The organism is Achromobacter sp., assembly GCF_057314935.1.
Genome location: NZ_DBHKZA010000008.1, coordinates 1 through 54,392 on the forward strand (window position 1 = coordinate 1; position 54,392 = coordinate 54,392).

General features: G+C 67.2%; 56 protein-coding genes and 1 riboswitch (1 of these 57 running past the window's edge). Of the genes, 24 read left to right on the forward strand and 32 right to left on the reverse strand.

The features are described from left to right. Window positions 1–91: 91 nt before the first annotated feature. Both ACO6D5_RS04435 and ACO6D5_RS04440 read right to left on the reverse strand, forming a co-directional pair. Window positions 92–472 carry a hypothetical protein gene (locus ACO6D5_RS04435; RefSeq protein WP_315844704.1) on the reverse strand — a complete coding sequence of 127 codons (381 nt, stop codon included), beginning with the start codon at window positions 470–472 and terminating at the stop codon, window positions 92–94. A gap of 190 nt (window positions 473–662) precedes the next feature. Then, window positions 663–1,019 carry a DUF4148 domain-containing protein gene (locus ACO6D5_RS04440; RefSeq protein WP_088589517.1) on the reverse strand — a complete coding sequence of 119 codons (357 nt, stop codon included), beginning with the start codon at window positions 1,017–1,019 and terminating at the stop codon, window positions 663–665. A 221-nt stretch (window positions 1,020–1,240) separates the two neighbouring features. Here ACO6D5_RS04440 and ACO6D5_RS04445 point away from each other — a divergent pair, with 221 nt between their 5' ends. After that, complete coding sequence (locus ACO6D5_RS04445) at window positions 1,241–2,059, forward strand: class I SAM-dependent methyltransferase (protein ID WP_485824708.1); 819 nt, start codon at window positions 1,241–1,243, stop codon at window positions 2,057–2,059. 10 nt (window positions 2,060–2,069) lie between these two features. Here ACO6D5_RS04445 and ACO6D5_RS04450 read toward each other — a convergent pair whose 3' ends face one another. Continuing rightward, window positions 2,070–2,285 carry a SlyX family protein gene (locus ACO6D5_RS04450; protein ID WP_315844702.1) on the reverse strand — a complete coding sequence of 72 codons (216 nt, stop codon included), beginning with the start codon at window positions 2,283–2,285 and terminating at the stop codon, window positions 2,070–2,072. Window positions 2,286–2,360: 75 nt separating this feature from the next. On the opposite strand from ACO6D5_RS04450, the gene ACO6D5_RS04455 reads away from it, so the two are divergent. Beyond that, on the forward strand, window positions 2,361–4,514 hold the full coding sequence (locus tag ACO6D5_RS04455; protein WP_485824709.1) for a TonB-dependent receptor domain-containing protein: 2,154 nt from the start codon (window positions 2,361–2,363) through the stop codon (window positions 4,512–4,514). 11 nt (window positions 4,515–4,525) lie between these two features. Here ACO6D5_RS04455 and ACO6D5_RS04460 read toward each other — a convergent pair whose 3' ends face one another. Further along, complete coding sequence (locus ACO6D5_RS04460; protein ID WP_485824710.1) at window positions 4,526–5,155, reverse strand: nitrogen fixation protein NifQ; 630 nt, start codon at window positions 5,153–5,155, stop codon at window positions 4,526–4,528. A 217-nt stretch (window positions 5,156–5,372) separates the two neighbouring features. Here ACO6D5_RS04460 and ACO6D5_RS04465 point away from each other — a divergent pair, with 217 nt between their 5' ends. Continuing rightward, window positions 5,373–7,850 carry an ankyrin repeat domain-containing protein gene (locus tag ACO6D5_RS04465; RefSeq protein WP_485824711.1) on the forward strand — a complete coding sequence of 826 codons (2,478 nt, stop codon included), beginning with the start codon at window positions 5,373–5,375 and terminating at the stop codon, window positions 7,848–7,850. Window positions 7,851–7,946: 96 nt separating this feature from the next. Here ACO6D5_RS04465 and cyoD read toward each other — a convergent pair whose 3' ends face one another. The 12 genes from cyoD to ACO6D5_RS04525 form a co-directional block, all read right to left on the reverse strand. Further along, window positions 7,947–8,297, reverse strand: coding sequence for a cytochrome o ubiquinol oxidase subunit IV (gene cyoD, locus ACO6D5_RS04470; protein ID WP_054422653.1), 351 nt, complete (start codon window positions 8,295–8,297; stop codon window positions 7,947–7,949). After that, on the reverse strand, window positions 8,297–8,911 hold the full coding sequence (cyoC, locus tag ACO6D5_RS04475; protein ID WP_006222595.1) for a cytochrome o ubiquinol oxidase subunit III: 615 nt from the start codon (window positions 8,909–8,911) through the stop codon (window positions 8,297–8,299). Before cyoC ends, cyoD begins: the two co-directional genes overlap by 1 nt. A 3-nt stretch (window positions 8,912–8,914) precedes the next feature. Further along, a complete protein-coding gene (gene cyoB, locus ACO6D5_RS04480; RefSeq protein WP_315844699.1) occupies window positions 8,915–10,891 on the reverse strand; it encodes a cytochrome o ubiquinol oxidase subunit I in 1,977 nt (658 codons plus the stop codon). A 2-nt stretch (window positions 10,892–10,893) separates the two neighbouring features. Beyond that, window positions 10,894–11,802, reverse strand: coding sequence for a ubiquinol oxidase subunit II (cyoA, locus tag ACO6D5_RS04485; protein ID WP_315844698.1), 909 nt, complete (start codon window positions 11,800–11,802; stop codon window positions 10,894–10,896). A 258-nt stretch (window positions 11,803–12,060) separates the two neighbouring features. Beyond that, window positions 12,061–12,612 (reverse strand): response regulator transcription factor, encoded by a 552-nt coding sequence (locus tag ACO6D5_RS04490; protein WP_006221322.1) that lies wholly within the window; start codon window positions 12,610–12,612, stop codon window positions 12,061–12,063. 5 nt (window positions 12,613–12,617) lie between these two features. Next, a complete protein-coding gene (locus ACO6D5_RS04495) occupies window positions 12,618–13,820 on the reverse strand; it encodes an ATP-binding protein (RefSeq protein ID WP_315844697.1) in 1,203 nt (400 codons plus the stop codon). A gap of 215 nt (window positions 13,821–14,035) precedes the next feature. Next, complete coding sequence (locus ACO6D5_RS04500) at window positions 14,036–14,407, reverse strand: DUF4148 domain-containing protein (protein WP_485824712.1); 372 nt, start codon at window positions 14,405–14,407, stop codon at window positions 14,036–14,038. A 283-nt stretch (window positions 14,408–14,690) separates the two neighbouring features. Continuing rightward, the gene (locus ACO6D5_RS04505; protein ID WP_315844756.1) at window positions 14,691–15,188 is read right to left on the reverse strand and encodes a copper chaperone PCu(A)C domain-containing protein; all 498 of its coding nucleotides are present in this window, start codon (window positions 15,186–15,188) and stop codon (window positions 14,691–14,693) included. Between the two features lie 35 nt (window positions 15,189–15,223). Beyond that, window positions 15,224–15,847: an SCO family protein gene (locus tag ACO6D5_RS04510; protein WP_485824759.1), complete on the reverse strand. Its 624-nt coding sequence runs from the start codon at window positions 15,845–15,847 to the stop codon at window positions 15,224–15,226. Between the two features lie 76 nt (window positions 15,848–15,923). Next, window positions 15,924–16,355, reverse strand: a complete 432-nt coding sequence (locus ACO6D5_RS04515; RefSeq protein ID WP_315844695.1) for a DUF2946 family protein — start codon at window positions 16,353–16,355, stop codon at window positions 15,924–15,926. A 26-nt stretch (window positions 16,356–16,381) separates the two neighbouring features. Next, window positions 16,382–17,932, reverse strand: a complete 1,551-nt coding sequence (locus ACO6D5_RS04520; protein ID WP_485824713.1) for an acyl-CoA-binding protein — start codon at window positions 17,930–17,932, stop codon at window positions 16,382–16,384. After that, window positions 17,919–19,211, reverse strand: coding sequence for an MASE1 domain-containing protein (locus tag ACO6D5_RS04525; RefSeq protein WP_485824714.1), 1,293 nt, complete (start codon window positions 19,209–19,211; stop codon window positions 17,919–17,921). Before ACO6D5_RS04525 ends, ACO6D5_RS04520 begins: the two co-directional genes overlap by 14 nt. Window positions 19,212–19,502: 291 nt before the next feature. On the opposite strand from ACO6D5_RS04525, the gene ACO6D5_RS04530 reads away from it, so the two are divergent. Next, the gene (locus ACO6D5_RS04530) at window positions 19,503–20,186 is read left to right on the forward strand and encodes a peptidoglycan DD-metalloendopeptidase family protein (RefSeq protein ID WP_315844692.1); all 684 of its coding nucleotides are present in this window, start codon (window positions 19,503–19,505) and stop codon (window positions 20,184–20,186) included. Window positions 20,187–20,203: 17 nt separating this feature from the next. Here ACO6D5_RS04530 and ACO6D5_RS04535 read toward each other — a convergent pair whose 3' ends face one another. The 3 genes from ACO6D5_RS04535 to ACO6D5_RS04545 all read right to left on the reverse strand — a co-directional run bounded on the left by ACO6D5_RS04535 (window position 20,204) and on the right by ACO6D5_RS04545 (window position 22,503). Further along, complete coding sequence (locus tag ACO6D5_RS04535) at window positions 20,204–20,959, reverse strand: ATP-binding cassette domain-containing protein (RefSeq protein ID WP_315844691.1); 756 nt, start codon at window positions 20,957–20,959, stop codon at window positions 20,204–20,206. Beyond that, window positions 20,956–21,636: an ABC transporter permease subunit gene (locus ACO6D5_RS04540; RefSeq protein WP_315844754.1), complete on the reverse strand. Its 681-nt coding sequence runs from the start codon at window positions 21,634–21,636 to the stop codon at window positions 20,956–20,958. Before ACO6D5_RS04540 ends, ACO6D5_RS04535 begins: the two co-directional genes overlap by 4 nt. Before the next feature lie 84 nt (window positions 21,637–21,720). Beyond that, window positions 21,721–22,503: an amino acid ABC transporter substrate-binding protein gene (locus ACO6D5_RS04545; protein ID WP_169272014.1), complete on the reverse strand. Its 783-nt coding sequence runs from the start codon at window positions 22,501–22,503 to the stop codon at window positions 21,721–21,723. Window positions 22,504–22,705: 202 nt separating this feature from the next. Here ACO6D5_RS04545 and ACO6D5_RS04550 point away from each other — a divergent pair, with 202 nt between their 5' ends. Both ACO6D5_RS04550 and trhA read left to right on the forward strand, forming a co-directional pair. Continuing rightward, a complete protein-coding gene (locus ACO6D5_RS04550; protein ID WP_315844690.1) occupies window positions 22,706–23,782 on the forward strand; it encodes a P1 family peptidase in 1,077 nt (358 codons plus the stop codon). A gap of 93 nt (window positions 23,783–23,875) precedes the next feature. After that, the gene (gene trhA / locus ACO6D5_RS04555) at window positions 23,876–24,508 is read left to right on the forward strand and encodes a PAQR family membrane homeostasis protein TrhA (protein ID WP_006222610.1); all 633 of its coding nucleotides are present in this window, start codon (window positions 23,876–23,878) and stop codon (window positions 24,506–24,508) included. A 40-nt stretch (window positions 24,509–24,548) separates the two neighbouring features. Here the strand turns inward: trhA and ACO6D5_RS04560 are convergent, their stop codons facing one another. Beyond that, a complete protein-coding gene (locus ACO6D5_RS04560) occupies window positions 24,549–25,022 on the reverse strand; it encodes an Lrp/AsnC family transcriptional regulator (RefSeq protein ID WP_006222611.1) in 474 nt (157 codons plus the stop codon). A gap of 138 nt (window positions 25,023–25,160) precedes the next feature. Between ACO6D5_RS04560 and kynU the strand changes: the two genes are divergently transcribed. Continuing rightward, entirely contained in the window at window positions 25,161–26,411 is a 1,251-nt protein-coding gene (gene kynU / locus ACO6D5_RS04565) for a kynureninase (RefSeq protein WP_485824715.1), read from the forward strand. A gap of 79 nt (window positions 26,412–26,490) precedes the next feature. Next, window positions 26,491–27,897, forward strand: coding sequence for an amino acid permease (locus tag ACO6D5_RS04570; protein ID WP_485824716.1), 1,407 nt, complete (start codon window positions 26,491–26,493; stop codon window positions 27,895–27,897). Window positions 27,898–27,951: 54 nt separating this feature from the next. Here the strand turns inward: ACO6D5_RS04570 and ACO6D5_RS04575 are convergent, their stop codons facing one another. Further along, on the reverse strand, window positions 27,952–28,863 hold the full coding sequence (locus ACO6D5_RS04575) for a LysR family transcriptional regulator (protein WP_485824717.1): 912 nt from the start codon (window positions 28,861–28,863) through the stop codon (window positions 27,952–27,954). Window positions 28,864–28,960: 97 nt separating this feature from the next. Here ACO6D5_RS04575 and ACO6D5_RS04580 point away from each other — a divergent pair, with 97 nt between their 5' ends. After that, window positions 28,961–30,097, forward strand: coding sequence for a threonine synthase (locus tag ACO6D5_RS04580; protein WP_485824718.1), 1,137 nt, complete (start codon window positions 28,961–28,963; stop codon window positions 30,095–30,097). A gap of 46 nt (window positions 30,098–30,143) precedes the next feature. On the opposite strand, the gene ACO6D5_RS04585 is transcribed toward ACO6D5_RS04580, so the two are convergent. The 4 genes from ACO6D5_RS04585 to ACO6D5_RS04600 all read right to left on the reverse strand — a co-directional run bounded on the left by ACO6D5_RS04585 (window position 30,144) and on the right by ACO6D5_RS04600 (window position 33,375). Next, window positions 30,144–30,557, reverse strand: a complete 414-nt coding sequence (locus tag ACO6D5_RS04585) for a VOC family protein (protein WP_315844685.1) — start codon at window positions 30,555–30,557, stop codon at window positions 30,144–30,146. A 69-nt stretch (window positions 30,558–30,626) separates the two neighbouring features. Next, entirely contained in the window at window positions 30,627–31,316 is a 690-nt protein-coding gene (locus tag ACO6D5_RS04590; RefSeq protein ID WP_485824719.1) for a helix-turn-helix transcriptional regulator, read from the reverse strand. Window positions 31,317–31,372: 56 nt separating this feature from the next. Continuing rightward, on the reverse strand, window positions 31,373–32,350 hold the full coding sequence (locus ACO6D5_RS04595) for an alpha/beta hydrolase (RefSeq protein WP_485824720.1): 978 nt from the start codon (window positions 32,348–32,350) through the stop codon (window positions 31,373–31,375). Continuing rightward, window positions 32,350–33,375: a Bug family tripartite tricarboxylate transporter substrate binding protein gene (locus ACO6D5_RS04600; RefSeq protein ID WP_485824721.1), complete on the reverse strand. Its 1,026-nt coding sequence runs from the start codon at window positions 33,373–33,375 to the stop codon at window positions 32,350–32,352. Before ACO6D5_RS04600 ends, ACO6D5_RS04595 begins: the two co-directional genes overlap by 1 nt. A 154-nt stretch (window positions 33,376–33,529) precedes the next feature. On the opposite strand from ACO6D5_RS04600, the gene ACO6D5_RS04605 reads away from it, so the two are divergent. Beyond that, window positions 33,530–34,486, forward strand: coding sequence for a LysR family transcriptional regulator (locus tag ACO6D5_RS04605; RefSeq protein ID WP_485824722.1), 957 nt, complete (start codon window positions 33,530–33,532; stop codon window positions 34,484–34,486). On the opposite strand, the gene ACO6D5_RS04610 is transcribed toward ACO6D5_RS04605, so the two are convergent. Both ACO6D5_RS04610 and ACO6D5_RS04615 read right to left on the reverse strand, forming a co-directional pair. Further along, window positions 34,483–35,343 (reverse strand): hypothetical protein, encoded by an 861-nt coding sequence (locus tag ACO6D5_RS04610; protein WP_315845111.1) that lies wholly within the window; start codon window positions 35,341–35,343, stop codon window positions 34,483–34,485. The two genes, ACO6D5_RS04605 and ACO6D5_RS04610, sit on opposite strands and share 4 nt — an antisense overlap. A gap of 184 nt (window positions 35,344–35,527) precedes the next feature. Then, window positions 35,528–35,995: a CopD family protein gene (locus ACO6D5_RS04615; RefSeq protein WP_485824723.1), complete on the reverse strand. Its 468-nt coding sequence runs from the start codon at window positions 35,993–35,995 to the stop codon at window positions 35,528–35,530. A 156-nt stretch (window positions 35,996–36,151) separates the two neighbouring features. Between ACO6D5_RS04615 and ACO6D5_RS04620 the strand changes: the two genes are divergently transcribed. The 9 genes from ACO6D5_RS04620 (at window position 36,152) to ACO6D5_RS04660 (ending at window position 45,602) form a co-directional block, all read left to right on the forward strand. Further along, window positions 36,152–36,661, forward strand: a complete 510-nt coding sequence (locus ACO6D5_RS04620) for a sigma-70 family RNA polymerase sigma factor (RefSeq protein ID WP_315845112.1) — start codon at window positions 36,152–36,154, stop codon at window positions 36,659–36,661. Then, a complete protein-coding gene (locus ACO6D5_RS04625) occupies window positions 36,640–37,641 on the forward strand; it encodes a FecR domain-containing protein (protein WP_485824724.1) in 1,002 nt (333 codons plus the stop codon). Before ACO6D5_RS04620 ends, ACO6D5_RS04625 begins: the two co-directional genes overlap by 22 nt. A 112-nt stretch (window positions 37,642–37,753) precedes the next feature. Beyond that, window positions 37,754–40,384 (forward strand): TonB-dependent receptor, encoded by a 2,631-nt coding sequence (locus ACO6D5_RS04630; protein WP_485824725.1) that lies wholly within the window; start codon window positions 37,754–37,756, stop codon window positions 40,382–40,384. 75 nt (window positions 40,385–40,459) lie between these two features. Continuing rightward, the gene (locus tag ACO6D5_RS04635) at window positions 40,460–41,506 is read left to right on the forward strand and encodes a hemin-degrading factor (RefSeq protein ID WP_485824726.1); all 1,047 of its coding nucleotides are present in this window, start codon (window positions 40,460–40,462) and stop codon (window positions 41,504–41,506) included. A gap of 10 nt (window positions 41,507–41,516) precedes the next feature. Beyond that, on the forward strand, window positions 41,517–42,350 hold the full coding sequence (locus ACO6D5_RS04640) for an ABC transporter substrate-binding protein (RefSeq protein WP_315845116.1): 834 nt from the start codon (window positions 41,517–41,519) through the stop codon (window positions 42,348–42,350). Beyond that, window positions 42,334–43,332, forward strand: a complete 999-nt coding sequence (locus ACO6D5_RS04645; protein WP_315845117.1) for an iron ABC transporter permease — start codon at window positions 42,334–42,336, stop codon at window positions 43,330–43,332. Before ACO6D5_RS04640 ends, ACO6D5_RS04645 begins: the two co-directional genes overlap by 17 nt. Continuing rightward, window positions 43,329–44,117 carry a heme ABC transporter ATP-binding protein gene (locus ACO6D5_RS04650; protein WP_315845118.1) on the forward strand — a complete coding sequence of 263 codons (789 nt, stop codon included), beginning with the start codon at window positions 43,329–43,331 and terminating at the stop codon, window positions 44,115–44,117. The genes ACO6D5_RS04645 and ACO6D5_RS04650 overlap by 4 nt, the downstream gene beginning before the upstream one ends. A gap of 84 nt (window positions 44,118–44,201) precedes the next feature. Then, window positions 44,202–44,684: a YajQ family cyclic di-GMP-binding protein gene (locus ACO6D5_RS04655; RefSeq protein ID WP_006222631.1), complete on the forward strand. Its 483-nt coding sequence runs from the start codon at window positions 44,202–44,204 to the stop codon at window positions 44,682–44,684. Window positions 44,685–44,696: 12 nt separating this feature from the next. Further along, window positions 44,697–45,602, forward strand: coding sequence for a LysR family transcriptional regulator (locus tag ACO6D5_RS04660; RefSeq protein WP_006222632.1), 906 nt, complete (start codon window positions 44,697–44,699; stop codon window positions 45,600–45,602). 121 nt (window positions 45,603–45,723) lie between these two features. Here ACO6D5_RS04660 and mntP read toward each other — a convergent pair whose 3' ends face one another. Beyond that, complete coding sequence (gene mntP, locus ACO6D5_RS04665; protein WP_485824727.1) at window positions 45,724–46,299, reverse strand: manganese efflux pump MntP; 576 nt, start codon at window positions 46,297–46,299, stop codon at window positions 45,724–45,726. A gap of 10 nt (window positions 46,300–46,309) precedes the next feature. Then, window positions 46,310–46,482: riboswitch (yybP-ykoY riboswitch) on the reverse strand. A gap of 160 nt (window positions 46,483–46,642) precedes the next feature. Here mntP and ACO6D5_RS04670 point away from each other — a divergent pair. Beyond that, window positions 46,643–47,065 (forward strand): CopG family transcriptional regulator, encoded by a 423-nt coding sequence (locus ACO6D5_RS04670; protein ID WP_485824728.1) that lies wholly within the window; start codon window positions 46,643–46,645, stop codon window positions 47,063–47,065. Window positions 47,066–47,093: 28 nt separating this feature from the next. Then, window positions 47,094–48,194, forward strand: coding sequence for an extracellular catalytic domain type 1 short-chain-length polyhydroxyalkanoate depolymerase (locus ACO6D5_RS04675; protein ID WP_485824729.1), 1,101 nt, complete (start codon window positions 47,094–47,096; stop codon window positions 48,192–48,194). A 19-nt stretch (window positions 48,195–48,213) separates the two neighbouring features. Here ACO6D5_RS04675 and ACO6D5_RS04680 read toward each other — a convergent pair whose 3' ends face one another. Further along, the gene (locus ACO6D5_RS04680; protein ID WP_315845128.1) at window positions 48,214–49,659 is read right to left on the reverse strand and encodes an AlkA N-terminal domain-containing protein; all 1,446 of its coding nucleotides are present in this window, start codon (window positions 49,657–49,659) and stop codon (window positions 48,214–48,216) included. A 145-nt stretch (window positions 49,660–49,804) separates the two neighbouring features. On the opposite strand from ACO6D5_RS04680, the gene ogt reads away from it, so the two are divergent. The 3 genes from ogt to ACO6D5_RS04695 all read left to right on the forward strand — a co-directional run bounded on the left by ogt (window position 49,805) and on the right by ACO6D5_RS04695 (window position 52,610). Next, window positions 49,805–50,329 (forward strand): methylated-DNA--[protein]-cysteine S-methyltransferase, encoded by a 525-nt coding sequence (gene ogt, locus ACO6D5_RS04685; protein WP_315845129.1) that lies wholly within the window; start codon window positions 49,805–49,807, stop codon window positions 50,327–50,329. A gap of 109 nt (window positions 50,330–50,438) precedes the next feature. After that, complete coding sequence (locus ACO6D5_RS04690) at window positions 50,439–51,524, forward strand: tartrate dehydrogenase (protein ID WP_485824730.1); 1,086 nt, start codon at window positions 50,439–50,441, stop codon at window positions 51,522–51,524. A 102-nt stretch (window positions 51,525–51,626) separates the two neighbouring features. Further along, window positions 51,627–52,610 carry a Bug family tripartite tricarboxylate transporter substrate binding protein gene (locus ACO6D5_RS04695; RefSeq protein ID WP_485824731.1) on the forward strand — a complete coding sequence of 328 codons (984 nt, stop codon included), beginning with the start codon at window positions 51,627–51,629 and terminating at the stop codon, window positions 52,608–52,610. Between the two features lie 60 nt (window positions 52,611–52,670). On the opposite strand, the gene ACO6D5_RS04700 is transcribed toward ACO6D5_RS04695, so the two are convergent. The 3 genes from ACO6D5_RS04700 to ACO6D5_RS04710 form a co-directional block, all read right to left on the reverse strand. Beyond that, window positions 52,671–53,276, reverse strand: a complete 606-nt coding sequence (locus ACO6D5_RS04700; RefSeq protein ID WP_315845132.1) for a phosphatase PAP2 family protein — start codon at window positions 53,274–53,276, stop codon at window positions 52,671–52,673. Window positions 53,277–53,366: 90 nt separating this feature from the next. Continuing rightward, window positions 53,367–53,795 carry an arsenate reductase (glutaredoxin) gene (arsC, locus tag ACO6D5_RS04705; RefSeq protein ID WP_485824732.1) on the reverse strand — a complete coding sequence of 143 codons (429 nt, stop codon included), beginning with the start codon at window positions 53,793–53,795 and terminating at the stop codon, window positions 53,367–53,369. A 64-nt stretch (window positions 53,796–53,859) separates the two neighbouring features. Next, window positions 53,860–54,392, reverse strand: partial view of a PepSY domain-containing protein gene (locus ACO6D5_RS04710; RefSeq protein WP_485824733.1) — the 3' end only. Its footprint extends 1,006 nt past the window's final position; only the last 533 of its 1,539 coding nucleotides appear in the window; its start codon lies beyond the right edge, outside the window; the stop codon is at window positions 53,860–53,862.

Below are 54,392 nucleotides of genomic sequence, written 5' to 3' on the forward strand. Positions count from 1 at the left end.
ATGTAAAAACCCCCGAAGGTTGGATCAACATCCAACTTTCGGGGGTCAGTTCAAAGGGGCATCTTTTTTGGCTGGTTAGTTAGCTGGCGGCTTAGTTGCTGCTGGCCTTCCAGGTGCCGTCGGGCAGCTTGCAGAACCAGAACTGCCACTTTTCAGTCGTGCTGGTGCGGGCGAAGTCGGCCACCAGGAAGCGGCAGACGCGGTCGTCCTTGACCTTGCTGGTCTGCGTGGGGGTCAGTTGGACGGTGATCGGGGCGGCCCGCTTGGGCTGCGCCTTGCTGGTCCATTCCGTGCGCTGGCCGTCCGCCGAGTTGTTCAGCGCCTGCGCGATCGCTTCGTGGAACGACGTCCGGTCGCCCTTGGGGATCTCGGTGATGAGTGAGTTGTTCAGCATTACCGGCGGCGCGGCCACAGCGGCTGCCGACAAGCCGGTCGCGACGAGCAATGCGGCGAGAACGCGGGTGGTTTTCAAGATGGGCTCCCTGTCGGATGGATCAGATTGTCATGCTTGCACATGAGCCGATAGTACGCGAACCCGTTCCTTTTTCAATCCGCCCGCCTGCCCGTTCGTTGACCTGCGCCGACTTGCGACAAAAAAAAGCCGCCTGATTGCAGGCGGCCAAGGTACAACAAGGGGAGGGAGTCAATCGTTGCGGAGCAGATCAGTTGCCGTGGTAGACGCCAGCGAAGGGCATGTCGTTCGGTTCGACGTTGCTCACCAGGCCGGCGGCCTTGGCGGCGGCCAGTTCGGCTTGCACGTCAGCGCGGGTCTTGCCCGATTGGGGGGCGCCGTAGACGCCTTGGAACGGCACGTTGTTCGGTTCGACGTTGGTCACCAGGCCGGCAGCCTTGGCGGCAGCCAGTTCGGCCTGCACCTGGGCGCGGGTCGGGCCTTCGTACGGGGTGCCGTAAACGCCTTGGAACGGCACGTTGTTGGGTTCGATGTTTTGCGATGCGTAGGCGCCAGCGCTCAGGGCGGCCAAGGACAACATCAAAGCGGTAGCAAGGGTCTTCTTCATGGTAAATCTCCGATTTCAAGAGCCTAGGGGGCGAATCAGGCGGCCTATCCGTCGTGGTTCGTTGCTGTTTCCCGATGACTGAATTCTGCGCCGATTAGAGGTAGGGATAAACCCGTATATGGGTAAAAGATATTTCCATAAATGGGATGAAGATGTTCGATTTATTCGATAGTCACCAATTATGGAACCGATAGCGTAAGAATGGCCGGTTGGGAGCCCGCATGGAAAAGGTCCATCTGACGCGTGAAAAAGCCACGCTGCTGATCACGCTGTACGCCAAGGCCGAAGAAAGCCGCTTGCCCGGTTCCTTGCTGCAGGACCACTACGCCGCCCAGGCCGTCGCGCGCATCGACCACGATTTCGCGGCATTGGGCATGCGCCGCGACGAGATGATCGGATTGGCGATGCGGGCGTACACGCTGGACGGGTGGGTGCGGGAATTCCTGGCCGCGCACCCCGGCGCCACCGTGCTGCATCTGGGCTGCGGTCTGGATAGCCGGGTGTTCCGGGTGGACCCGCCGCCGGAGGTCCACTGGTTCGACCTGGATTTTCCCGAGGTGATCGACCTGCGGCGCGCGCTGTATCCCGCGCGTCCGGGCTATCAGATGCTGGGTTCGCCGATGTCGGACCTGGGATGGCTGTCGCGGATCCCGACCGACAGGCCGGCCTTGGTGGTGGCGGAAGGGTTGTTCCTGTACATGCCCGAGGACGAGGTGCTGCAGTTGCTGCGCACTGTGGCCACGCAATTCCCCTCGGGCGAGATCGCCTTCGATGCCTATAGCCGGACGGGGCTGGCGCTGGCCGCGCGCAACCGCATGTTCCGGGCGACGGGCGCGGTGATGCGCTGGAGCCTGGGCGATCCGCTGGACCTTGAAGCGCAGGTGCCCGGGCTGCGGTTGCGCAGCGAGCAATGGTTGTATGAGGAAAGTGGCGGCACGCAGTGGGCCCGGTATTCCTGGCCTGCCCGGGCGGCCATCTGGATGATGCGCCGGGTCGCGCCGCTGCGGCGCTTGGGCAGGTTGCTGCGCTACCGGTACTAGCCGCGCGAGATCAGTAGTGCGGCGGCAGTTCGTCGCGCAGGCTGCGGAAAGGCGCGGCGCCCTCGGGCGCCTGCTGGCGCAGGTCGGCCACTTCACGCAACAGCCGGTCTATCTGCTGTTGCTGTCGGACGATGATCTGGTTTAACTGCTCTAGCAGGTCGTCCGAGAAGCTGGCCTTGACCTCCAGTTCGAGCAGGCGGCGTTCGATGTCTTGCGATGGTTCCATAGCGGCTATTAGAACCTATTCCCGCTTGGCGTTTCCAATGGCAATTGCGGGTCCATGGCTCTAAGGGAGACGGATTTGACGAAGCAGGTCAGACGGCGCGGCGCGGCGTCGCAACTAGGGGCGCACTGGAGCGTGCGCTGGGCTGCCCGCGGTTCGCTGGCGGCAGGGTTGACGCAAGGGCTGGCCAACGCCGCGTGGGCTGAGGAAGCCGGCCCCACCTTGGCCCCCGTCGTCGTGACGGGCACGCGCCTGGGCACCGCGGTGCTGGACACGCCCGCGTCGGTGGACGTGGTCGACGGCGCGGCCATGCGCCGCGGGCAGCCCGGGATCAACCTGTCCGAAGGGCTGGCGGGGGTGCCCGGCCTGCAGATCCAGAACCGCCAGAACTATGCGCAGGACCTGCAGATTTCCAGCCGCGGCTTTGGGGCGCGGTCCACCTTCGGCGTGCGCGGCGTGCGGCTGTACGTGGATGGCATTCCGGCCACCATGCCGGATGGGCAGGGGCAGACGTCCAACATCGACATTGGCTCGATCGACCGCGTCGAGGTGCTGCGGGGGCCATTTTCCGCCCTGTACGGCAATTCATCGGGCGGCGTGATCCAGGTCTACACGGAAGACGGCACGCCGCCGCCCACGGTGTCGGCAAGCGGATGGGGCGGCAGCGACGGCACGTGGCGCTACGGCATGAAAGCCAGCGGCGGCGAGCCGGGCGGGATGGACTATGTGCTGGACGCCAGCCGCTTCACCACCGACGGCTACCGCGACCACAGCGCGGCGCGCAAGAACCTGGCCAACGCCAAGCTGGGCCTGCAACTGGACGACGCCAGCCGCCTGACCATCGTGGTCAACCGCGTGGACCTGACAGCGCAGGATCCCCTGGGCCTGACCTATCAGCAGTTTCAGGACGACCCGCGCGCGGCGCCTTTGGCCGAGCAGTACGACACGCGCAAGACCGTGCGGCAGACGCAGGGGGGCGTGGTGTACGAGCGGCACGTGGATAGCCGCAACACCTTGCGCGTGATGGCGTACTACGGTCAGCGCGACACGACCCAGTACCAGTCGATCCCGCCGGCGGCGCAACTGGCGCCCACGCAGGCGGGCGGGGTCATCGATCTGGCGCGCCGGTATGGCGGCGCGGATCTGCGCTGGACCTCGGAGCTGGACCTGGCGGGCCGGCCACTCACGCTGATCGGCGGCTTTTCCTATGATTCGATGCGTGAAAACCGCAAGGGCTATCAGAATTTCATCGGCGCGGGCGCCGATCAGCAACTGGGGGTGCAGGGCGCGTTGCGGCGCGACGAGACCAACACCGTGTACAACGCCGACCCCTACATGCAGGCATCGTGGAAGGTGTCTGAGCGTTGGACGGCGGATGCGGGCTTGCGCTACAGCACGGTCGCCTTCGACTCCAACGACCACTACGTCACGGCCGGCAACGGCGACGACAGTGGCGACGCACGCTATCGCAAGGCGCTGCCGGTGGCTGCGCTGCGCTACGCGGCCAGCCCGGATATCAGCGTGTATGCGTCCTATGGGCGCGGGTTCGAGACGCCCACATTGAACGAGATCTCGTATCGGCCGGGCGGCCAGCCCGGGTTGAATTTCGGCCTGGCGCCTTCGCTCAGCACCAATCTGGAGGCCGGCGTGAAGGCGCGCATGGCCGGCGGCCTGGCGACGGCCGCCGTCTTCCATACCGGCACCGACAACGAGATCGTGTCGGCCGGCAGTTCAGGCGGGCGCACCAGTTATCAGAACGCCGGCCGCACGCGGCGCGATGGGGTGGAGCTGGGGTGGTCGGGCGAGGTCGCGCGCCACTGGCGCACGCAGTTCGCCTATACGTGGTTGAACGCGCGTTACGCGGACGACGGTTCCGGCGACATCCGCGCCGGCAACAAGATTCCCGGCATCGCGCGCCAGGCGCTGTTCGCGTCCCTGGCCTGGGCGCCGCCCGAAGGCTGGCAGGCGTCGGTGGAAGGCCGCTACCTGAGCAAGATCTACGTCAACGACGCGAACGATCAGGACGCGCCGGGCTACTTCGTGGCGGCGGCAAGCGCGGGCTATGTGAAGCGGCTGGGCGCATGGGAATTGAATGCCTACGCGCGCGTGGACAACCTGTTCGACAAGCGCTATGCCGGTTCCGTGATCGTCAACGAAAGCAATGGCCGCTATTACGAGCCCGCCGCCGGACGCAGCCTGGGCGCCGGCGTCGGCGTGGCATACCGGTTCTAGCGGAGGGGCTGTCAGTCCGGCGCATCCGGATAACAGACGCCGTAGTCTTCGCAAGCGGGGCAACCGGGCGCGGCGCAAGGCGGCAGCCCGGCGTGTTCACAGGCCGAGTACGCCAGGAATTTCTTCCAGCGCAGATTGCGGACGTTGCGTATCACCAGGCCCGGGTAGTGGCGCGCCAGCAGGAAGGTCACGTCCTCGCGGCCGGACAGGCCGAGGTCGCGCCACAAGTGGTCGGGCCGCAGGCAAGCGTGCACCAGCACGCCGGTGACCCACGGCGTGGTTTCGTGTTCGGGGGCGCGGTAGGCGTCCAGCAGCACGCGCAGCAACAAGGTGAAGCCGGGTTGCGGATCGCCGCGGCCCCGCAGCGCGTAAGCGTCGGCTTGCTCGCGCAAGATGGCCAGCCGCGCGTCGTCAGAGGCCAGCGCGCCCGGAAACAAATGATCAAGCATCTGCTGCAGTTCGTCGGGGCAGAGGCCGCTGCGCGCCAAGTCCTGGTGCGCCAGGCTGGTGCCGATCACCGTGGCGAAAAAACCGGCGTCGGGATGGCCGGGCGGCGCGTGATGCAGCAGGGCGCGGGCAAACCGCTGGGCCGGCGGGGGAGTGTCGGCCAGGGTGGGGGGAGGGGTCAGCACGGCGTCCATAGGAGGGTGTGGCGGTCGCTAAATTCGTTCAACTGTTAATGAAATCGTTATATTGCGGAATATATAACGAAAGGCGGCCGCCATTCCGTGATGTGGGACAAATGCGACTCAGGACTTACCCGCGAGCGGGGCGTGGGCCCGGGGGTATGATCGGTGTCCCTGATTTCCTGGCTTTGTCCTCCGCATGCCGCGCAGCTTCCGTCCCGCACTCTCCCGTATGTCCGGCGCCCTCCTGTTGGCGCTGGCAGGCCTGGCGGCGCTCCCGCAGCCGGCCGTGGCGTCCGATATCGGCGCCACCATCGAGGCCATCCGCCTGTCGCGCTACCCGTTGCGCGAACCCGAGCGGCGCGTGTGGGGCACGGAGAATGTCCGCGACGCGGTGCTGGTCGGCCAGATGGAAAACCGGCTGTACCTGTACCGGTATGTGCGGGGAACGGGCAAGGAATTCCACCTGGACTTCCGTTCGCAGCCCCTGGTGATCGACCCTGCTGCGTGGAAGGCGTCGCGCGAAGAGAACGTGGCGGTCAGGGCGCCGCGCAACGACGAGACCCTGTATTGGGTGGGCTATACCTACAACGACGCTGATGCCACGCGGTCCGACGGATTCCTGGTGGATGCGGCGGGCAACGTGGCTACGGTCCGCGCGGATGCCTACCTGGCCGTCGTGACCGCCAACCAGCCGTGGGACGAGGCGCGCAAGGCGCAGGCCCTGGCCACGCTGCAGCAGGCGCTCACGAACTACCCCGGCCGACTGAAGGCGTTCCCTGTCGCGGTGCGTTTCGAGCATCAGGCGCCGGTGGATGTGACGGCCACGTTCCGCACGCTGCATCAGGTCGCGCGCGCCATCCCGCGCGCCAAGACCGCGGAATTCGCCCGCGCGCTGGCGGACCTGCGCCGCTTCGTGATGGAGCAGGACTTTCGCGAGATCGATCCGGGCGGCAAGGATCCCGAGATGCTGACGGCGTTGAACGACTACGGCTTCTGGTTGACCGAATCCGGCGACGCCGTGCAGGCCGACCGCGTCTTGAGCGACGTGCTGCGGCGCGACCCTGCGCGCACCGCGGCGTACCTGAACCGGGCGGACGCGCGCTGGGCGCAGAGCGCGAAGGCCGGAGACCGCCGTGGCTACTTCGAGACGCTGGCGCGCGAAGACTACCGCCTGTATTGCACCCAGCGCCTGGCAGCCAAGGAGGCGATCCCCGGCAATATCGCCAGCCGCATCAGCGCCGCCCTGAACGAAAAAGCGCTGGACGCGGCGGTCTGCCGGCCCCGCCTGGCGATCTTCAAAGCGATCCGGGCGGATGACGTGGATGCCGTGCGCACCGAGTTGGCGCGCGGCCAGAATCCGAACGGGGTGAACGAGAACGGCACGTCGGCACTGGCCGTGGCGGTGTCCGGCAAGCAGCTGGAAACCGTGCGCGTCCTGCTGGCGGCGGGCGCCCGCGCGGACGGCCCCAACAACGGCTTCCTGCTGCTGGCCAGCGCCTTGCCGGACGCCAAGGACACGCGTCCGGCGGCGGAGCGCTACGCGCTGGCCGATGCCTTGATCGCGGCGGGCGCGCCGCTGGATGCGGGCGACTACAACGGCACGCCGTTGCTGGTGCGGCGCATTTCGTACTACAGCGAAGACAAGGACAGCCTGACGTACCTGCTGGCCAAGGGCGCCAACCCGAACGCGCGTGAAAAGAACGGCCGGTCTGCGCTGCACGCCGCCATGGGATCGCCCAGCCGGTTCTGGTTCGCCGAGCAACTGCTGGCCAAGGGCGCGGACATCAACGCGGCCTATGTCCGGATGTACTACGGCAACCGCGGCATGTGGGAAACGCCCTTACTGGAAGCGCTGCGCGAATCGAACAGCGGCGAGTTGACGCCGACGGCGGTGTTTCCGGTCTCGGAACGCGTAGCCTTCGCCCTGTCGCACGGCGCGGACGCGGCGGTGGGCGGCTACAGCGCCAGCAAGACGCCCGAACGCAACGGACTGAACGAAGCCTTCAGCCTGGCCGTGCGCACCCTGCAGCCCGCGCTGGTGGATCAGTTGGCGCAAGCCGCCGGCCAACCGCGGCTGCCGCTGACGCCGGAGTCGCTGTCCAGTTTGCTCAGCGTGTGGAACCAGGTGGAGATCCGGGCGGCCGTCAAGCAGAACGGCCCCGAGTGGGACGGCCAGCGCGCCAAACTGCGCGCCACCGCCGACCGCCTGCTGGTGGCCGGCGTGCCGCTGACGCGCGCGGACGATGCCACGGGCATCACCAACAACAACATCGCGCCGCTCAGCTTGCCGTGGCTGCCCGACGACCTGTATCGGGCGTGGCTGGAGAAGGGCGCCGATGCATCGGACCGGACCGACAAGAGCGTGCGCATCGATGGGGTAGCGGATGCCGACGCCCTGCCGCTGGTGATCATGCTGCGCCTGGGCAAGGAAGCCAAAGCGAAGATGCTGCTGGAGCATGACGCCGGGCTGTACCGCACCCCGTGGCGTTGCGGCATGGCGGTGGCCGATGTGCTGGCGTGGCAACTGGACGACGGCGGACCGCTCAGCCCGACGGGCGCGCGTGCCGTGAAACAGGTGCTGGACGGCGCGGCCGGGGCAGCCAGTTGCGATCTGAACCAGGTATCGCGCGTGCAGCCGCACGTCGGCGTGTCGGCCAACGAGCTGGTCAGGCAGGCGGGAGTGGCCTTGACGGTGACCGCGCCTTAGTCGGCCCCGCAAGCCCCCTCGTCGGGCGCGCAAGCCCCGCAATGTAAAACAGGCGCCCGAAGGCGCCTGTTTTTTTGCTTCAACGGCAAGCCGTCATTACATGGCGTGGCCCATGTTGACGTTCATGTTGTACAGCACCCATGCCGAACCGCCGACGATGATGGCGATGATCAGCACGGTGAAGACGAACGCGGCCAGGTTGTCGCGGGCCGACTTCGACGCGCCCATGTGCAGGAAGTACACCAGTTGCACCAGCAACTGGAGCACGCACAAGGCAACGACGCCGACGATGGTGATGGTGTGCGACAGCGCGCCGTGCATCACCAGGCCGAACGAGCCGAAGGTGAGCAGCAGCGAGAGCACGAAACCGATGATGTAGGACTTCAGGCTGCCGTGGTCGGCGGCGTGATCGTCGTGGCCGTGTGCGGCCGCAGCGGAGTGCGACATCAGATGGCTCCCATAAGATAGACGAAGGTGAAGACGCAGATCCAGACGATGTCCAGGAAGTGCCAGAACAGGCTCAGGCACGCCAGGCGACGCTTGTTGATCGAGTCCAGGCCATGGCGGCGGATCATGTCCAGCAGCACGATGATCCAGATCAGGCCGAAGGTGACGTGCAGGCCGTGCGTGCCGATCAGCGTGAAGAACGCCGACAGGTAAGCACTGCGGCCCGGACCGGCGCCTTCAGTGATCAGGTGATGGAATTCCCAGACTTCCATCGCGATGAAGCCCGCGCCGAACAGGAACGTCACCATCAACCAGCCCATGGCGCGGGACTTGTTGTTGGCGTGCACGTTCAGGTTGGCCATGCCGAAGGTGAAGCTGGAGAACAACAGCAACAGCGTTTCGACCAGCACGAACTTCAGGTCGAACAATTCCTTGCCCGTGGGGCCGCCCGCGGTGGCGTTGGACAACACCGCGAACGTGGCGAACAGCACCGAAAAGATCAGCAAGTCGCTCATCAGATAGACCCAGAAACCGAAAACGGTCTTGGATCCATCGTCATGATGCGCGTGATCGTCGTGACCCGCGTGGGGGTGAGTGGCTACGGCTTGAATCATGGCTCAGGCGGCCTTCTGCATTTTTTCAAAGTGGGCGTTTTCGATGCGTTCGACTTCCGCGGCCGGGACCCAGTAATCGACGTCGCGGTCATAGGCGCGGGCGATGAACGAACCGACCATGCCGACGAAACCGGCGATGGCGAGCCACCAGATGTGCCAGATCAGCGCAAAGCACATCACCAGGCCGAACAGGCCGATGTACACGCCAGCGCCGGTGTTCTTCGGCATGTGGATGTCTTCGTACTTGGCCGGGCGCTTGTAGGCCTTGCCGCTTTGCTTGTCTTCCCAGAACTGGTCCAGTTCTTCAACGTGAGGAACGTGGGCGAAGTTGTAGAAAGGAGCCGGCGACGAGATCGCCCATTCCAGGGTACGGCCATCCCAGGGATCGCCGGTGACGTCCTGGTTTTGCTTGCGTTGGCGAACCGACACGAACACTTGCTGCAGCAGGAACCAGATGCCCAGCATGATCAGCGCGGCGCCAGCCAGCGCCACCAGCAGGTACGGCTGCCATTCGGGGTTGTCGTAGTGGTTCAGACGACGCGTCATGCCCTTGAAGCCCAGGATGTAGAGCGGCATGAAGGCCATGAAGAAACCGACGAACCAGCAGTAGAACGAGTAGCGGCCCAGGCGCTCATTCAGCGTGAAGCCGAAGGCCTTGGGGAACCAGTAGGTCATGCCCGCGATACAACCGAACACCACGCCACCGATGATGGTGTTGTGGAAGTGGGCGATCAGGAACAAGCTGTTGTGCAGCACGAACGACACGCCGGGGATGGCCAGCATCACGCCGGTCATGCCGCCGATGACGAAGACGATCATGAAGCCCAGCGTCCACAGCACCGGCGTCGTGATGCGCAGGCGGCCGCGGTAGATGGTGAACAGCCAGTTGAAGATCTTGGCCCCGGTCGGGATCGAGATGATCATTGTGGCAATGCCGAAGAAGGCATTGACGTTGGCCCCCGCACCCATCGTGAAGAAGTGGTGCAGCCAGACCAGGAACGACAGCACGCCGATGGCGGCCGTGGCGTAGACCATGGACTTGTAGCCGAACAGCGTCTTGCGCGCGAAGGTGGCAACCACTTCCGAATACACGCCAAACGCCGGCAGCACCAGGATGTAGACCTCGGGGTGGCCCCAGATCCAGATCAGGTTCACGTACATCATGACGTTGCCGCCCATGTCGTTCGTGAAGAAGTGCGTGCCCAGGTAGCGGTCGGCGGTCAAGAGCGCCAGCGTGGCGGCCAGCACGGGGAAGGCCGCGACGATCAGCACGTTGGTGACCAGCGAGGTCCACGTGAAGATCGGCATCTTCATCAGGCTCATGCCCGGTGCGCGCATGCGCAGGATGGTCACGATGAAGTTGATGCCGCTAAGTGTTGTACCCAGCCCGGATATCTGCAGCGCCCAGATGTAATAGTCCACCCCGACGCTTGGGCTGTAGTCCAGCCCTGACAACGGCGGATAGGCGAGCCAGCCGGTCGCGGCGAATTCGCCCACGAACAGCGAGATCATCATCAGCGCGACGCCGGCGCCGAACAGCCAGAAGCTCAGCGAGTTCAGGAACGGGTAGGCCACGTCGCGGGCGCCGATCTGCAGCGGCACCACGATGTTCATCAGCCCGGTAATGAAGGGCATCGCCATGAAGAAAATCATGATGACGCCGTGGGCGGTGAAGATCTGGTCGTAGTGGTGGGGAGGCAGGAAGCCGGCGGAGTCGGCGGAGGCGACCGCCAACTGGGTACGCATCATGATGGCGTCGGCAAAGCCGCGCAGCAGCATGATCAGCGCGACGATGATGTACATCACGCCGATGCGCTTGTGGTCGACGGAGGTCAGCCATTCCGTCCAGAGGTACTTCCACTTGCCGAAGTAAGTGATGGCGCCGAAGACCGCTAGGCCTCCCAGGCACACGGCGGCCAGCGTAACCATGACGATAGGTTCATGGTACGGAATGGCCTCGAGGGTGAGTTTCCCGAGCATTGTTAGTTAATTCCTGCGATCAGATTGTTCGACGTGGAGGTGCACGTGGCGGAGTCCACGCCGGCCATCTTGGACATGGTGCTGCCCAAGACGAAATCAAACATGGCGGGAGGCGCCGAGGAGTACTTGACGACCGGGTTGCGCTCGCTGCGCTTGGTCAGTTCCGCGTACACCTCGGGGGTCAGCGCCGTGGGCGAAGCCTTGGCTTCCTTGACCCAGTTGTCGAACCCTTCCTGCGGCATGGCGATGGCCTTGAAGCGCATGCCGGAGAAACCGGCGCCGCTGTAGTTGGCCGAGATGCCGGCGTAGGTGCCGGCTTCCGTCGCATTCAGGTGCAACTTCGTTTCCATGCCGGCCATCGAGTAGATCTGGCTACCCAGCTGGGGGATGAAGAACGAGTTCATGACCGACGCCGACGTGATCCGGAAGTTGACCGGGACGTCCACGGGGAACGCGATCTCGTTGACCGTGGCGATGTCGTATTCGGGGTAGATGAACAGCCACTTCCAATCCAGCGACACCACCTCGATGGTGACGGGCTTGTGTTCGGAAACAAGCGGCTTGTAGGGATCCAGCGCGTGCGTGGAGCGCCAGGTGATCACGGCAAGAATCGCCACGATGATACAAGGAACGGTCCAGACCACGACTTCGATCGCCGTGGAGTGGGCCCACTTGGGCTGGTAGTCTGCTTTGGTATTGGATGCGCGGTATTTCCACGCGAACGACACGATCATGAACAGTACTGGGATCACAACGATGAGCATCAGCCCCGTCGCCGTGAACAGCAAAGTCTTTTCCTGAGCGCCAATGTCTCCCTTGGGGGAGAGGATTTCCATGTTGCAGCCGCCAAGCAGCATGACCGCGCCGACGCCAAAAATGCGCGTTAGGGTCGCAAGGAGGGGGTGTTTCACGTACAGCCTTGGATGGATGGTTGGAAATGCTGCGGAGCAGCAAGCTGGAATGCTGCCAAGCAGCAACGTCCATCCTATCGGCTTGATATCGGTCAAGCATGCGACGAATGGTCGCATTGCCTGGGAGGATTCTGCCCCCAATGAAGCAGATTCAGGGTTTTCCTAGGGAGCAAATGCCCTAGGAAGCAGTGCGGGGGTGCGACGATATGTCGCAGGCGCACATGGGGGTGTTGTAAAGATGTGTCGCAACTGCACAAGTCAGTCGACGAGCACCTCGCGTTCCGGCCCCGGTTTTTTTGCCAGCTTGCGCTGCAAGGAACGGCGGTGCATGCCCAACAGGCGCGCCGCCGCCGAAACGTTGCCGCCGGTCTCGTGCAGGGCCTGATGGATGTGCTCCCATTCTAGGCGGTGCAACGGCGTCATGGTCGTTTCGATCGTAACGGATTCTGGCTTCACCAGGCCCAGGGTGCGCAGGATCATCGGCGCGGTCGCCGGCTTGGGCAGGTAATCGTCCGCGCCACGCTTGATGGCTTCCACGGCGGTCGCCACGCTGGCGTAGCCCGTGACCAGCAGGATCCGCATGTCGGCGCGCAGGGCGCGAAGGGGACGGATGAGCGTCAGGCCGGAGTCCTCGCCCAGGCGCAGGTCCACCAGGGCGAAGGCCGGGCGGATCTCCTCGGCCACGCGCAGCGCTTCCGCGATGCCCGTGGCGGTTCGGGTTTCCAGGCCACGGCGCGACAGGCTGCGCTGCAAGGTGCGCACATACAGTTCGTCGTCGTCGATCAACAGGCCAAGGTCGGTAGGATTCATCACTGTCAGGTTCCGGGGTTGCCCAGGGGCAGGTAAAAGCGGATGCGGGTGCCTCCCCCTGAGGCGGCGGTCATGGTCATTTCACCGCCCAGCTGTTCCACGGTGGCGTGCGACAGCGCCAGGCCGACGCCCAACCCTCCCGGCTTGCCGCTGTTGAACAGGCTGGTGGCGGGCAGCAGGGTCTGGTCGGGGTCGAAACCGCGGCCGTAGTCCCGTACTTCGCCGCGCAGGGCGCCATAGCCATATTCCAGATGCAGGTCCACGCGGGGGGCCTCGGCGGCCTCGCCGGCGTCCGCCGCGTTGTTCAAGAGCGCTTGCAGCAGGTGCGCGATCGCCGGGTCCACCCGCAGGCTGGTCGGCAGGGCGCCCGAGCGTTGCAGGTCGATCGTCGGCCGGATCAGGCGCCATTGCCCCACCACGCGGACCAGGTCCACCGCGGTTGGGACCGCCAGATTGCGGATGCGTTCCCGGCACAGGGCCAGCAATTGGCTCAGGGTGGCCACGTCGGCGCGCAGGTCTTCGTCCTTGACCTCGGCGGCGATCTCGTCGGCCAGCAGCGTCATGGTGGCCAGCGGCGTGTTCAGTTCGTGCGCCATGGCCGCCGCGTGCGTGGCCAGGGCGACGATGCCCTCGTTGCGGGTGAAGCGTTCGCGCAGCCGCGCCAGCTCGCGCTCGCGGTCGCGCAGGTCGGACGCCAGGCGGGTGGAAAACACCAGCACGACCACCACGGAAATCAGGAAGTTCACGCCCAGGCCCCAGAGCAGCAGGGAATGGGTGTCCACGTCGCCGCGCAGGGGCTGGCCGAAGATGGCCGCGGCCGCATAGCCGGAAATGCCCGCCACCGCCGCCGCCAGCGCCCAATTGCGCGGCAGCGCCAGGGCCGCCAGCGCGGTCAGGATCAGGAACATCGTGCCGAACGGATTGCTGATGCCGCCGCTCCAGCCCACCATCCACGACAGCACCGCCATGTCCACGAACAGGTGGCCGAAGGCGGTGGCGTGGGACAGGTCGCGGGGGCGGCGCAGGCGCAGGCTGGCGTAGGCGTTGAATCCGATCAGCACGCCCACGCCGATCCACAGGGGCTCGAGCGGCAGGGCAAGGCCCAGCACGCTGCTGGCCAGCAGGATGGTGGCGGCTTGGCCCGCGATGGCGAGCCAGCGCAGGCTGCATAAGGTACGCAGGAATGAAAAGGCGGAACTACCGGGCATATCCAGACACAGAGGTGCCGGCGGGCCCGCCGGCGGGTCAAGCGCCCGGCGGCGCGGAACGCAGGCATCCGGCGCGCGGCGCGAGAGGCCGGCTGCCGTCGAGCCTGACTACGGCGTCGACGGCGGATGTGCTGGCATTGTATGGCGATTCAGCATGAAACGCTGGCAGGGGCGGCAGATGGTGCGTCCCTGATATTCGCCAAGGGTCCCGCGCGTCAATGGATATCGGACATGCCGCTGTGGGCCATGGCGGCGGGCGGGTAGTCTTCCTGGTCGGACGCCATCTGGCCTTGGATCTGGGCCTGCTGCAATTCCTGTTCGACCTGGGCGCGGCTTTCGGATTGGGTGGACGCGACGGGGGGCGGGTAGTCTTCCTGGCCGAAGGAATACGTGCCATTGGCCTTGGCCTGAGCCAGTTCGGCGGCCACCTGGGCGGAGGTCTTCGCGGCGGGGGCGGGGTAGCCGACGCGCCAGTCCCCATAGAGATCGCGTTTGTACTGTGCCGTGGGGGCCGCGGTTTGGGCCTGGGCAGCGCCCGCGACAGCCAAGCCGGCGCAAAGCAACAACGTGGTGGTGAGGGTCTTCATGAAACGCTCCTGGCAAACAAAGCCTGCGGCCGGTTTGGCCGCGCCGTCATCCGCGATGCTGCCGACGGACGATTTCCTGGATGCGGGAATGCCTGGCCGGGTGCGTGAAAACGGCGCGCGTCCGGTCTTTTCAATTCGACCGGGCGAGCGCCGTGGTGTTGCAGGGAAATCGGCGGCGGGACGCGAAAGGTATTTCAAGCCTGAAGTACAGGTGTCATTCGGCTTTCACGGGGTCGTTCCCCCATTGGTCGCGGCCACCGCCGGTGTGCCCTATATATATGGATCAGTGGCCGTGCTGCGCCGCCGGCGCGGCGCCGGCCTTCGCATTCAGCGCGCGGGCCTCGGCCTGCACCGGTACCCGGCGCTGCTGTTGCTTGCCGTCTTCCACCACCAGCGTCAGCGGGATGCGGTCGCCCGGGTTGATTTGCCGGGCCAGGTCGATCAGCATCACGTGATAGCCGCCGGGCTTCAGTTCCACCGGCTGGCCGGCGGGCAGGTCGATGCCGGGCACCTGACGCATCTTCATCACGTTGTCCTGCATGGCCATTTCGTGGACTTCCACGTGCTTGGCGGCATCGGACTCCACGGCCACCAGGCGGCCGGGCACGGACGAGGTCAGGCGCATGAAGGCGCCGGTGGCATGCTGGCTGGGCACGGTGGCGCGCACCCAGGCGTCGTCCACCTTCAAGGCGGCGTCTTGCGCCAGGGCGGCGGGCGCAAACCCCGCCAGCGCGCACAGGGAAATGGCGGCGGCCAGGGACTTGAGCGAAAGGGTCTTCATCATGGTGGCTTCTCTATCGGGTTGGCGGCGTGGTGTCACAGCACGGTGCGCAGGTCTTGCACGCATTCTTCGGCGCTCTGCTGGTGGCGCAAGGCAAGCCGCAACTTGCCCTGGGCGTCGATGATGTAGGTCAGCGCGGTGTGGTCCATGGTGTAGGACGAGCCGGTGGCGACCTTTTGATAAAACACCTTGAAGGATTGGGCGGCAGCGCGGGTCTGCTCCGCATCGCCGCGCAGGCCGACGAACGCCGGATCGAAGGCCTGGGTATAGGCGCCGAGGATCTCGGGCGTATCGCGCTCCGGGTCGACGGTGATGAACAGGACTTTCAATTTGTCGGCGTCGGCGCCCAGCAGGCCCTTGATCTCGATGGCGCGGGTCAGCGCCGTCGGGCAGATGTCCGGGCATTGCGTGAAACCGAAGAACAGCATGACGGGATGGCCGCGGTAGTCGGCCAGGCGGCGCGTTTGGCCGCTCGTATCCTGCAATTGGAAATCGCCGGTCGGCATGCCGGACAAGTCCATGCCGTGCAGCTTGGGGGCTTCGGGCCCGCAGCCGGCCAGGGCCAGCAGGGCGAGGGACGACAGGAGCAGGCGGCGCCGGGGATCGGGCGCATGGGCAAGCGCCGCGCCGGCGCGCGCGCGCAGGGCGGGGAAATGCATGAACGGGGAATGCATGGAAACCTCTTTGGTCGACGGGTCGGCTAGGCGCGCGGCGGGGCCGCGCGGTCAGGCGGAGTCAGGCCAAAGCAGGGGGCGCGCGGGAACCCAGGGGCGGGCCATGGGCGGCCAGCGCGGGCAGGGCGCGGTAGGCGGGCGGCGGCGGCACATACCGGCCCGCCGGCAGAAGGATCGGCGTCACCGCCGGGGTGGGAGCGGGCGCGACGTGCGCCAGCAGCCCGAATGGGCATTGCGCGCCGGTCTTGGCGGCGTCGTGGCCGGATGGCCGGTCGTCGCCGCCCGCGCGGGCCAGCGCCACGCTGAGCGTGGACAGGTCGCCCGCGGCGGAACAGAACGTGACTTCCAGCCGGCCATCATGCAATGCACGGGCATCGGGCATGTAGCCCGCCGGCACCAGGGCGCGCAAGGTCAGGGCCAGAAGCGCCAGCCACAGCACCCCGTGGGCGCGCGCGGCGCGTCCCAGGCGGTGGAGGCGGGTCAGGTCAGGCATTGCGCCATTTTAGTCATGCCTGCGGGTCAATCCCCTGCGTCCAGACGCCGCACCAGGGCGATATAGCGGCGTTGCGCCTGGTCGGACGGCAGCCCGGCCAAGAGGCGCCAGGCGGCGTGGCGGACCTGGCCGCGGGCGTCGGCATCGGGGGGCGCCGCCTGCGGGGCGTCGCCGTGGCGCGCTTGCTGCTCGTAGGCGGCCAGGCGGATCGCCACGGCGGCCGAGGGCGGCGCGGATAGCGAGCGCAATTCGATGACGGCTGCGTCGAACGCATCCGGCAGGGCGTCCGCGCCGAGGGCCAGCGTGGCGTCGTCCATCGCGTCGCCCTCGGGTTCGTGGCCGCCGGCTGCAGCCAGGCGCCGCCACAAGGCGTCTTCGCGTTCGGGCTCGTCGGCGCGGGCCGTCACCTTGCTGATGGCGTTGTTGCGCAGGCGCAGGGTGTGCGTGGACGTGCCCTGGTACAGGCTGGCGCCATCCTGCACCTGGAAGCGCAGCGGCAGCGCGATGGAGCGCCCGGCCAGCGCGGGCTGCCCCACGTCGCTCACCGCGAAGGTGTTGCGCGAATAGTCCATCAGCCGCGAGAACAGGTTGATCAGCGCGCCGCGGCCTTCGTAGACGCCGCTGATCGGGTTGTCGCCTTCTTCGGTCCAGACCACGTCTTCGGCAAACAGCGGGAACAGCGTTTCGAATTCGCCGGCCAGGAGCGAGTCGCGGTACGCGCCCAGGATGCGTTCGACATCCGCGGCGCCCATCGGGGCGCCGCGTGCGGCGGCGCGCGGCGACTGGGCGGCGGCGGGGTCGCGGTCCATGAACTGCAGCACGGTCGCGGCCACGAGGTCGCGGTCGTTGTCCACGCAGATCATGTGATAACTGTTGTTCAACAGCACCAGCTGGCTGCCCGCGATGGCCTCATGCAGCAGCTGCGCCGAGCGCACGGAGGTGAGCTCGTCTTCGTGCGCGTGCATGATCAGCGTGGGGCAGCCAATGCCGTCCAGCCCGCGCCTGACCGCGTCGCGCAACCGGTCGACTTCGCGCACGCAGGCCAGCGGCACCCAGCGATAGTGGAAATTCTCGCCTCGTTCGAACTTGGCCTTGACGATGGACCGCACCAACTCGTTCTTGATGCCGTAGGGCTCTTCCTCTTCCACGCGCATGCGCGCGGCCAGGCCGGGAATGCGGTAGACCAGCTTGCGCAGGCCGCGATACCAGGGCGTGCTCCAGCCGTCGATGAAGACGGGCGCGGCCAGCGACACCAGCTTGCCCTGCTTGTGTCCGACCCGCTTGCATAGTTCGACCGCCAGCAGCGCGCCCAGGCACATGCCGATGACGTGCAGGGTGTCGTGGCGGGCGGCGACTTCGCGGTATTTGCGCGTCACGGCGTCCAGCCAGTCTTCCATGCGCACCGACAGCAGGTCTTCGGGCGAGGCGCCGTGTCCGGGCAGGGTCAGGCTGTACGTCTGGATGCCGGCGCGTTTCAAGACCTTGTGCATCGACCCCAGGTCGTACTCGGTCCCGCCCAATCCGTGGATCAGGAGGGCGCCCGTGCCGGACGGCGCGTCGGGACTACTGGGGGGCATCGGCGGGCTCGCGCTCGATCTCGCCCAGCCGCCACATGCCGGCCACGACGGCCACGCTGCCGTCGAAGTCCGACAACGGCGACCCCCGGTCGCTGACCAGCCGCCAGCCGCCCGCCGTGTGCGCCACGCGGAACAGCAGGGGCGTGCGGTCCTGGGCGCCCGCGCGGCGGGCCGCCCAGTGCATCGCCAGGCGCGACCGGTCTTCCGGATGCGCATGGGCAGCCAGCGACTCCAGATCGGTGATGGCGCCAGCGGGAAGCCCGAAAGCGTCCTGCAGGTCGCCCGCCAGTTCCAACTGGCCGTCATAGGGATTGAAGCGGTACATCAGCTGGTGGCTGCCGGCTAGCGCCAGGTCGAAGCGGCCGCGCCACTGTTCGGCGTTCTCAAGCGCCTGGGCGCGCGCGCCGCGCAGGGTGTTGACGAGCAGCAGCAGCAGCGCCGTGACCACCAGGTAGACCTGGGTGGCCAGCAGCACGTGCCAGGGGTCGTTGGCCTCGACGAAGGGGCCTTCGCCCTGGGCGCTCTGGTACAGCGCCATCAGCATCAAGGTCACCATCGCCAGCGTGCCGCCCGGCGTGCCCCAGACCAGCGCGATCAGCACCGCGAACACCAGCGGCAGATAGGTCAGCTCAAAAGACACGACATAGGGCAGGTTCTGGATCATGTCTCCGTCGAACGTCATGAAGGTCGACACGATCATCAAGGCGTACGCCACCGCGCCGATCAGCAGGTCCCGCATGCGCGGGCCGCCGGAGCGGCGAGGCCGGAACTGCGCCCAGCCGGTCAACGCCGGCGCCAGGATCAGCACGCCCGCCAGATACGCCGTGACCCAGGTGCGCAGCCGCACCAGCGCGTGGGCTTCCTGCGTCAGCCACAGCCAGCCTCCGCCCAACAGGGCGCTGCTGGCTGCCCCGGCAACCGCGCCGGCCAGCAACGCGGCGACGAAGCCCGGGCCCTCGGCGCGCGGCGACAGGCGCTGCACCGTCCAGGCGGCCAATAGCGAAGACAGGCTGCCCGTCAGCGCGAAGACGATGGCGGTGGCGGGTTGCCCGCGCGAGACAAGCGTCAGGAGCAACTGGGCGCAGAAGAATCCCGCCACCAGCAGCAGCCAGTTGCGGCGGGCGGTCAGCAGGTAGGCGCCGACGGCCACCCCGGGCGGCAGCCAGACGAACAGGGCGTGGCTGACCGGGTCGCTGAGCAGGTGCGAGAACACGCCGCACAGCAGATAGGGGAGGGTCCACAGCAGGCAAAGCGGATTCTTTCTAACCGTATCGGTCATACCCATGTCGGTCCTTGCAAACGCATTGAGGCGTGGCGAAGCGCGTTCACCGTGATCAGCGGGTTATACACGGCCCGGACGGCGCTGCGAAGCACCCGCGCCACACTGGCACCCGAAAATCTTGGTACCCTTGAATGCACTTCCGTTTCCACCGCCATCTCAGTGCCCCAGGTTTCAGTGCTTTCCTTGTCCGCCCCGACCCTGTCCGTGCCCGCCTGCCCCTTGCCTTGCGCGGCGTCCGCCGGCCCGCCCCGGTTTCGGAGACGGCCACGCCCGCTCGGCCGGCTGTGGATGTGCGCGTGCGTCGTCGTGCTGCTGGCGTTGCTGTCGGCCTGCGGCACCACCAAGGTGCAGCCGGGCTACTACCGCGTGCAGTCCGGCGACACGCTGACGCAGATCGCGCGCAAGCAGGGCACCAGTGTCAGCAACCTGGTGCGGTGGAACGGTTTGTCGAATTCGAATGCGATCGAGGTCGGGCAGATGCTGCGGGTGCAAGCGCCGGGAGGCCAGGCCAGCACCTCCGGTTCCGGCAAGGCGCAGTCCAAGCCGGCGACTTCTGCGCCGCGAACCTCCACCTCCACGGCCAAGCGGCGCACTGCCCCGCCGGGCGCGATTTCGCTGGTCTGGCCGGCGCAGGGCAAGGTCACGCGCGGCTATGACGGCGGCGGTTCCAACGGCATCGTCATTTCCAATTCCTCGGGCACGCCGGTGGTGGCCGCAGCAGGCGGCACGGTCGCCTATTCGGGCAGCGGCCTGCGGGGCTACGGCCACCTGGTCATCGTCAAGCACAATGCCAGCTTCCTCAGCATCTACGCGCACAACAGCAAGCTGCTGGTCAAGGAAGGCCAAAGCGTGAAGCAGGGGCAGAAGATCGCCGAAATGGGCAACAGCGACAGCAAGCAGGTGGGCTTGTATTTCGAGTTGCGCTATGACGGCCAGGCGGTCGACCCGGCGGGGAACCTGCCGCCCAAATGATCGGGCGGCGGCCCGGCCTACGTCGCCGCGTCCTGCGTCAGGGTCGAGATGAACGTGGCGGTGCGCGGGTCTGCGGGGTGCGAGAAGATCGCCCGGGACTCGCCGGATTCCACGACGACGCCGTCCAGCAGGAACACCACTTCGCGCGAGACGCTGGCGGCCAGGCGCAGGTCGTGCGTGGCCATCAGCATGGTCATGCCTTCCGTGGCCAACTGGCGCAGCACATCCACCACTTCGGCCGCCAGGCCCGGGTCCAGCGCAGAGGTCGGCTCGTCGCACAGCAGCACGCGCGGGGCGGGCGCCAGCGCGCGGGCAATCGCCACGCGTTGCTGCTGGCCGCCCGACAGGTTGGCGGGCCAGGCGTCGGCCTTTTCGGCCATGCCGACCTTCTTCAGCAATTCCTCGGCGCGCGCGCGGGCGCGGTCCAGCGGCCACTTCTGCACGGTCAGCAAGCCTTCCATCACATTGCCGATCACCGTCTGGTGCGGAAACAGCTGAAAGTTCTGGAACACCATGCCGGTCTGCTTGCGCACGCGCTGCACCTGTTCGCGCGCCAGCTTCCGTCCGGGCTCGAATTCAACTGTTTCCGGTCCGATGGATAGCGTGCCGCGGTCGGGCACCTCCAGCAGGTTCACGCAGCGCAGCAAGGTGCTCTTGCCGCTGCCCGACGGGCCGATCAAGGCGGTGACGCTGCCTTCGGCGATGCTCACGTCCACTTGCTTGAGCACCGGGTTGCCGCCAAAGGACTTTTCGATTTTCTGCAGGCGGATCATCGGCTTTTCTCGGAAAACACGGCGTGCTGGCCAAAGCGCTTTTCCAGGCGGACTTGCGCGGCGGACAGGACGGAACTGAACACCAGGTAGATCAGCGCCGCCTCGGTGTAGAGGATCAGCGGCTCATAGGTGACGGCCGCGATGCGTTGCGCGGCCTGGAAGATTTCGGGCACGGTCAGCACCGCAGCCAGCGACGTGTCCTTGACCAGCGCGATGAACGAGTTCGACAGGGGCGGCACCGCCACGCGCGCCGCTTGCGGCAGGATGGTGCGGCGTAGCGCCTGGCCGCGCGTCATGCTGAGCGAATACGCCGCTTCCCACTGGCCCTTGGTGATGGATTCGATGGCGCCGCGGATGACTTCCGAGTTGTAGGCGCCCACGTTCAGCGTGAAGCCGATCAGCGCGGCGGGCAGCGGATCCAGCACGATGCCCACGCTGGGCAGGCCGTAGAAAATCACGAACAGCTGCACCAGCAACGGCGTTCCGCGGATCAGCCAGACATAGAAGCGCACCACCGCGACCAGCGGCGCCGGGCCGAACAGCCGGATCAACGCCACCAGGAACGCCAACGCCAGCCCCAGCGCGAACGACATCAGCGTGAGGGGCACCGTGAAGACCAGCCCGGCGTGCAGCAGCGGCCAGAACGAGTCGGCCATCAGCTGCACCCAGGCCGGCACGGCCCATGACCCGATTTGCGCCAGCAGCCAATCGGGGATGACGGCTTGCAGCCAGGAGGGTAGCGTCATGTGCGTGCCTGCCGCTTACTGCGCCGACAGGTCCGTGCCGAAGTATTTGACCGAAATGGTCTTGTAGGTGCCGTCGGCCTTGATGTCGGCCAGCGCCTTGTTGATGGCGGCTTGCAGTTCGGGGTTGCCCTTGCGGATCAGCACGCCGGAGTTGCTGAATTCGGCCGTCTTGTCCGTGGCGGCGATCTTCACCTTTGCGTTGGGCTTTTGTTTCTTGAAGTCCAGGAACGACAGGTTGTCATTGACCGTGGCTTCCACGCGGCCCGAGGTCAAGAGGTCGATGGCTTCGTTAAAGCCCTGCACGGCGACGACTTCCGCGCCGTGGCTTTGCGCCAGCTTGCCGAAGTTGCTGGTCAGCGTGTTGGCTGACTTCTTGCCCTTCAGGTCGGCAAATGACTTGATGGTGGTGTTGTCGTCGCGCACGATCAGCACCGCTGCCGACGAGATATAGGGATCGGAAAAGTCATACTTGGCTTTGCGCGCGTCGGTGATGCCGACCTGGTTGATCACGGCGTCGTAGCGCTTGGCGTCCAACCCCGCGATCAGGCCGTCCCATTTGCCTTCGACGAATTGGGCCTTCACGCCCAGGCGTTCGGCGATGGCGCGCCCAATGTCCACGTCAAAACCGGTAAGCTGGCCCGATGCGTCGTGGAAGGTAAAGGGGGCGTAGGTGCCTTCGGTGCCGATCTTGAACGTGCCGGCGGATTTGATCTGGTCCAGGCCGGACTGGGCGTGGGCAGCGGTCAGGGCGGCGGCCTGGATAAGGCCGGCGATGAACAGCGAGCGGAAGAGTTTCATGGCAATGCTCCACGGATGATCGGTGTCATTCTGGAGAGCTTGCGGGTGTGCAATACCCTCCGGCGTAGCCGCACTCTAACAACGCGCCTATTTTTCCACAAAGCATAAGGAATAGTAAAAATATAGCTGCAAGTCATATGGCTACCCCGCCCGGCGCGACCTGCGCCGGGCGCAATCAATCGGCAAAGCGAGGGAGATCGGCGTGGAACAGCAATGGAACAGGCGGGCGTTCATGATGGCGGCTGCGGGCGCGGCGGCGTTTGCCGGGGTGATGCCCGCGCAGGGCGCCAACGGCTTGCGGCTGACGCCCGGGGGAGGCAGCATCACGCAGGTGTCCGGGTTGCGCGTGGGCCACTACACCGATACCCGCCGTCCCACCGGCTGCACGGTCATCATCGCCGAGGCGGGCGCCACGGGTGGCGTCGATGTGCGCGGCGCCGCGCCCGGCACCCGTGAGACCGATCTGCTCAATCCCGTGAACATGGTGGAAAAGGTGCACGCCATCGTGCTGTCGGGCGGCAGCGCGTTCGGCCTGGACACCGCCACGGGCGTCATGCGCTATCTGGAAGAAAAGAAGATCGGCTTCGATGTGGGCGTGGCGCACGTGCCCATCGTGCCGGCCGCCATCCTGTTCGACCTGGGCGTGGGCGACGCCTCCGTCCGGCCGGATGCGGCGGCCGGTTACCAGGCCTGCAAGTCGGCCACCACTGCCGCCCCGCAGGAAGGCAACGTCGGGGCCGGCGCCGGCGCCACCGTGGGCAAGCTGTACGGCGCCAAGCGCGCCATGAAAGGCGGCATCGGCAGCGCGTCGCTGACGGTGGCGGGCGTGACCGTGGGCGCGATCGTGGCCGTGAACGCGGTGGGCGACGTGCTGGATCCCGCGACCGGGCGCATCCTGGCCGGCGCGCGCACGCCGGACGGCAAGCACCTGCTGGATACGCGGGCGGCCATCCTGGCGGGCGACCTGCCCAATTCGATGCGCCCCGGCACCGCCACCACCATCGGCGTGGTCGCCACCGATGCCACGCTGACCAAGGCGCAGGCGCAGAAGATCGCCGGCATGGCCCACGATGGCCTGGCCCGCACCATCAACCCCATCCACACGATGATGGACGGCGACACGATCTTCGCGCTGGGCACCGGCGCCTCCGGCAAGCCGGGCAATGTGATGCTGCTGGGCGTCATGGCGGCGGAAGCCATGGCGATCGCGGTGCAGCGCGCCATCCTGGCGGCGCGCGCGGTGGAAGGCTTTCCCGCCGCCGTGGATTTCATCGCCTGAACGCCGGGCGCCAGGGCCGGGCCTGACCTCAGATTGTCACAGGACGGGAACATGATGGGGGACACCGGGCATCCGGTGTCCTGGGGGCTCTCTATGTACGAAGGCGAACGGTTCAATGGCGCCACGCACCTGGCCGGCCTGGCGCTGGCGGTGGGGGCGTCCGGTTGGCTGATCTCGCGCGCGGCCGAACTGAAGGTGGACACGAAACAGATCGTCAGCTGCGCGGTGTTCGCGGCATCGATGATCGCCGTCTATGCCTCGTCGGTGCTGTACCACTGCACCCGGGGCCGCAACAAGGCCCGCTGGGCCAAGGCGGACCATTGCGCCATCTACCTGCTGATCGCCGGGACCTATACGCCGCTGGCGTTCGGGCCGGTGGAGCACGGGTGGGGCGCGGCGATGGGCGTGGCCATCTGGCTGCTGGCCGCCATCGGCATCAGCCGCGAGCTCTGGTGGGCGCGCGGCGCGGCGCCGGCCTTGCCGCTGTACCTGGCGATGGGCTGGCTGGGGGTGATGTTCGCCGCCCCGATCGCCGGCGCGCTGTCGTCCGCGGGCCTGGCTTGGCTGCTGGCGGGGGCGGCCGCGTACACGGTGGGCACGCTGTTCTACGTGAACGACAAGCGCTGGCGCCACGCCCACGGGATCTGGCACCTGTTCGTGATGGGCGGGTCTGCCTGCCATTTCGTCACGGTATTCGGTTTCCTGCGCTACGGCACGCCCGCCTGAACGGGGCGCGGGGCGTCCGCCCGGCCGCCCGCGGGTGCCGTCAGCGCCAGCTGGCCAGCGGCAGCATGCCGCCCCGGTCTTTCACTTTGCGCATGACGATATGCGAACACAGGTCGCGCACCCCTGCGATCTTGCTGAGCTTGTCTTCCACGAACTGCGAAAACGCCGACAGGTTGCGCGTGCGCACCGTCAGGATGTAGTTGGAGGCGCCCGTCACGATGCTGGCTTCGGTGATCTCGTCGTGGGCGGCGATGCCGGCCAGGAACGCCTCGTGCCAGCCCGGGCGCGATTGGTCCAGCGACACGTGGACAATGGCCTCCAGCTCGAATCCCAGCTTCTCGGCGTCCAGCACTGCCCGGTACTGCCGGATCATCCCGCCTTCCTCCAGCGCCCGCACGCGGCGCAGGCAGGCCGAGGGTGACAGCGCCACCTGTTCGGCCAGGTCCTGGTTGCTGAGCTGGCCGTTCTCTTGCAGCCGGTACAGGATGCGCTGGTCTATCGCGTCGAGTTGCATGGGGCAATCCAATTCTGAAAATTCGGGTTTCGTGCAATTTACTGCGGAATCCTAGGGTAAGCCACGCCCGGATTTGCAATATTTCGGCTCATTGGCGCTGCTATCCTGTTTGCAGGACATTGCCCGAAGGAGCATTGCATGACTACGCGTGAAGACTGCGTCGCCGCAGACCGGAAAGACCCCCTGGCCCCCCTGAAGGCGCGCTTCGCGCTGCCGCCCGGCGTGCTCTATATGGACGGCAATTCGCTGGGCGTCAGCCCGAAGGCTGCCGCCGCCCGCGCTGCCGAGGTCATCACCCAGGAATGGGGCACGGGCCTGATCCGCAGCTGGAACACCGCCGGCTGGTTCGAATTGCCCGCCCGCCTGGGCGACAAGCTGGGCAGCCTGCTGGGCGCGCGCGAGGGCGAGCTGGTGGTCACCGACACCACGTCGCTGAACATTTTCAAGGCGCTGGCCGCCGGGCTGCGCATCCAGCAGGGCAAGCAGCCGACGCGCCGCGTCATCCTGTCCGAACGCGACAACTTCCCGACCGATCTCTACATGATCCAGGGCATGATCGACCTGCTGCAGCAGGGCTACGAGATGCGCCTGATCGACGAGACGCTGCCGCTGGACAAGGCGCTGGACGAATCCGTCGCCGTGATGCTGCTGTCGCACGTGAACTACCGCAGCGGCCAGATGCACGACATGGCCGCCGTGACCGCGCTGGCGCATGAGCGCGGCGCGCTGACCATCTGGGACCTGGCGCATGCCGCGGGCGCGGTGCCGGTGGACTTGAATGGCGCCAACGCCGACTTCGCCGTCGGCTGCACCTATAAGTACCTGAACGGCGGCCCGGGTTCGCCCGCCTTCATCTGGGTGGCGCCGCGCCACACCAAGGACTTCTGGCAGCCGCTGTCGGGCTGGTGGGGCCACACGCGCCCGTTCGACATGGCCGTTGCCTACGAGCCGGCCGGCGGCATTCGCCGCTACCTGTGCGGCACCCAGCCCATCGTGTCGCTGTCGCTGGTGGAATGCGGCCTGGACGTGGCCCACGAGGCGGACATGGCCGAAGTGCGCAGCAAATCGCTGGCCTTGGGCGACCTGTTCATCGCGCTGGTCGAGGAACGCTGCGAGGGCCATCCGCTTACGCTCGTCACGCCGCGCAAGCACGCCGATCGCGGCAGCCACGTCAGCTTCCGCCATCCCAATGGCTACGAGGTGATGCAGGCGCTGATCGCGCGCGGCCTGATCGGCGATTACCGCGAACCCGAGGTGCTGCGCTTCGGCCTGACGCCGCTGTACTTCGGCTATGCCGACGTGTGGGACGCAGTGGATATCCTGAAGGACGTGCTGGACAGCCGCGCCTGGGACCAGCCTGAGTTCAAGCAACGGTCCGCCGTGACCTGAGCGCCCCGAAGCGTTGCCTTATCGCGCAGGCCAAACCGGCCTTACATCCATGAAGAGAGCGCAGTACAAGGAGGAGACAATGCGGCAACAACAAGGGTTCGGCGAAATCGCCGAACGTGAAAAGGGGCTCAAGCGGCGCTTGACCTCGGGCCAGATGAGCATGATCGCCATCGGCGGGGCGATCGGCACCGGCCTGTTCCTGGGCAGCAAGTTCGCCATCGGGTTCGCCGGCCCCAGCGTGATCATCAGCTACGCCATCGGCGGGCTGATCACGCTGCTGCTGATGGGCTGCCTGGCCGAAATGACGGTGGCGCATTCCACGTCCGGTTCTTTCGGCGCCTATGCCGAGCACTACGTCGGCCCGCTGGCGGGGTTCCTGGTGCGCTACGCGTACTGGTCCTGCGTGGTGCTGGCGGTGGGCACCGAAGTGACGGCGGTGGCCGAATACATGAAGTACTGGTTCCCCGCGGTGCCCGGTTGGCAATGGGTATGCGTGTTTTCAGCGGCGCTGATCTTCATCAACGCGATGAGCGTCAAGGCTTTCGGCACCATCGAATACTGGTTCTCGACGATCAAGATCACGGCGATCGTGGCCTTCATCATCCTGGGGGCCTATGTGGTCTGGGGCAATCCGCAGTACGGCACGGCGCTGTACACCTCGCATGGCGGGTTCTTCCCGAATGGCGTGTGGGGCATGTGGATCGCCGTGGTGATCTCGATCTTCAGCTACCTGAGCGTGGAGATGATCGCGGTGGCCGCGGGCGAAGCCGAGGATCCCGAACGCGCCGTCAAGAAGGCGTTCCGCGCCACCATCGTCCGGCTGGTCGTTTTCTACCTGCTGACCTTGGCGCTGATCCTGGCCATCGTGCCGTGGGATGAAGCGGGCAAGGGCGGCAGCCCGTTCGTGAAGGTGATGCAGGCGCTGGACATCCCTGGCGCCGCGGGCGTCATCAACTTCATCGTGCTGGTGGCGGCGCTGTCGGCCATGAACAGCCAGCTCTACATCACGACGCGAATGATGTTCAGCCTGTCGCGCGCCGGGCACGCGCCATCCGTGCTGGGTCGGCTGACGCGCAGCGGCACGCCGCTGAACGCGCTGCTGCTGTCAACCAGCGGCATCGCCATCGCGGCGGTGCTCAATGCGCTGTATCCGGAGACCTCGTTCACGCTGATGATGGCCATCTCGATGTTCGGCGCGCTGTTCACCTGGATGATGATCTTCGTCACGCATTACTTCTTCCGCCGCCGCTGGGCGCGCGAAGGGGGCGCCGCGCTGTCGTTCAGGATGCCCGGCTTTCCGGCGCTGACGTTGCTGGGCGCGGTCGCGATGCTGGCGATCCTGATCACGACGGCGTTCACCGGCGTGTTCAAGATGACGCTGGCCTTCGGCGTGCCGTTCCTGCTGATCCTGGCGGCGCTGTATTTCCTGTTGTTCAAGAAGCGCGGCGAAACCGTGGTGCTGCAAACGCGCAGCCAGCGCGGGTAGTCGGCAAGGGTAGTCGGCAAGGGTAGCCAGCGCAGTGAAGACGGGCCCGGGGCGCTAGCGCCCCGGGCCGTTGCCGCATTGCCGGATCGCCGCAAGCATCGCGCGGGCGCGGGCCGGCAGCGAGCGCGACGCGTACACCGCATGCATTTGCGGCGCGGCGCCTTGGGCGGAGGTCACGGTATAACCTGGACATACCCGTACCAGCGCCCCGCGCTCGATCTCGGGCTGCGCGGCCCAGTCCGCCAGCCGCGCGATCCCCATGCCTTGCAGCACCATCGCCATCAAGCCGCTGCCGCTGCTGACGCGCACGGCGGGTTCGGCGTGCAGCCGCAAGATGCGCTTGTCTTGCCGCAGGTGCCAGTCCTTCAGCACGCGCGGCCCGGTGTGCATCACCAGGCGGTGCGACTTCAGGTCTTCGGGTTCGCGGGGCAGGCCCATGCGGCGCACGTAGTCCGGACTGGCGCACAGCAGCCGGTCGTATGGCCACAGGCGCGCGCCCAGCAGGTCGCTGGACGCTGGAAAACCGCCTCGGATCGCAAAGTCCAGGCCTTCGGCGATCGGGTCTACCCATTTGTCGGTGTACAGGATGTCCATGCTGACGCCGGGATGCGCGTCCGCATACTGGCGCAGCACGGCCGGCAGCAGGACCACGCCCAGCAGGTCGGGCGCCGAAAAGCGCAGGCGGCCCTGGGCGCCGCCCTCGACGTCCTGCAAGTCGTCGCGCGCTTGCGCCTCAAGCCGCAGCAGCTCGCGCGCCGACTGGAAATAGCTTTCGCCCTGCGGAGTGAGCACGACGCTGCTCTTGCTGCGCAACAGCAGTTGCGCGCCCACCTGGCGCTCCAATGACTGCACGGCCCGCGTCACGGCGCTGGGCGAGGCGCCCAGCGCGCGGGCGGCCAGTACGAAGCTCTGGCGTTCAGCCACGGCGCAGAACACCTGGTATTCCCATAGCGCGCCTCGTTCCATGCGGATTCTCCATTGCGTTTTCCGCAACATGATATTGCAACGCTTCGATGCTCGCCCGGCCTAGACTGGCGGCTTTCCTGCCTTGCCTGCCTACATCATGTCGCAACCCTGCTATGTGGACCCGCTATCCGGCCAACGCTACCCGATCACCGATGCCCGCTGGTGCTCCGACGCGCAAACCCCGCTGATGATCTCGCCGTTGCCGGGGATATCCCGCGACGATATCGATACGCGCGACCGCTCCATCTGGCGCTATCGCGCCGCTTTGCCGCAGGACATCGCGACGCCGGTATCGATGGGCGAGGGCGGCACGCCGATGGTCGAGCGCGCCTGGGGCGGCTTGCGCCCGCATTTCAAACTGGAATGGTTCAACCCCACGTGCAGCTTCAAGGACCGCGGCGCGGCGGTCATGCTGTCGTGGCTGCGCCAGATCGGCATACCGGCCGTGGCCGAGGATAGCTCCGGCAACGGCGGCGCGGCCATCGCGGCCTTCGGCGCGGCGGCGGGCATGGGCGTCACCATTTTCGCGCCTGCCTACACGTCCATCGCCAAAGTGGCGCAGATCCGCGCGTTCGGCGCCGACGTGCGCCTGGTGGAAGGCCCGCGCGAGAATTCGCAGACCGAAGCCATCCGTGCGTTGCAAGACATCTTCTACGCCAGCCACAACTGGCAGCCGTTCTTCCTGCAAGGCACCAAATCCATCGCCTACGAAATGTGGGAAGACTTCGGTTTCCAGGCCCCCGACAACATCGTGATCCCGGCGGGCGCGGGCAGCAACGTGCTGGGTTGCGCCATCGGGTTCGCCGAACTGCTGGCGGCCGGCCAGATCCGCCGGCTGCCCAAGCTGTTCGTGGCGCAGCCGCTGAATTGTTCGCCGGTGGACGCCAGCTTCCAGGCGGGCGTGGACAGCGCCGTGCCGCGCGAGGTGCTGCCCACCGTGGCCGAAGGCACGGCCATCAAGCACCCGGTGCGCTTGCGGGAGGTGTTGCAGGCCGTGCGGGCCAGCGGCGGACAGACGGTGGCGGTGCCGGAGGCGGATATCGTGGCGGCAGTGCGGCGGCTGGCGATGTCCGGCCTGTACGCCGAACCGACCAGCGCCACGGCGGCGGCGGCCTTGGACGTGCTGCAGGCGCGCGGCGCGATCCAGGCGGGTGAACGCACGGTGGTGCTGCTGACCGGCACCGGCATCAAGTCCACGCAGTTCATGACCGACCTGTATTCGGCGGCGCAGTGAATCGGGGCGCGGGCCCGTTCGGACTATCGACGGGCCCGCGCTGGGATCAACTGGCCTGGGCCGCCGCAGTGCGTTCGTTTGGCGCGGCCAGCTCGGGGGCAAGCGAGAACACGCGCAGGCGATGCCCGTCAGGATCGAGCGCAACGAAGGTGCGCCCGAAATCCGCGTCGGTGGGGGCTTGCAGGATGGGCAGGCCGCGCAGGCTCCATTCCCGATGGCGCTGGTCGACGACGCCGGGGTCCGCCACGGCAAAGGCCAGTTCGGACGCGCCGCCGCGGCCGGCCGCGGCCGGTTCCACGGTGTAGCGCGACCACAATCCCAGCTTCAGGCCGGAATCCAGCACGAAGAGGGCGAAAGTGGGCGAGTTCTCGACAGGTTGGCGTTGCAGCAGCGCGCTGTAGAACGCCGCGCTGGCCTGGGGCTTTTCGACGTAGAAGAGGACGTAGTTGGTGTCGGACATGATGCGCTCCTGGTGGTTGATGCGCTCATGTTAGGCAGGGGTACTGTCAGTTTTTGGCAGTAGTGTGCATCAGGATTTTTTTGGTTCCTGGTGGATGGCACGCCACTCTTTCAACAGGGCGTGGCGCCGCCGGGGGTAGCGGTCGCCCGCGCTCACGGCGGCGATGCGGTCGGTGCGGAAATGCCGGAAATCCTGGCGCAGTTCACACCAGGCCATGACCAGCCGCACGCTGTCGAAAAAGCCCAGCGCAAAGGGCCAGATCACGCGGGCGGAATCCGACCCCTTGTCGTCGCGATACTGGATTTCCAGCTTGCGTTCGCTGCGGATCGCCTGGCGGATCAGCGCCACGTCGACCCGGTCGATGACGTCGCTGGAGCTAGGGGCCACCAGCAACGGAATGGCGTCCAGTTCGTCGCGCAGTTCCTGCGGCAGCACCGCGCCGATCTTGGCCAGCGCATTGCGGGCAGCCAGCCCCAGGCGTTCGTCCGAGCGGCCCGCCACCCAGCGCGTGCCCAGCACCAGGGCTTCGATCTCTTCGGTGCTGAACATCAGGGGCGGCAGCATGAATCCGGGGCGCAGCACGTAGCCCACACCGGGCTCGCCTTCGATCTCGGCGCCCTGGCATTGCAGCGTCGCGATGTCGCGGTAGAGCGTGCGCAGGCTGATGCCCATTTCGGCGGCCAGCCGCTGGCCGCTGACGGGCAGGCGGTGGCGGCGCAGGGTCTGGAGCAGCTCCAGCAGACGTTCGGTGCGGGACATGGGGCAGGACGACGGAATCGGATGCCGTAATGCTGCCACGAAATGGCAGTATTGCGTCAGCCCGGCGGCAGGTCCATCAGCCAGTCATGCACGCGCCCGGCCAGGGCGAGGCTGTTGCGGTCCATCATCAGCATGTGCGAATTGCCGGTGATGCCCTGATCGGGCAGGGACAGCACGGTGACGCAGGGGTAGCGACGCGCGAAGTCCTGCACCCGCGCCCGCATCCGCGGCCAGCGCGGGTCGGTGTCCATGTTGTCGCCCATCACGATCAGCGTCGGCGTGCGGTAGTCGGCCTCCGGCGCCAGCAAGGGGATGCTGGCCGGCTCCAGCGCCACCACGGCGCGTACCCGGTCGGGCCGGGCCTGCGCCGCGCGGATGCCGAAGACGCCTGCCTGCGAATGGCAGACGATGATCATCCGCCCCACGCGTTCCAGCAGCGCCAGATAGCCCTGCAGGATGGCCGCGTCGGTGTGGACCCAGCGCGGCACCATCTGGGCGGCCAGGCGGTCGAATGCGGCGACGGGGAACTGCGTGTTGGGATAGGCGCTGTCCGGCCCGGGGCGCGTGTCCGGGCGGCCGATGCGGAACCGCGTGTAGCAGTCTTCCCGCGTTTGCACGATGGGAGCTTCGGGCCAGATCTCGGGCACCAGCGCGTAGCCCGCGCGGCCGCGCTCCACCGCGTCGCACAGGTAGGCGTCCCAGCCGCGCCGCAGGAAGGCGTTCAGCCAGCCTTCGCGGCCGTCCGGCGTGGTTTCCCACGCCGCGCCCGTCATGCCGCCGCCATGCCAGAAAGCCAGCGGCGGGCGGCCGCTTGCGGGTTCTGCCAGGAAATACTGCGCATACATCTGCTCGACGCGATAGGTGCCGTTCGGGTCCAGCGAGACGGGCTGGCCGCCTTCGGCCATGACGACCTCGCGGCAGGGCAAGCCCGACAGCCGGACATCGTGCCCGCCGACGTGGAAAGACCCCATGTCGCGCAACCGGATCGGGGGCGGCGCGCCCGCGCCGTCCAAGGCCGCCTGGTCCGCCGCCATCACTCGGCCTTGATGTGGTTGGCCTGGATCACATTCTTCCAGCGCGCGGTTTCGGCGGTGACGAATTCGCCCAGCGCCTGGCGGGATCCGGCGGCGGTCTCCACGCCCAGTTCGCGCATCTTGGCGGCGACGTCGGGCGCGGCCAGCGCATCGGTGAACGCGTCATGCAGCGCGGCCAGCGTGGCGTCCGGCGTGCGGGCCGGCGCCATGACGCCGAACCAGGGCGTGATCAGGAAATCGGGCACGCCGCTTTCCGCGAAGGTCGGCACGTCCGGGATGGCGGGCGCGCGTTGGCGGCTGGCCACGGCCAGTGCGCGCAGCTTGCCCGCGCGGATGTTGGCCAGCGACGCCGGCAGATTGTCGAAATACATGTCGACCTGTCCGCCCAGCAGGTCGGCCGCCACCTGGCCCGCGCCCTTGTAGGGGATGTGCGCCAGGTCGATCCCGGCGCGCTGCTTGAGCAATTCCGTGGCCAGATGGGCCGACCCGCCCACGCCGGACGAGGCCGAATTCAGCTTGCCGGGGTTGGCGCGGGCGTAGGCCAGCAGTTCGGGCAGCGTCTTGGCCGGCACCTGCGGGTTGACGACCAGCACGCTGGGCACCGTGCCGATCATCGCGACAGGCGCGAAGTCCTTGACGATGTCGTAGGGGGCGGGCTGATAAAGCGACGGGGCGACCGTGCAGCCGAACGCGCACATGAGCAGCGTGTAGCCGTCGGGCGCTGCGCGCGCCACGGCCTGCGCGCCGATGTTGCCGCCCGCGCCCGCGCGGTTTTCCACGATCAACGGCTGACCCAGGCGGCGCGCCAGGTTTTCACTCAGGATGCGCGCCAGGATGTCGGGCGTGCCGCCGGCAGGGAAAGGCACCACCAGCGTAATCGGGCGTGCCGGGAAGTCGGCGGCGGCGGCCGGCTGCAAGGCGCCCAGCGCCAGCGCGGCCCCGGTCAGGACGGCGCCGGCAGCCAGCAGCCAGCGGCGGGGGGAGGCCGCGCGCCAGGGCGCGGCGATCAGGCGTGAGGGGCCCATTGCGGAAGTCTCCAGCTGTCGGGTGCGAAATGCCCGATCTGCCGGCGACTGTAGACTGGCGGCTGCCCGCTGCCCAATGCCGGGCGCGCAAGCAGGCTATACCGAAATAGATATACGACTTTTCATTCATGCTTGGTACGCATAGGATTGGGGGATGAGCGACACGCAACCCTTGCCCTATCTGCGGCGGCTGGACATGAACCTGCTGCTGACCTTCGACGTGCTGATGCGCACGCGCAGCGCCACCGCCAGTTCGGCCGTGCTGCACAAGACGCAGCCGGCCATCAGCCGCGACCTGGCGCGCTTGCGCCGCCGGTTGGAAGACCCGCTGCTGGTGGTGGTGAAAGGGCGCTTCATTCCGACCGAGCGGGCGCTGGAGTTGCACGCCGCGGTGCACGACGCGCTGGCGCAGATCGAATCGGCGCTGCGCCCGCCCGAAGCCTTCGACCCCGCGCGGGCCAGCGGCGTCGTCAATATCGGCACCGGCGCGCACAGTGAAATCCTGCTGGCCGCGCCCTTGCTGGAAAGGCTGCATCGCCTGGCGCCGGGCATCACGCTGCGCTTCCAGTCGGTGCACGGCGATTTCGTGCCCGACGATCTGGACGCGGAGCGGCTGGACATCGCCATCGGCCTGTTCGGCAAGGTGCCGGCGCGTTTTCACCGCGACACCCTGTTGCGCGACCGGCGCGTCTGCGTCGTGTCTGCGCGGCATCCGTGGGCGGGCCGCAAGGCGCTGACGCTGGCCGACCTGTCCGCCATCAAGTGGTTCGCCTTCGCGCAGATGTACGGCCGGGAGACCAACTTCGACCGTGCCTTGAAGCCCGATGCCGCGCGCCTGGAATTCTCGGCCTACCTGTCGGGGTTCGGCATCACGCCCTACGTGTTGCTGGACACCGACTACGCCACCACCATGCCCGCCAGCGTGGCGCAGGCGCACAGCCGGCACTTTCCGTTGGCGGTGCTGGAGTTGCCCGCGCGTCTGCGCAAGATCGAGTTCGTGATGGTGTGGGCGCGCCGCCAGCACACGTCGCCGCAGCAGGCGTGGCTGCGCGACCAGATCCGCGAGGTGCTGCAGGAACGCGCGGGCGCTCCTGCAGCCCGGCCGGCTTAGGAGCCGACCTTCTTGCCCGTCGCCACGTCGATGACCGAGCCGTCTTCCAGGCTGACGCGATAGATCTCGCGCACGACGTTGCCGGCAAAGCCGATTTCGACGATGGACACGTCCTTGAACGTGGTGTTGATGCCGTCGGGCAGCACGGCGTTGAACTTGTCGGACTCCTGCTTCATGGCGTCCTGCAGGCGGGCGTCGTAGATCGCCATGCTGTAGACGAGCGTGGTGTGCGGGTTATGCGCGCGCACCTCTTTGCCGTCCTGCATGATGTTGACGCCGCTCACGCCCATCGTCTTGACCAGGTCCTTGCCCGCGTCGCCCATCTTGGCGTAGACGGGGCCCGTCACGCGCGGCAGCGGGCCGTCGCGCAAGGGGGCCAGCGCGGCGGTCGTCACCGTGTTGTAGCGCATCATGTCTTCGAAGCCCTGGCCGCTTTTGACGACGCCCAGGTCCAGCCACCAGGGGTGGCCCGCGCCCTTGGCGGCTTCGGTCGGGTAGAAGGTCTTCAAGGTGACCTGCAAGGGGGCGGGCGGCTTGGGCAGCGCGCGCAGCATGCGTGCAGGCGTCTCGGGGTCGGCGCTGTGGATATGGACCACGGTCACGTGCGGCATGTTGGGCGTTTCGGCCTCGGTCTTCAGGCCCAGCGCCAGCAGGTCCTGCTTGAGCGTGCCGGTGATCTTGGCGTCCAGGACGGCGTTGACGTCCTGCGGCAGGCGGTAGACCACGCCGTAGGTCGCCTTGTGGGCGCGGAACTCCGGTTTGTCCAGGGCGCTGTTGTCGATGGGCGCAGCGGCCTGGGCCGCGAACGAGGTGGCGAACAGGCCGAGGGCGGCCAGGTGGAATGCACGTTTGATCATGGGGAATCCCTTGTCGTTGTTGACGTGACCCGCGAGAGTCATGCGCAGTGTGGCCACTGCGCATGTACGGGGTATTGCACCAGCCGAAAGAATCCCGATACCAGTCGCTGCTTGGCCGATAGGTGGCGGCCGCGGATGGTATCCGCCCGGGGGCTTGTCAATCCCGAAAGGGGGCGCCCAAGCGCTAGACCAGGAAGACGATGGCCACGATGGCGATGCCCAGCACCAGATTCACGCTGACCCAGCGGCGGATGCCCGCCATGGCCTGGCCGCCTTTGGGCCAATCGGACGCGGCCACGGCGGCGGCAAGGCGCTTATAGAGCGCGAACCGGATATGGCCGAAGATGGCCATCATCACGATCCCGCCGCCGGCCATCAGCGTCCAGGCCAGCGGCATGAAGAAGGCGCCGCCCGTGCGCACGGCCTGGCTGGCTTCCTGCCCGATCATCGAGACGCCCGTCAGCAGGATCAGCACGATCGCCGCCAGCACGGCGTTCAAAAAGGGGCCCAGCACCGACGCCATCAGCTTCAGGCGCGCGGGCGGTTCCAACTGCGCGGCCGCCGGCCGCAGGAAACAGTGCGCGAACAGCATGCCGCCGACCCACAGGATCACGGCGATCACGTGGATGAATTTCAAGACGCTATAGAACATGGGAGGCTGCCTGCAAGGGAAGGGCCGCGGAGTGCCGCCCGGTCTGTCCCCATCATATCGCCGCCACAGAATCTGGCGCGGACTTGACCGGAATCATGGTTTTGCATTTAGAATGAGATTGATTTCTATTTGTGTATAGCGTTCTGGGAGCCCGTCGTGCCGAACCCTGTGCTCGCTTCAGGCGACGCCGTTCAACTTTTGTACCGCACTCATCATGGATGGCTGCACAACTGGTTGCGCGCGAAATTGGGCAATACCTTCGATGCGGCCGATCTGGCCCAGGACACCTTCGTTCGCGTGCTGCGGCACCGCCACGAGCTGGACGCCTTGCGCGAACCGCGCGCCTACCTCACGACGATCGCCAAACGCCTGCTGCTGAACCACCACCGGCGCCGTTCGGTCGAAGACGCGTATCTGGAAGCGCTGGCGCTGATGCCGGAAGCGGTGGCGCCGTCCGCCGAACATCGCCTGATCATCCTGGAGACGCTGCAAGAGATCGACGAAATGCTGTCCGGCCTGTCGCTGCCGGCGCGCCAGGCGTTCCTGATGGCGCAGCTGGAAGGGCTGAGCCACGGCGAAATCGCCGAGCGCCTGAACGTGTCGCTGCGGTCCGTGCACCGCTATATCACCCGCGGATTCGAACAATGCATCATGGCGGTGATGTGAGCGCGCCGGCCGCAGAACTGCCCGCCGTTGAACGCAACGTGGCGCGCGAGGCGGCGCGGTGGCTGTTGCGCCTGAGTTCGGGCCGCGCGACCGATGCGGACGTCCACGCCTGCGATCAGTGGCGCGCCAGCAAAGCCGAACACGAGTACGCCTGGCAGCGTGCGCAACGCGTGAACGAACGCTTCGGCCTGATCCCGGCGGCGCTCGGCATGGCCACCCTGAACCGGCCTGAACTGCAGCAGCGGCGCGCGGCCTTGAAGGCGTTGGTGGCGCTGGTGGTGGCCGGCCCGCTGGGCTGGGCCGCCTGGCGCGCCGATCCCCTGGACTGGTCGGCCGACTACCGCAGCGGCCCGGGCGAGCGGCGCAACGTGGCGCTTGCCGACGGCTCCACCCTGCATCTGAATACGGCCAGCGCCGTCGACGTGGCGTTCGACGCCGCGACCCGCCTGGTCCGGCTGCGTTCGGGCGAGATCGCCGTGCATGCGGTCGCGGACGCCTCGCCCCACCCGCGCCCCTTCGTGGTGCGCACGAGCCTGGGCGATATCGAGGCGATGCCGTCGCGATTCTGCGTGCGCCAGGACGGCGCGCAGTGCCAGGTCAGCGTGCAGGAAGGGCAGGTCCGCGTCAGCAGCGGCGCGCATCCCGGCCGCATGCTGAGCCTGATGGCCGGCGAGCAAGGCAGCCTTACCGAGGGCGGCGTGTCCGCGCCGTCGCCTGCCGATCCGCATGCCGGCGACTGGATGCGCGGCGTGCTGTACGCCAATCAATTGCGCCTGGACGCCTTTGCGTCCGAATTGGGGCGGTACCGCTCGGGCGTGCTGCGCTGCGATCCGGAAATCGCGCATCTGCGTATCTCCGGCGCCTTCCAGTTGAACGACACCGATGCCGTGTTGGCCGCGTTGCCCGCGACCTTGCCGGTGCAGGTGCGCTACCGCACGGCCTATTGGGTGACCATCGGGCCGCGGCAATCCGCGGCGTGATGTTCCGTTGTTACAAAATACCGGCGCCCAAGCTGTCCGATTCCCGATTCACGAGGGTCATGGTCTGTATAGGCAAACGAATGCCGATACCCGTTGGATCGAAAGGACGACCATGGCTTATCTCACCGCCGGCCGCGCAAGCGGCTCCCGAACCGCTCCGGACGCGCAGGTCCGGCTGACCCGCCTGACTTGCGCCGTGCATGCCGCCCTGGCGTTCGCCGCCGTGTCCGGCGCCATGCTGCCGCTGGCCGCCGCGCACGCGCAATCCACCGCGCAGGCGTCGGCACAGGCTGCGGCGCGCGGCTATCGCATCCCGGCCGGCGCCCTGGCCGAGGCCTTGCCGCGCTTTGCCGACAGCGCCGGCGTGACCGTGCTGTTCGATGCCACGCTGGTGGGGCAGCGCCGCACGGCAGGGCTGCAGGGCACGTATTCCGTGAGCGAAGGCTTCGCGCGGCTGCTGGCCGGCAGCGGCCTGGCCGTGCAGGAACGCACCGCCGGCGTGTTTGTGCTGCTGCCCGCGCCGCAGCCTGGCGTGACGCTGCTGACGCCGGTCCAGGTGGAAGGCGAGGGCGCCGTCGTGACCCCTGCCTGGGAAACCAGCACCGACCGCAAGCAGATGGACGATCTTCAGATCAAGAACTGGAGCGACCTGGGCAAGCGCGCCGAAGCGGGGGTGAATTTCAACCGGACGACCAACAGCATCAACATCCGCGGCCTGGACCAGGACCGCGTGCTGACGCGCGTGGACGGCATCCGCCTGCCGTGGCTGGACGACGGCGCGCGCGGCGTGAAGGGCGGCCTGGAGGCCGTGGACTTCAACAGCCTGTCGCGCCTGGACATCGTGCGCGGCGCGGATGCGACCGGGGGCGGCTCCGGGGCCATGTCCGCCACTGCCGACCTGTACACGCTGGACCCGTCCGACCTGCTGACCGGCGGCAAGACGTTCGGCGCGCTGGCCAAGACCGACTACGATTCGGCCGACGCCAGCTGGGGCGCCAACGCCGCATTGGCGGGCCAGATCCGCAGCAACACTTTCTGGCTGGTGCAGGCCGGCGTACGCAACGGCCACGACATCGACAACCGTGGCGACGTCGGCGGCTATGGCCCCAAACGCAGCCAGCCCAGCCCCGAAGACTACGACCAGCAAAGCTTCCTGATGAAGCTGCAACAGCGCGTCGAAGGCGGCCACCGGTTCGGCCTGACCGGCGAATACTTCAAACGTCGCGCCGACATCGAAAACATGTACGACCAGGGCGCGGGCACCAGCTACCTGTACGGCGAAAACAGCACGAAGAAGGAAACCGAGCGCGAGCGCGTGTCCTTCGATTATTCCTACAAGGCCCCTGGCGAAGGCAGCCTGATCGACACGGCGACCGCCGTCGTCTACTGGCAGCGCATGCGGCTGGACAATTCCCTGGACGGCGTGCGCAGCGTGGATTCCCGCGCGAACATCATCCCCGGAGACCCCTTCCGCTACGGCTTTCCCAGCGGCCCCTACGGGCGCAGCAACTCCATCCAGCAGACGCTGTTTGGCGTGAATGGCGAACTGACCAAACGGCTGGGCGGCGCCTCGGTGTCGCAGCTGTGGACGGTGGGCGGCGAGTGGTACGGCAACAAGACCGAGCAGAACTCCAGCGGCTACGACAATTGCCCCGTGTTGCGCCCGGGCCTGCCTGCGCTTTTCGGCCCGCGTTCGTGCGACATGCTGCACACCAACCAGGCCGACGTGCCGCAATCCAAGGGCAACCAGTGGGCCTTGTGGGTGCAGGACGAGTTCAGCTTCGCCGACGGTCGCTACACGGTGATGCCGGCCCTGCGCTACGACCACTACGAGCAAAAGCCACAGTCGACCGCCAGCTACGAAAACAATCCCAACGCCGGCGCCTTGCCGCCGTCCAACAGCGGCAGCCGCTTCTCGCCGAAGCTGCTGGGCACCTGGAAAGCGATGGAGCAGCTGAGCCTCTACGCCCAGTATGCCTACGGATTCAAGGCGCCCACCGCCAGCCAGCTCTACACCAACTACGGCGGGCCAGGAACCTATCTGCGCGTGGGCAATCCCTATCTGAAGCCGGAAACCAGCAAGGGTTGGGAATTGGGCGCCAAGATGGGCACCGACGACCTGGGCGCTGCGGTGTCGTTGTTTGATAATCGTTATCAGAACTTTATTGATGCAAATCAGCCGCTAAGCCCCGATTCGCCGCAGTGGCAGCCGGGTTGGGCCGGGCAATACCCGCTGGGCATCACGGGCAATGTGAACCGCGCCAAGGTCCGCATCTACGGCGCCGAAGCCAGCGCGCATTGGAAGTTCGCGCCGGGTTGGCGCACCTGGGGCTCGGTGGCATGGACCGTGGGCAAGGATGAAGGCACGGGGCAGTATCTGAATTCGGTGGCGCCGTTGAAGGCCATTCTGGGTGTGGGTTATGGCCGGGACGTATGGGGCGTGGACGCCTTGCTGACCACCGCGCTCAAGCGCGATAAGGTCGAATACCCCGATGGCCCGCCTGCGGCAGACAACGCCGACTTCCAGGCCCCGGGTTACGGTGTGGTGGACTTGATGGGCTATTGGCGCCCCGCGGCGGTGAAGGGGCTGCAGGTGCAGGCGGGCGTGTTCAACCTGTTCGACAAGAAGTACTGGGAGGCCATCAACGTGCCGACCGCGGGTACCCAGGCGCTGCCGCGCACGGTGGACTGGTACACGGAACCGGGCCGCAGCGTGCGGGTGTCGCTGACCTATCAGTATTGATTTCGCGCCGCCGCTGCCCGCAGGCGGGCGGCGGCGGTTTTTCAAGAATGCTTTGCTCCGGCCGGAGGGCCTACGATGACGAATCAAGATTTCAACTCCCGCGCAGAAGCGCTGCGCGCCCGCAACGACGAACTCGCGGCCTCGCAACCCGGGTTGCGCGCCCGCAACCTGGCCCAGGCGCTGGGCGTGTCCGAAGCCGAATGGGTCGCTGCCGGCTGTGGCGGCGTGACGGCGACGGCGCTGCACGGCACGCCGCAAGCCATCTTCCGCGAACTGGGCACGCTGGGCGAAGTGATGGCGCTGACGCGCAACGACTGGTGCGTGCACGAACGCCACGGCGAATACCTGGACATCCAGGCCGACGGCCCGGTGGGCCTGGTGCTGGGGCCCGATATCGACCTGCGCGTGTTCTTCACGGCCTGGAAGTCCGCCTGGGCGGTCCAGCAGGACGGGCGCCATAGCTTGCAGTTCTTCGATGCCGCCGGCGTGGCCGTGCACAAGGTCTACCGCACCGAAGCGACGGACGCCGCCGCCTACGACGCGCTTGTCGCCAAGTTCGCGGGCGATCCGCAATGGCCCGAAACCACCGCCTACGCGCCGGCCACCGACGCCGAACAGGTCGAGGACGCGGCGGGGTGGCGTGAGGCCTGGCTGGGCATGAAAGACACGCACGAATTCTTCCCGCTGCTGCGCAAGTTCAAGGTCTCGCGCCTGGCGGCGCTGGCCGCGGCCGGCGAAGACCTGGCGCAGCCCGTGCCCGCTGATTCCGTCGAACGCATGCTGCAGTCGGCGGCGGAATCGGGCCTGTCGATCATGTGCTTCGTGGGCAACCGCGGCATGATCCAGATCCATAGCGGCCCGGTCGAGCAGTTGCGCCGCACCGGCCCCTGGTACAACGTGCTGGACCCGAAGTTCAACCTGCACCTGGACACGACCGCCATCGCGTCGGCCTGGGTGGTGAACAAGCCCACGTCCGACGGCTGGGTGACGTCGCTGGAGGTGTATGCCGCCAACGGCGACCTGATCGTGCAGTTCTTCGGCGAACGCAAGCCGGGCAAGCCGGAGCTGACCGGCTGGCGCGAGTTGATGGTCAGCCTGTGCGGCGCGCCCTTGGCCGCCTGAGGATCCGTTGATGAAAAAGTGGCTGGCAATTGCATTGGGCTGGGTCGTGGCGGCGGCGGTTCATGCCGCCGAACCCAGCCGGGTGGTGACGCTGGGCGGCAGCGTGACGGAGATCGTCTACGGCCTGGGGCAGGGCGACCGGCTGGTGGGCGACGACCTGTCCAGCCTGTATCCCGAGGCCGCGACCAAGCTGCCGCGCGTGGGCTATTACCGCGCCGTGCCGGTGGAAGGCGTGCTGTCCTTGAAGCCGGATCTGGTCCTGGCGTCTGAGCAGGCCGGCCCGCCGGATGCGCTCAAGCGCCTGGCCGGCGTGGGCGTCCGAGTCGTCACCGTGTCGGACGCGCCTTCGGTCGATTCGCTGAAGGCGCGCATCCGCAGCGTGGCCGACGCGCTGGGCGTGGCGCCCGCCGGCGAACGCATGGTGGACGAGGTCACGCGCGAGCTGGCCCGCGCCGAGGCCTTGCCGGCCACGCAGGCGCGCGCGCTCCTGCTGATCAACCGGACCGGATCGCCGCAAGGCGCCGGCCGCGACACCGCCGCCAACGAAGTCATGCATCTTGCCGGCCTGGTCAACGTGCTCCACGACCAGCAGGGCTACAAGCCCTTGTCGGCCGAGGCCGTCGGCGCGCTGGCGCCTGACCTGATCGTGGTCACGCAAGCCTCGTTGGATGCGGGCGGCGGCATGGAGGCCTTCCTGCGCCTGCCGGGCATCGCGTCGACCCAAGCCGCGGCCAAGCGGCGGGTGGTGGTGATGGACGACTTGCTGATCCTGGGCATGGGGCCCCGGCTGCCCCTGGCGCTGACCCAGCTGAAAAAGGAGGTCGCGGATGTCATGGCGCGTTAGCGCGCCGTTGGCATTGGGCCTGTTGACCGCAGCCCTGGTGTTGGCGGCGTTGGCCGCCACCGCCCATGGCGCGGTGGCGATCCCGCTGCGCGAACTGCCATCCCTGCTGTGGGGGGCGCCGACGCCGGAAAACGCCTTGTGGCGCAATGTGCTGATCGACATCCGTTTGCCGCGCGTGCTGTTCGCGATGGTGACGGGGGCGGGCCTGGCGATATCGGGCGCCGCCATGCAGGCGCTGTTCCGCAATCCGCTGGCCGAACCCGGCCTGATCGGCATTTCAGCAGGCGGCGCGCTGGGGGCGGTGGCCGCCATCGTGCTGTTCTCGGGCGGGTTCTGGGTGACGGCGCCGTTGGCGTTCGTGGGCAGTCTGCTGGCCACGCTATGCGCCTACGCGGTGGGCCGGCGGGTGCCGGGCGTGGCAGGCCTGCTCTTGGCCGGCGTGGCGATCACCGCCATGGCGTTCAGCCTGATCGGCATGCTGACCTTCATCGCCACCGACGCGCAACTGCGCGACCTGACTTTCTGGAACATGGGCAGCCTGGGTGGCGCCAACTGGAAGCTGCTGGCGTTCCTGGGCCCCTGGGTCCTGCTTGTGAGCGCGTGGCTGGTCAGCCAGTGGCGCGTCATGAACGCCTTGCTGTTGGGCGAACGCGAGGCCCAGCATCTGGGCTATGCGCTCAAACGCGTGCGGGCCAAGCTGGTGCTGGCCAGCGCGCTGATCGTCGGCCCGCTGGTCGCCGCCACGGGCACCATTGTTTTCGTCGGGCTGGTGGTGCCGCACCTGGTGCGCCTGACGCTGGGCGCCAACCACCGCTGGCTGCTGCCGGCCACCGTTCTGGCTGGCGCGCTGGCGCTGGTATTGGCGGACTGGGCGGCCCGTACGGTTGTCGTGCCGGCGGAATTGCCCATCGGCCTGGTGACGGGATTGGTAGGCGGGCCGTTCTTCCTGTGGCTGCTGGCGCGTGGAAGGAGGATCGGATGACGCTTGCCGCGCAAAACCTGACTTTGTCCCGCGGGGGCGCCCGCATCCTGACCGACGTGTCGCTGGACGTGCGTCCGGGCGAAGTGGTGGGCCTGCTGGGCGCCAACGGCGCCGGCAAGTCAACCCTGCTGGGCGCGCTGGCATCCGAACTGACGCCCGACTCGGGCCACGCGCGCCTGGACGGCGCCGCCCTGACGGCGATGGCGCACCGGGAGCTTGCACGCCGCCGCGCCGTGCTGCCGCAAAAGCCCGGCCTGACCTTCGACCTGGACGTGCGCGAGGTGGTCGCCATGGGCGCCTACCCGTTTCCCGAATTGCCGCCCGGCCAGGTGGATGCCCTGGTGACGCAGGCGCTGGAACTGGCCGACGTGGCGCACCTGGGCGGGCGCCGCTATCCCGAACTGTCCGGCGGCGAACAGCAGCGCGTGCAGTTCGCGCGGGTGCTGGTGCAGTGCCATGCCGCGCGCGCGCCTGGTGAAGCGCGCTACCTGCTGCTGGACGAGCCCACGGCCAGCCTGGACCCGAAGCATCAGGGCGACCTGCTTGGCCGCGCCTGGGAACTGGCGCACGCCGGCAATACGGGCGTACTGGTGATCCTGCATGACATGAACCTGGCCGCGCGCTGGTGCGACCGCCTGCTGCTGCTGAGCGGAGGCTGCGGCATCGCGGTGGGCACGCCCGCCCAGGTGCTGACGCCGGCCAACCTGTTCCTGGCTTACGGGATCGATGCGCAGGTGATCGCGCACCCGCTGAAACCGGAGCGCTTGCTGGTGTTGACCGGGTGAGGGGGACACGGGCCGTGGGGCCGGTAAAATAGGCGATACGCATGTATTCGCCTTTTTCACTCATCACTCAACAGGACCCGTGTCATGCCTACTTTTGACGTCGTCTCCGAAGTCGACAAACACGAACTCACCAACGCCATCGACCAGGCGAACCGCGAACTTTCCACCCGTTTCGACTTCAAGGGCACCGACGCCAAGTTCGAACTGGAAGGCTTCGTCGTGACCCAGGTCGCGTCCAGCGCGTTCCAGTTGAAGCAGATGCTCGACATCCTGCGCGGCCGCTTGTCGGCACGCGGCATCGACGTGCGCTGCCTTGACGTGGCCGACCCCCTGGAAAACCTGGGCGGCGCGCGCCAGAAGGTCACGATCAAGCAGGGCATCGAACAACCGGTGGCCAAGAAGCTGATCGCCGCCATCAAGAACGCCAAGCTCAAGGTGGAATCCCAGATCAACGGCGACAAGCTGCGCATCACCGGCAAAAAGCGCGACGATCTGCAGACCGCCATCGCGCTGCTGAAAAAGACCGACGTCGATCTGCCGCTGCAGTTCGAGAACTTCCGCGATTGATGTCGCCGGCTCATGGGTCATTCCACGGAGCTGCAACTCGTCGTTGAACTCGCGCGCGCCGGCGGCATGTCGGCCGCCGCGCGGGAATTGGATGTCACGCCGGCCGCGGTCAGCAAGCGGCTGGCCCAGATCGAGGCGCGCCTGGGCGTGCGCCTGTTCAACCGCAGCACGCGGCGCCTGAGCCTCACGGCCGAAGGCGAGGTCTACCTGGAAAGCGCCCGCCGCATCCTGGGCGAAATCGAAGACCTGGACGAGCTGATCGCCAGCCGTCAGGCCAGCCCGCGCGGCTTGTTGAAGGTCAACGCGCCGCTGGGTTTCGGCCGCAGCTACATCGCGCCCGCGATTGCGGAATTCGCCGCAAAATATCCTGAGGTATCGCTGCAACTGCAGCTGACCGACAGTCCCGCCGACTTCGTGCAGGATGCGTTCGACGTCGCGGTGCGTTTCGGCGACCTGCCCGACACCCGCCTCATCGCCCGCAAGATCGCGCCCAACCGGCGGCTGGTCTGCGCGTCCCCCGCCTACTTGAAGACGCACGGCGTGCCGGCCACGCCGCATGACCTGACGCGGCACCAGTGCATCGTGCTGCGCCAGAACGAGGCCGCCTACGGACTGTGGCGCTTCACGAAGGGCCGCCGCAGCGAAACCGTGAAGGTGCGCGGCAACCTCAGCAGCAACGACGGTGAAGTCACGCTGACCTGGGGCCTGGCCGGCCTGGGCATCCTGCAACGCGCGGAATGGGACTTGGCCCGCTACCTGCGCAGCGGCAGGCTGGTGCGCGTGCTGGAAGACTACGCCTTGCCGCAAGCCGACATCTATGCGGTGTTTCCGGAAAGGCACCATCTATCGGCGAAGGTCCGCGTGTTCGTGGATTTCCTGGTGGCGTATTTCCAGAAAGGATCGGACAGTACCTGGTGATGCGCCAAGGCTGATCGGCGATGTTGAGGGAAGGCGGCGGGCTGGAGTAAATTCCGACTCTCAATGTTCACCTGCCAGGTTCGGGCATTGGATTTCCTGGAAGACTCAAATCCTTGAAGCGTCACGCTGCGGCCGCCGCCGTCAGGTGCTCGTACAGGATCACCGAGCCGATGCCGATCAGCGCGATCCCGCCCAGCACTTCGGCCCGCTTGCCCGCCACGCTGCCCAGCGCGCGGCCCAGCATCACGCCGATCGTCACCATCAAGGTGGTGGCCAGGCCGATTGCGATGGCGGCCACCACGATGTTCACGTCGACGAACGCCAGGCCGACGCCCACGGCCATCGCGTCGATGCTGGTGGCGAATCCGGTCGCGGCCAGGAGCCAGAAGGAATGGCGGACGACCGGCGCGGCGTCTTCTTCCTCTTCCTTGAAGGCGTTGCGGATCATCAGCCCCCCGAGAATACAGAGCATCCCGAACGCGATCCAATGGTCCCAGTCGGCCACGAACTTCGCCGCGACAGATCCGAGCCCCCAGCCGATCACGGGCGTGATGGCTTCGATGACCCCGAAGATGACGCCGGTGCGCAGGGCTTCCGGCAGGCGGGGCTTGTGCAGGGCGGCGCCTTTGCTGATGGCGGCCGCGAACGCGTCCGTCGACATGGCGAACGCGAGGACGATGAGGGAGATGGCATTCATGGAGAGAGGGGTCCGACTGGGCGAGAACGGCACAGACCCTCCACACCGCCCAGCGTCGTGTGAAAAGTCCGTGGTCTCGCCAAGCGCAAATGCCGCTTACGCCATGGCCGGCTAGGGCCAAGAATGTTGACGTAAGCCCTTTCAGGCCAGGCTGAAAGGCGGCTACTCCCCAAAGAGAGAACGCAGTCTAGCAGAGCTTGCCGTCGGGCGTGTGACAGTCCCTGGAGCGGGTGGGGGAATGCCGGCGGGGACGGTACACCGGCAAAAGGCGGCCGCCGGATGCCGGATATGGCAAATTGAAACATCCATAGGCCATCCAAGTGGATGGTTTTAATATTCCGTCATGCCTCCTCGTGCCCCCTCCCTCGCCTCCGTCCCCAAGCCCTCCGATGAGAAGATCACCATCAATCTCGGGTATGTCGACTTGGGCCATATCGATCTTCTGGTGCAGGAAGGGTTCTACGCGAACCGCACCGACCTGATACGAACGGCCATCCGCAACCAACTGGCCACGCATGGCGAGGCCGTTCGCCAGGCGGTCAGCCGAAAGACGCTTGTTCTGGGCATCCAGCACTACACCTCGCAGGATCTGCTGGCGGTTCAGGCCGCGGGGGAAATGCTGCAGATCCGGGTGCTGGGGCTGGCGACCATCGCGCCGGACGTCACCCCCGAGCTGGCGCTTGCCACCATCGAATCCGTGACGGTCCTGGGCGCGTTGCATGCCAGCGCCGCCGTCAAGGCCGCCCTGCGTCAGCGCATCCGCTGACTTTTCCCCTAGCCGTCAAGGTAACGCCATGCATCCCGAATTCCAGCAACTCATGAACCAGGCGACCCGGCTGACGCGTTCCGGCGATCTCGCCGCCGCGACCGCCGCCATCCAAGCCGCGTTGCGGGGCGGGGCAACTGCCGCGCCTGCCCGCGAAGACGATGCCGACGTCATCGATGTCGAGGCTTGGGAGATCCCGGAACCCGCCGCCCGGTCGGCAAAGGCAACGGCTACGGTCGACGACGTCGCCCCGCCTGCGGACAAGCCGGCCACAGCGGGCGACACGTTCACCGCGGGATCCTTCCGCAATGCCGGGGGGCACCGCAGCTACAAGCTTTACGTGCCGCCCAACGCGGGCACTGAACCCCGTCCGCTGGTCGTCATGCTTCACGGCTGCACCCAGGACGCCGACGATTTCGCTGCCGGCACCGCCATGAACCAGGCCGCGCGGGCGCAGGGCTTCTATGTGCTGTATCCCGTGCAGTCGCGCGAGGCCAATCCGCAGAAATGCTGGAACTGGTTCAAGCACAATCATCAGCAACGAGGCCGGGGCGAACCTGAAATATTGGCCGGCATGACGCGCGCCGTCATCGATACCCATGCGATCGACCCGCAGCGTGTCTACGTGGCGGGCTTGTCGGCGGGCGGCGCGATGGCCGCCATCCTGGCGGGCGCCTATCCCGACCTGTTCGCCGCCGCGGGTGTGCATTCGGGGTTGGCCGCCGGTGTGGCGTCGGATCTTCCGTCCGCGCTTTCCGCCATGAAGGGGGCCGGCATTCATGCGGCGGGGCAGGCCGCGAGCGGGGTGCCCACGATCGTCTTTCACGGGGATCGCGACGCAACGGTGCACCCCGGCAATGGCCCGGCCGTGGCGGCGGCCAGCGTCGGGGCATCCGCGGCGGTAGAAACCTGCCGCATGCCCGGCGCTGGCGGCAAACGCCACAGCACCCGGTACTTGTACCGGAATCCCGCGGGCGACATCCGCGCCGAACGCTGGGAAATCCATGGCGCCGGCCATGCCTGGGCCGGCGGGTCGGCAAGCGGATCCTATACGGACCAATCCGGTCCGGATGCCACGGCCGAGATGCTGCGGTTCTTCTTCGAACGTTCGCTGGGCGGCCAGCGGTAGCAGCGGTCCGCCTGGGCGCCTACGCCGTCCACAGATGCTGCGCCGCGTAGGCGCGCCACGGCCGCCATTGCTCTGACCGGGCCAACAGTTGGGCGGGCGTGATTGCCCGCGACTCCAGTTTTTCCAGCGCACGGATCAGGCCGATGTCCGCTGACGGGAAAGCGTCGGGTTCACGCAGCTGGCGCAGGGCGATGTATTGCGCCGTCCATTCCCCCACGCCTTTGATCCGTCGCAGGCGCGCGACGGCGTCGTCCAGCCCGCTGCCTGCGTCAAACAGGTGCTTGTCCGCCACCGCTGCCGCGCCTACGGCGGACAGCGTGGCGGCGCGGCTTCGGGGCATGCCCAGCGTGGCCAGGTCGGCCGCGGCGATGACCGCAGGCTCCGGAAAGACGTGGGTCAGGGCGCCTTCGGGTTCGGTCATGGGCGCGCCATGCGCCGCCACCAGCTTGCCGCCCAGGCGTATGGCCGCGACGACGGTGATCTGCTGCCCCAGAACGGCCCGCAACGCCAGCTCGAAGCCGTCCCAGGCGCCGGGCACGCGCAGGCCGGGCCGGGCCTGGATCAACGAAGTCATGACCGGATCACCGGCGAATTGCGCGGCGATGGCCACCGGATCGCTGGCCAGATCGAACACGCGCCGTACCCGCGCAATGATCGTCGGCAGGGCTTGCAGGCGGGGAAAGCGCACAGTGACCTGCAAGGCATTGCCGGTGCCGGGCCGTACGGTGAGGGTGCCTTGATGGCCGTCCAGGCTGATGGTGCGCGCGTAGCTGTCCTGCGTCACGTGTTCGATTCCCGGAATCGCGCGTAGCCGCAGGAAGGCCAGCATGGCGTCCCAATCGTAGGGCGGGCGATAGCGCAGCAGCAGCTTGATCTCGCCGTGCCGGCCGGCGGATACCTCGGGTTTTTCGGAGCGGCGCAGCTCGCCGGGGGCGCGGCCGAACAGGTCCAGGAAAATCTCGTTGAAGCGGCGGATGCTGCCGAAACCCGAGGCGAAGGCGATTTCCGCCATGGGCAAATGAGTTTCGTGGATGAGCTGCTTGGCCAGCAGCACGCGGCGCGTCTGGGCCACCGCCACGGGGGAGGCCCCCAGATGCTGGCGGAACTGGCGGCGCAATTGGCGTTCCCCCACACCCAGGCGCCTGGCCAACGTGTCCACCCCGTCGTCGTCCAGCGCGCCCAGTTCAATCAATTGCAAGGCGCGCGCCACGCTGTCGGGCAATTCGTGTCCGGGGCCGATTTCCGGCGCGGTCTCGGGCCGGCAGCGCAGGCAAGGGTGAAAGCCGGCCTCTTGCGCGGCGGCAGCCGTCGAGAAGAACGTGACGTTCTTCGACAGCGGCGTACGCGCCGGGCACACCGGTCGACAGTAGATGCCGGTCGTCTTGACGGCCGTGAAGAAGCGGCCGTCGTAACGGGCATCGCGCACTTGGATGGCGCTATAGCAGGTGTCGTGGTTCAGGTCCATGAACCGATACTACTGCTGCGCCCGGGCGGGGATCTAGCGGTTTTCGGACATGGTTGTGACGATCACACTGGTGTCCGAAAACCGCCAGCGGCGCGCCTTGCACGGTTCTATATTGGCCTTGTTGCGACTTCACCGGGAGCCGGCCATGCCGATCCACACATTCTCTTTGGAACGCGTCTCCACCCCGCTGGGCCAGATGCTGGTGCTGACGGATGCGCAGCAGCAACTGCGGGCCGTCGATTGGCAAGACTACGAATCCCGCATGCACACGCTGCTGCGGCGCCAATACGGCAAAGACGCCGTGCAGGTGCAGGACGCCGGCCAGCCCTCTGCGGCACGCCGCGCGTTGGAGGCGTACTTCGACGGCGAGGTGGCCGCCATCAACGATCTGCCCGTGGCGCTGGGCGGCACTGACTTCCAGCGGCAGGTCTGGCAGGCGCTGCGTGGCATCGCGGGCGGGCAAACCGTCAGCTACGGCAGCCTGGCCGGCCGCATCGAACGGCCCACCGCGGTGCGCGCGGTCGGCCTGGCCAACGGCGCCAATCCGGTCGGCATCGTGATCCCCTGCCACCGGGTGATCGGTGCCAACGCCTCGCTGACCGGCTATGGCGGCGGGCTGCACCGCAAGCGCTGGCTGCTGGAACACGAGGCCCGGCATGCCGCGCACTGAGCGCCACTTTCAACTCCAGGTTAAAGATGTTGTGAATTCCGGCGCCGTCTGAGGCGCCGGCGCTCAGTAAAGTGCCGACAGACCCTTATCGGAAGGAGCCCTGTCGGCCATGAAGACCTATCGCATCGCAACCATTCCCGGCGACGGCATCGGCAAGGAAGTGATTCCCGCCGGCCAGCGCATCCTGCAGGCGCTGGCCGAACAGGACGGCCTGCGTTTCGAGTTCCAGGATTTCGACTGGGGCGGCGACTACTACCGCAAGCACGGGGTGATGATGCCGGCCGACGGGCTGGATGCGCTGCGCGACAAGGACGCGATCCTCTTCGGTTCGGCCGGCGACCCGGACATCGCCGACCACATCACGCTGTGGGGCCTGCGCCTGAAGATCTGCCAGGGCTTTGACCAGTACGCCAATGTGCGCCCCACGCGCATCCTGCCCGGCATCGACGCGCCGCTCAAACGGTGCACGCCAGAGCAGCTGAACTGGGTGATCGTGCGCGAGAACTCCGAAGGCGAGTATTCGGGCGTGGGCGGCCGCGTGCATCAGGGGCATCCCATCGAAGCCGCCACCGACGTCTCCATCATGACGCGCGCGGGCGTGGAACGCATCCTGCGCTTTGCGTTCAAGCTGGCGCAGTCGCGCCCGCGCAAGCTGTTGACCGTCGTCACGAAATCGAACGCGCAACGCCACGCCATGGTGATGTGGGACGAGATCGCGCTGGAGGTCAGCCGCGAGTTCCCGGATGTGACGTGGGACAAGGAATTGGTCGATGCCACCACCGCGCGCATGGTCAACCGTCCGGCGTCGCTGGACACCATCGTCGCCACCAACCTGCATGCCGACATCCTGAGCGACCTGGCGGCGGCGCTGGCCGGCAGCCTGGGCATCGCACCCACCGGCAACATCGATCCGGAGCGCCGCTATCCGTCCATGTTCGAACCGATCCACGGGTCGGCCTTCGACATCATGGGCAAGGGCCTGGCGAATCCGGTGGGCACGTTCTGGTCGGTGGTGATGCTGCTGGAGCATCTGGGCGAAACCGACGCGGCCGCGCGGCTGATGCAGGCCATCGAAAGCGTGACGGCGAATCCGGCCTTGCATACCCGCGACCTGGGCGGGCAGGCCACGACGGAGCAGGTGACGGCTGCAGTCTGCGCCCGGTTGGCCGCGGACGGGCAGGCCCGCGCGGCGTAGGCACACGCATTACCCGGAAACCCGATCCTGGGCGACAGACCCGGGGCGGCTTCCGGCAATACAAAAAGAAGCGAAGTCCATTCGTATCCCAAGGAGACAAGCATGTCCAAGCAAGCCTTACGCGCGCGCGCCCTGGCGTTCGCATGCCTGTTGAGCCTGCCGCTGGCGGGCGGCGTTGCGGCGGCGCAGACGTATCCCGCGCGGCCGGTGAACCTGATCGTGCCATTCCCGGCCGGCGGCACGACCGACGTGCTGGCGCGCGCGCTGGGGCAGGAACTGGCCAAGCGCCTGGGCCAGCCGGTAGTGGTGGAAAACAAGCCGGGCGCGGGGTCGACCCTGGGCGCGGACTATGTGGCCAAAGCGGCGCCGGACGGCTACACGCTGCTGATGGGCGCCGTGCACCACACCATCGCCACTAGCGTCTACAAGAGCCTGCACTACGATTTCCAGAAGGATTTCGCGCCGGTCACGACGGTGGCGCTGGTGCCCAATGTGCTGGTGGTCAATCCCAAGGTGGACGCCAAGGACGTGCAGGGGCTGCTGACTTTGGCGCGGGCGGCGCCGGGCAAACTGACCTACGGGTCCAACGGCATGGGCACCGGCCAGCACCTGATCGGCGCGCAGTTCGAGCACGCCGGCCACGTGCAGTTGCTGCACGTGCCCTACAAGGGCAGCGGCCCGTTGACGACCGACCTGCTGGGCGGCCAGATCGACATGTCGTTCGACACCATCACGCCGGTGTTGGCGCATATCCAGAGCGGCAAGCTGCGCGCGCTGGCCGTGACGACCAATCAGCGGTCGGCCGCCTTGCCCGACGTGCCCACGATGGAAGAGGCGGGGCTGAAACCGTTCAACATGGGGACCTGGTTTGGCGTGCTGGCCCCGGCCGCGGTGCCGAAAGAGATCGTCACGACACTGAACGCCGAGATGGTGGCCATCATCCAATCGCCGGATTTCTCGCGCCGCATGGCCGAGATCGGCGCGGTGCCCATCGGTGATACGCCGGCGCAGATGCGGGCCCGCATCGGCGCCGACACCGAGAACTACGCCAAACTGGTCAAGGACGCGAAGGTCGCCATTAACTGAGCGCGGCCGGCAAGTGATAGCCGGCAAGGCGTGCGGCGGCCAGACGCCGCCCGCCAGCTGTTACGCGCGGATCCAGCCCCGCGCGATCGGCAAGGCCAGCAGCTTGCGGTAGATGCCCTGCACGATGCGCGTGAGCGGCGCGCCAACGCGGTTCCATACCGGGGCGGCCGCGCCGGCCGCAAGCGGCGCCAGGATCAGGCCGCCTGCGATATCCAACGGGAAGTGCACGCCCAGGTACACGCGCGAAGTGCCGACCACGGCGGCGGCCACCAGCGTTGCCCAGCCCCATCCCGCCCACCGCCGGTCGAAGATCAGCGCGCACGCGAAGGTGGCGATGATGATGGTGTGGTTGCTGGGGAACGACGACGTCGCCTTGTGCGGGAAGAAAGCCTGCCCCAGGCCGATGGCGAAGGGGCGCGGATGCGGCCACAGCGCGCCGCAGACGTAGCTGGCGAACAGCGCCACGGCGATGCTCGCCAGCACCTTCAGCGCCAGGCTGCGTTGCGCCTCGCCGCCCCATAGCCACAGGGCGGCCAGCGCGCCCGGCACCAGCAGGATGAGCTGGTTGGCCACCAGCATGGCGGCATGGATTCGCCACACCGGGGTGGCCGGGTCGGCATTGATCAGAAGAAAAAGGGACTGGTTCAGGCCTTCCAGGAAATTCATGACACGTCATCGCGGCGTAATAATCAATAGCCGCGATGGTAAAGAGGTTTCCCGTCAGTCTGCTTACAAAATGCGCCAGCGTGCGCGCTTTTACTTCTGGATGCGTTTGCCGTCGGCGTTGATGACGAGCTCGCCGTCTTCCTTCGTGAATGCGCCTTGCTGGGGCGCCGGCAGGATATCCAGCACCAGTTCGCTGGGGCGGCACAGGCGCGCGCCCAGCGGCGTGGCCACGAAGGGACGGGTCAGCAGGATCGGGTGTTGCTCGATGGCGTCCAGCAGGGCGTCATCCGGCAAGGACACGTCGTCCAGGCCCAGCTCCAGGTAGGGCGTGCCCTTTTCGCGCAGCGCGTCGCGCACGCTGATGCCGGCCTGCTTGAACAGGGCCTTCAGCGCGGCGCGCGACGGCGGCGTTTCCAGGTACAGCACCACCTGCGGCTCAATCCCGGCGTTGCGGATCATGGCCAGCGTATTGCGGGACGTGCCGCATTTGGGGTTGTGATAGATGGTTACGTCGGACATGGGGGCTCCTTGGTGCGGTGTTTCGTCTGCAAGACGGTGAGCATAGTGCATCCGCTGCGCGCCTTCAGGCGCGCAGCTTCCTCCCCAGCCGGCGCCAGCCGATGACGACGCCCGACAGGCTCAGCGCGGCGCCGCCCAGGCTCAGGAAGATCAGCAGCGCATCCCACAGCGGGCGGCGCGCCAGCAGGCCCGTCCAGTCCCAGCTATGCAGGAAGGCGAACAGCCAGCGGCTTGCGCGGTTGCTGCGGTCCTGGCGGCCCTGGATCTGGCCGGTGTGCGGATCCAGGTAGACCCAAGTGGCTTGCGGATTGTCGTAGACCAGACGCCAGACGGGCAGGGGCTTTTCGATGTGGCCCAGCATGGCATGCTCGTCACGCGCGTAGTAATAGAGGTCATAGGCGTTCAACACCTGCACGTCGCGCAGGGCCGCGCCCGGCAGCAATCGCGCGGCCGCCTGGCGCAAGTCGGCCTGGGTGAAGGCATACGGCGTTGCCAGGGTGGCGGACAGCACTTGCGGCGCACCCGCCGGGCCGCGCGCCAGCACCACGTCCTGCCCGGCCGCGCGCGTCCAGCTGAGTTCGCGCGGCGCGGCGGGTA

Excerpts from the sequence above, each read along its gene's own strand:
- ACO6D5_RS04440 (WP_088589517.1), bottom strand. The coding sequence starts at position 1,019 with ATGAAGAAGACCCTTGCTACCGCTTTGATGTTGTCCTTGGCCGCCCTG.
- ACO6D5_RS04445 (WP_485824708.1), top strand. The coding sequence starts at position 1,241 with ATGGAAAAGGTCCATCTGACGCGTGAAAAAGCCACGCTGCTGATCACG.
- ACO6D5_RS04450 (WP_315844702.1), bottom strand. The coding sequence starts at position 2,285 with ATGGAACCATCGCAAGACATCGAACGCCGCCTGCTCGAACTGGAGGTC.
- ACO6D5_RS04460 (WP_485824710.1), bottom strand. The coding sequence starts at position 5,155 with ATGGACGCCGTGCTGACCCCTCCCCCCACCCTGGCCGACACTCCCCCG.
- ACO6D5_RS04465 (WP_485824711.1), top strand. The coding sequence starts at position 5,373 with ATGTCCGGCGCCCTCCTGTTGGCGCTGGCAGGCCTGGCGGCGCTCCCG.
- cyoD (WP_054422653.1), bottom strand. The coding sequence starts at position 8,297 with ATGTCGCACTCCGCTGCGGCCGCACACGGCCACGACGATCACGCCGCC.
- cyoC (WP_006222595.1), bottom strand. The coding sequence starts at position 8,911 with ATGATTCAAGCCGTAGCCACTCACCCCCACGCGGGTCACGACGATCAC.
- cyoB (WP_315844699.1), bottom strand. The coding sequence starts at position 10,891 with ATGCTCGGGAAACTCACCCTCGAGGCCATTCCGTACCATGAACCTATC.
- ACO6D5_RS04490 (WP_006221322.1), bottom strand. The coding sequence starts at position 12,612 with ATGAATCCTACCGACCTTGGCCTGTTGATCGACGACGACGAACTGTAT.
- ACO6D5_RS04495 (WP_315844697.1), bottom strand. The coding sequence starts at position 13,820 with ATGCCCGGTAGTTCCGCCTTTTCATTCCTGCGTACCTTATGCAGCCTG.
- ACO6D5_RS04500 (WP_485824712.1), bottom strand. The coding sequence starts at position 14,407 with ATGAAGACCCTCACCACCACGTTGTTGCTTTGCGCCGGCTTGGCTGTC.
- ACO6D5_RS04505 (WP_315844756.1), bottom strand. The coding sequence starts at position 15,188 with ATGAAGACCCTTTCGCTCAAGTCCCTGGCCGCCGCCATTTCCCTGTGC.
- ACO6D5_RS04510 (WP_485824759.1), bottom strand. The coding sequence starts at position 15,847 with ATGCATTTCCCCGCCCTGCGCGCGCGCGCCGGCGCGGCGCTTGCCCAT.
- ACO6D5_RS04515 (WP_315844695.1), bottom strand. The coding sequence starts at position 16,355 with ATGCCTGACCTGACCCGCCTCCACCGCCTGGGACGCGCCGCGCGCGCC.
- ACO6D5_RS04520 (WP_485824713.1), bottom strand. The coding sequence starts at position 17,932 with ATGCCCCCCAGTAGTCCCGACGCGCCGTCCGGCACGGGCGCCCTCCTG.
- ACO6D5_RS04525 (WP_485824714.1), bottom strand. The coding sequence starts at position 19,211 with ATGACCGATACGGTTAGAAAGAATCCGCTTTGCCTGCTGTGGACCCTC.
- ACO6D5_RS04530 (WP_315844692.1), top strand. The coding sequence starts at position 19,503 with ATGTGCGCGTGCGTCGTCGTGCTGCTGGCGTTGCTGTCGGCCTGCGGC.
- ACO6D5_RS04535 (WP_315844691.1), bottom strand. The coding sequence starts at position 20,959 with ATGATCCGCCTGCAGAAAATCGAAAAGTCCTTTGGCGGCAACCCGGTG.
- ACO6D5_RS04545 (WP_169272014.1), bottom strand. The coding sequence starts at position 22,503 with ATGAAACTCTTCCGCTCGCTGTTCATCGCCGGCCTTATCCAGGCCGCC.
- trhA (WP_006222610.1), top strand. The coding sequence starts at position 23,876 with ATGTACGAAGGCGAACGGTTCAATGGCGCCACGCACCTGGCCGGCCTG.
- ACO6D5_RS04560 (WP_006222611.1), bottom strand. The coding sequence starts at position 25,022 with ATGCAACTCGACGCGATAGACCAGCGCATCCTGTACCGGCTGCAAGAG.
- kynU (WP_485824715.1), top strand. The coding sequence starts at position 25,161 with ATGACTACGCGTGAAGACTGCGTCGCCGCAGACCGGAAAGACCCCCTG.
- ACO6D5_RS04570 (WP_485824716.1), top strand. The coding sequence starts at position 26,491 with ATGCGGCAACAACAAGGGTTCGGCGAAATCGCCGAACGTGAAAAGGGG.
- ACO6D5_RS04575 (WP_485824717.1), bottom strand. The coding sequence starts at position 28,863 with ATGGAACGAGGCGCGCTATGGGAATACCAGGTGTTCTGCGCCGTGGCT.
- ACO6D5_RS04580 (WP_485824718.1), top strand. The coding sequence starts at position 28,961 with ATGTCGCAACCCTGCTATGTGGACCCGCTATCCGGCCAACGCTACCCG.
- ACO6D5_RS04585 (WP_315844685.1), bottom strand. The coding sequence starts at position 30,557 with ATGTCCGACACCAACTACGTCCTCTTCTACGTCGAAAAGCCCCAGGCC.
- ACO6D5_RS04590 (WP_485824719.1), bottom strand. The coding sequence starts at position 31,316 with ATGTCCCGCACCGAACGTCTGCTGGAGCTGCTCCAGACCCTGCGCCGC.
- ACO6D5_RS04595 (WP_485824720.1), bottom strand. The coding sequence starts at position 32,350 with ATGGCGGCGGACCAGGCGGCCTTGGACGGCGCGGGCGCGCCGCCCCCG.
- ACO6D5_RS04600 (WP_485824721.1), bottom strand. The coding sequence starts at position 33,375 with ATGGGCCCCTCACGCCTGATCGCCGCGCCCTGGCGCGCGGCCTCCCCC.
- ACO6D5_RS04605 (WP_485824722.1), top strand. The coding sequence starts at position 33,530 with ATGAGCGACACGCAACCCTTGCCCTATCTGCGGCGGCTGGACATGAAC.
- ACO6D5_RS04610 (WP_315845111.1), bottom strand. The coding sequence starts at position 35,343 with ATGATCAAACGTGCATTCCACCTGGCCGCCCTCGGCCTGTTCGCCACC.
- ACO6D5_RS04615 (WP_485824723.1), bottom strand. The coding sequence starts at position 35,995 with ATGTTCTATAGCGTCTTGAAATTCATCCACGTGATCGCCGTGATCCTG.
- ACO6D5_RS04625 (WP_485824724.1), top strand. The coding sequence starts at position 36,640 with ATGCATCATGGCGGTGATGTGAGCGCGCCGGCCGCAGAACTGCCCGCC.
- ACO6D5_RS04630 (WP_485824725.1), top strand. The coding sequence starts at position 37,754 with ATGGCTTATCTCACCGCCGGCCGCGCAAGCGGCTCCCGAACCGCTCCG.
- ACO6D5_RS04635 (WP_485824726.1), top strand. The coding sequence starts at position 40,460 with ATGACGAATCAAGATTTCAACTCCCGCGCAGAAGCGCTGCGCGCCCGC.
- ACO6D5_RS04640 (WP_315845116.1), top strand. The coding sequence starts at position 41,517 with ATGAAAAAGTGGCTGGCAATTGCATTGGGCTGGGTCGTGGCGGCGGCG.
- ACO6D5_RS04645 (WP_315845117.1), top strand. The coding sequence starts at position 42,334 with ATGTCATGGCGCGTTAGCGCGCCGTTGGCATTGGGCCTGTTGACCGCA.
- ACO6D5_RS04650 (WP_315845118.1), top strand. The coding sequence starts at position 43,329 with ATGACGCTTGCCGCGCAAAACCTGACTTTGTCCCGCGGGGGCGCCCGC.
- ACO6D5_RS04655 (WP_006222631.1), top strand. The coding sequence starts at position 44,202 with ATGCCTACTTTTGACGTCGTCTCCGAAGTCGACAAACACGAACTCACC.
- ACO6D5_RS04660 (WP_006222632.1), top strand. The coding sequence starts at position 44,697 with ATGGGTCATTCCACGGAGCTGCAACTCGTCGTTGAACTCGCGCGCGCC.
- mntP (WP_485824727.1), bottom strand. The coding sequence starts at position 46,299 with ATGAATGCCATCTCCCTCATCGTCCTCGCGTTCGCCATGTCGACGGAC.
- ACO6D5_RS04670 (WP_485824728.1), top strand. The coding sequence starts at position 46,643 with ATGCCTCCTCGTGCCCCCTCCCTCGCCTCCGTCCCCAAGCCCTCCGAT.
- ACO6D5_RS04675 (WP_485824729.1), top strand. The coding sequence starts at position 47,094 with ATGCATCCCGAATTCCAGCAACTCATGAACCAGGCGACCCGGCTGACG.
- ACO6D5_RS04680 (WP_315845128.1), bottom strand. The coding sequence starts at position 49,659 with ATGGACCTGAACCACGACACCTGCTATAGCGCCATCCAAGTGCGCGAT.
- ogt (WP_315845129.1), top strand. The coding sequence starts at position 49,805 with ATGCCGATCCACACATTCTCTTTGGAACGCGTCTCCACCCCGCTGGGC.
- ACO6D5_RS04690 (WP_485824730.1), top strand. The coding sequence starts at position 50,439 with ATGAAGACCTATCGCATCGCAACCATTCCCGGCGACGGCATCGGCAAG.
- ACO6D5_RS04695 (WP_485824731.1), top strand. The coding sequence starts at position 51,627 with ATGTCCAAGCAAGCCTTACGCGCGCGCGCCCTGGCGTTCGCATGCCTG.
- ACO6D5_RS04700 (WP_315845132.1), bottom strand. The coding sequence starts at position 53,276 with ATGAATTTCCTGGAAGGCCTGAACCAGTCCCTTTTTCTTCTGATCAAT.
- arsC (WP_485824732.1), bottom strand. The coding sequence starts at position 53,795 with ATGTCCGACGTAACCATCTATCACAACCCCAAATGCGGCACGTCCCGC.